General features: G+C 60.7%; 45 protein-coding genes, 1 rRNA gene and 2 pseudogenes (1 of these 48 running past the window's edge). 21 read left to right on the top strand and 27 right to left on the bottom strand.

Features of this window, described 5'->3' with window-relative positions; genetic code table 11:
* From ACYAS9_RS18160 to ACYAS9_RS18150, 3 genes and pseudogenes are all read left to right on the top strand, one after another.
* Positions 1-71 carry the end of a glucose/quinate/shikimate family membrane-bound PQQ-dependent dehydrogenase gene (locus ACYAS9_RS18160; protein ID WP_463569652.1) on the top strand. It extends 2,347 nt beyond the left edge of the window, so the window shows 71 of its 2,418 coding nt (coding positions 2,348-2,418); its start codon lies off the left edge, out of view; its stop codon occupies positions 69-71.
* Between the two features lie 181 nt (positions 72-252).
* Positions 253-2,373: a TonB-dependent receptor family protein gene (locus ACYAS9_RS18155; protein ID WP_463569651.1), complete on the top strand. Its 2,121-nt coding sequence runs from the start codon at positions 253-255 to the stop codon at positions 2,371-2,373.
* Between the two features lie 207 nt (positions 2,374-2,580).
* Positions 2,581-2,700, top strand: a pseudogene (locus ACYAS9_RS18150) (hypothetical protein); the annotation flags it as partial.
* 147 nt (positions 2,701-2,847) lie between these two features.
* On the opposite strand, the gene ACYAS9_RS18145 reads toward ACYAS9_RS18150, so the two are convergent.
* Both ACYAS9_RS18145 and ACYAS9_RS18140 read right to left on the bottom strand, forming a co-directional pair.
* Positions 2,848-5,439 (bottom strand): PepSY domain-containing protein, encoded by a 2,592-nt coding sequence (locus ACYAS9_RS18145; protein ID WP_463569650.1) that lies wholly within the window; start codon positions 5,437-5,439, stop codon positions 2,848-2,850.
* Between the two features lie 81 nt (positions 5,440-5,520).
* Positions 5,521-7,773 carry a TonB-dependent receptor gene (locus ACYAS9_RS18140; RefSeq protein ID WP_463569649.1) on the bottom strand — a complete coding sequence of 751 codons (2,253 nt, stop codon included), beginning with the start codon at positions 7,771-7,773 and terminating at the stop codon, positions 5,521-5,523.
* Between the two features lie 215 nt (positions 7,774-7,988).
* On the opposite strand from ACYAS9_RS18140, the gene ACYAS9_RS18135 reads away from it, so the two are divergent.
* Both ACYAS9_RS18135 and ACYAS9_RS18130 read left to right on the top strand, forming a co-directional pair.
* Positions 7,989-8,669, top strand: a complete 681-nt coding sequence (locus tag ACYAS9_RS18135) for a Fe2+-dependent dioxygenase (protein WP_463569648.1) — start codon at positions 7,989-7,991, stop codon at positions 8,667-8,669.
* Between the two features lie 2 nt (positions 8,670-8,671).
* Positions 8,672-9,484, top strand: a complete 813-nt coding sequence (locus tag ACYAS9_RS18130; RefSeq protein WP_463569647.1) for a tetratricopeptide repeat protein — start codon at positions 8,672-8,674, stop codon at positions 9,482-9,484.
* Here ACYAS9_RS18130 and ACYAS9_RS18125 read toward each other — a convergent pair.
* The 3 genes from ACYAS9_RS18125 to ACYAS9_RS18115 all read right to left on the bottom strand — a co-directional run bounded on the left by ACYAS9_RS18125 (position 9,481) and on the right by ACYAS9_RS18115 (position 13,177).
* Positions 9,481-10,485, bottom strand: coding sequence for an alpha-xenorhabdolysin family binary toxin subunit B (locus tag ACYAS9_RS18125; RefSeq protein WP_463569646.1), 1,005 nt, complete (start codon positions 10,483-10,485; stop codon positions 9,481-9,483). The genes ACYAS9_RS18130 and ACYAS9_RS18125 overlap by 4 nt on opposite strands.
* A gap of 34 nt (positions 10,486-10,519) precedes the next feature.
* Positions 10,520-11,719: an alpha-xenorhabdolysin family binary toxin subunit A gene (locus ACYAS9_RS18120; RefSeq protein WP_463569645.1), complete on the bottom strand. Its 1,200-nt coding sequence runs from the start codon at positions 11,717-11,719 to the stop codon at positions 10,520-10,522.
* 294 nt (positions 11,720-12,013) lie between these two features.
* Positions 12,014-13,177: a type III PLP-dependent enzyme gene (locus ACYAS9_RS18115; protein ID WP_463569644.1), complete on the bottom strand. Its 1,164-nt coding sequence runs from the start codon at positions 13,175-13,177 to the stop codon at positions 12,014-12,016.
* Positions 13,178-13,644: 467 nt separating this feature from the next.
* Here ACYAS9_RS18115 and ACYAS9_RS18110 point away from each other — a divergent pair, with 467 nt between their 5' ends.
* Complete coding sequence (locus tag ACYAS9_RS18110; protein WP_463569643.1) at positions 13,645-14,298, top strand: DUF3472 domain-containing protein; 654 nt, start codon at positions 13,645-13,647, stop codon at positions 14,296-14,298.
* Between the two features lie 60 nt (positions 14,299-14,358).
* Positions 14,359-14,757, top strand: coding sequence for a hypothetical protein (locus tag ACYAS9_RS18105; RefSeq protein ID WP_463569642.1), 399 nt, complete (start codon positions 14,359-14,361; stop codon positions 14,755-14,757).
* 69 nt (positions 14,758-14,826) lie between these two features.
* Here the strand turns inward: ACYAS9_RS18105 and ACYAS9_RS18100 are convergent, their stop codons facing one another.
* From ACYAS9_RS18100 to ACYAS9_RS18085, 4 genes are read right to left on the bottom strand one after another with little or no spacing between them, the layout of a single operon-like run.
* Positions 14,827-15,993 (bottom strand): osmoprotectant ABC transporter ATP-binding protein OsmV, encoded by a 1,167-nt coding sequence (locus tag ACYAS9_RS18100; RefSeq protein ID WP_463569641.1) that lies wholly within the window; start codon positions 15,991-15,993, stop codon positions 14,827-14,829.
* The gene (locus tag ACYAS9_RS18095; RefSeq protein WP_463569640.1) at positions 15,990-16,643 is read right to left on the bottom strand and encodes an ABC transporter permease; all 654 of its coding nucleotides are present in this window, start codon (positions 16,641-16,643) and stop codon (positions 15,990-15,992) included. Before ACYAS9_RS18095 ends, ACYAS9_RS18100 begins: the two co-directional genes overlap by 4 nt.
* 14 nt (positions 16,644-16,657) lie before the next feature.
* Entirely contained in the window at positions 16,658-17,551 is an 894-nt protein-coding gene (locus ACYAS9_RS18090; RefSeq protein WP_463569639.1) for a glycine betaine ABC transporter substrate-binding protein, read from the bottom strand.
* A gap of 31 nt (positions 17,552-17,582) precedes the next feature.
* Positions 17,583-18,329: an ABC transporter permease gene (locus ACYAS9_RS18085; RefSeq protein WP_463569638.1), complete on the bottom strand. Its 747-nt coding sequence runs from the start codon at positions 18,327-18,329 to the stop codon at positions 17,583-17,585.
* Positions 18,330-18,627: 298 nt separating this feature from the next.
* Between ACYAS9_RS18085 and ACYAS9_RS18080 the strand changes: the two genes are divergently transcribed.
* Positions 18,628-20,211 (top strand): peptide chain release factor 3, encoded by a 1,584-nt coding sequence (locus ACYAS9_RS18080; protein ID WP_463569637.1) that lies wholly within the window; start codon positions 18,628-18,630, stop codon positions 20,209-20,211.
* Positions 20,212-20,264: 53 nt separating this feature from the next.
* Here the strand turns inward: ACYAS9_RS18080 and ACYAS9_RS18075 are convergent, their stop codons facing one another.
* From ACYAS9_RS18075 to mdaB, 3 genes are all read right to left on the bottom strand, one after another.
* Positions 20,265-21,587, bottom strand: coding sequence for an ImmA/IrrE family metallo-endopeptidase (locus ACYAS9_RS18075; RefSeq protein ID WP_463569636.1), 1,323 nt, complete (start codon positions 21,585-21,587; stop codon positions 20,265-20,267).
* Complete coding sequence (locus tag ACYAS9_RS18070; protein ID WP_463569635.1) at positions 21,580-22,011, bottom strand: hypothetical protein; 432 nt, start codon at positions 22,009-22,011, stop codon at positions 21,580-21,582. The genes ACYAS9_RS18075 and ACYAS9_RS18070 overlap by 8 nt, the downstream gene beginning before the upstream one ends.
* Before the next feature lie 141 nt (positions 22,012-22,152).
* Positions 22,153-22,740 carry an NADPH:quinone oxidoreductase MdaB gene (mdaB, locus tag ACYAS9_RS18065; protein ID WP_463569634.1) on the bottom strand — a complete coding sequence of 196 codons (588 nt, stop codon included), beginning with the start codon at positions 22,738-22,740 and terminating at the stop codon, positions 22,153-22,155.
* Positions 22,741-22,920: 180 nt separating this feature from the next.
* Between mdaB and ACYAS9_RS18060 the strand changes: the two genes are divergently transcribed.
* Positions 22,921-23,256 (top strand): putative quinol monooxygenase, encoded by a 336-nt coding sequence (locus tag ACYAS9_RS18060; RefSeq protein ID WP_463569633.1) that lies wholly within the window; start codon positions 22,921-22,923, stop codon positions 23,254-23,256.
* Here the strand turns inward: ACYAS9_RS18060 and ACYAS9_RS18055 are convergent.
* Positions 23,210-23,974, bottom strand: coding sequence for a sulfite exporter TauE/SafE family protein (locus tag ACYAS9_RS18055; RefSeq protein WP_463569632.1), 765 nt, complete (start codon positions 23,972-23,974; stop codon positions 23,210-23,212). The two genes, ACYAS9_RS18060 and ACYAS9_RS18055, sit on opposite strands and share 47 nt — an antisense overlap.
* 104 nt (positions 23,975-24,078) lie before the next feature.
* Here ACYAS9_RS18055 and ACYAS9_RS18050 point away from each other — a divergent pair, with 104 nt between their 5' ends.
* The gene (locus ACYAS9_RS18050; RefSeq protein WP_463569631.1) at positions 24,079-24,984 is read left to right on the top strand and encodes a LysR substrate-binding domain-containing protein; all 906 of its coding nucleotides are present in this window, start codon (positions 24,079-24,081) and stop codon (positions 24,982-24,984) included.
* Positions 24,985-25,346: 362 nt separating this feature from the next.
* Here the strand turns inward: ACYAS9_RS18050 and ACYAS9_RS18045 are convergent, their stop codons facing one another.
* Entirely contained in the window at positions 25,347-25,526 is a 180-nt protein-coding gene (locus ACYAS9_RS18045; protein ID WP_459748878.1) for a type II toxin -antitoxin system TacA 1-like antitoxin, read from the bottom strand.
* 510 nt (positions 25,527-26,036) lie between these two features.
* Between ACYAS9_RS18045 and ACYAS9_RS18040 the strand changes: the two genes are divergently transcribed.
* Together ACYAS9_RS18040 and ACYAS9_RS18035 are read left to right on the top strand one after the other, a co-directional pair.
* Positions 26,037-26,243 (top strand): DUF6124 family protein, encoded by a 207-nt coding sequence (locus ACYAS9_RS18040; RefSeq protein WP_463569630.1) that lies wholly within the window; start codon positions 26,037-26,039, stop codon positions 26,241-26,243.
* A 195-nt stretch (positions 26,244-26,438) separates the two neighbouring features.
* Positions 26,439-27,134, top strand: a complete 696-nt coding sequence (locus ACYAS9_RS18035) for a DUF1963 domain-containing protein (RefSeq protein WP_463569629.1) — start codon at positions 26,439-26,441, stop codon at positions 27,132-27,134.
* A gap of 66 nt (positions 27,135-27,200) precedes the next feature.
* Here the strand turns inward: ACYAS9_RS18035 and ACYAS9_RS18030 are convergent, their stop codons facing one another.
* Complete coding sequence (locus tag ACYAS9_RS18030; RefSeq protein WP_463569628.1) at positions 27,201-29,657, bottom strand: TonB-dependent siderophore receptor; 2,457 nt, start codon at positions 29,655-29,657, stop codon at positions 27,201-27,203.
* Positions 29,658-29,844: 187 nt separating this feature from the next.
* On the opposite strand from ACYAS9_RS18030, the gene ACYAS9_RS18025 reads away from it, so the two are divergent.
* Together ACYAS9_RS18025 and ACYAS9_RS18020 are read left to right on the top strand one after the other, a co-directional pair.
* Positions 29,845-30,360: a sigma-70 family RNA polymerase sigma factor gene (locus ACYAS9_RS18025; protein WP_463569627.1), complete on the top strand. Its 516-nt coding sequence runs from the start codon at positions 29,845-29,847 to the stop codon at positions 30,358-30,360.
* Positions 30,357-31,301 (top strand): FecR domain-containing protein, encoded by a 945-nt coding sequence (locus ACYAS9_RS18020; RefSeq protein ID WP_463569626.1) that lies wholly within the window; start codon positions 30,357-30,359, stop codon positions 31,299-31,301. Before ACYAS9_RS18025 ends, ACYAS9_RS18020 begins: the two co-directional genes overlap by 4 nt.
* A gap of 7 nt (positions 31,302-31,308) precedes the next feature.
* Here the strand turns inward: ACYAS9_RS18020 and ACYAS9_RS18015 are convergent, their stop codons facing one another.
* Positions 31,309-31,929 carry a LysE family translocator gene (locus ACYAS9_RS18015; protein WP_463569625.1) on the bottom strand — a complete coding sequence of 207 codons (621 nt, stop codon included), beginning with the start codon at positions 31,927-31,929 and terminating at the stop codon, positions 31,309-31,311.
* A 157-nt stretch (positions 31,930-32,086) separates the two neighbouring features.
* On the opposite strand from ACYAS9_RS18015, the gene ACYAS9_RS18010 reads away from it, so the two are divergent.
* From ACYAS9_RS18010 to ACYAS9_RS17990, 5 genes and pseudogenes are all read left to right on the top strand, one after another.
* Positions 32,087-33,358 carry a PAAR domain-containing protein gene (locus tag ACYAS9_RS18010; RefSeq protein WP_463569624.1) on the top strand — a complete coding sequence of 424 codons (1,272 nt, stop codon included), beginning with the start codon at positions 32,087-32,089 and terminating at the stop codon, positions 33,356-33,358.
* Positions 33,351-33,896, top strand: a complete 546-nt coding sequence (locus ACYAS9_RS18005) for a hypothetical protein (RefSeq protein ID WP_463569623.1) — start codon at positions 33,351-33,353, stop codon at positions 33,894-33,896. The genes ACYAS9_RS18010 and ACYAS9_RS18005 overlap by 8 nt, the downstream gene beginning before the upstream one ends.
* Positions 33,897-34,024: 128 nt before the next feature.
* A complete protein-coding gene (locus ACYAS9_RS18000) occupies positions 34,025-34,789 on the top strand; it encodes a response regulator (RefSeq protein WP_463569622.1) in 765 nt (254 codons plus the stop codon).
* Between the two features lie 29 nt (positions 34,790-34,818).
* Positions 34,819-36,147 (top strand): ATP-binding protein, encoded by a 1,329-nt coding sequence (locus ACYAS9_RS17995; RefSeq protein ID WP_463569673.1) that lies wholly within the window; start codon positions 34,819-34,821, stop codon positions 36,145-36,147.
* A 204-nt stretch (positions 36,148-36,351) separates the two neighbouring features.
* Positions 36,352-36,807: pseudogene (locus ACYAS9_RS17990) on the top strand (Fic family protein); the annotation flags it as partial.
* Positions 36,808-36,872: 65 nt separating this feature from the next.
* On the opposite strand, the gene ACYAS9_RS17985 reads toward ACYAS9_RS17990, so the two are convergent.
* A complete protein-coding gene (locus tag ACYAS9_RS17985) occupies positions 36,873-38,858 on the bottom strand; it encodes a TonB-dependent receptor domain-containing protein (protein ID WP_463569621.1) in 1,986 nt (661 codons plus the stop codon).
* A gap of 93 nt (positions 38,859-38,951) precedes the next feature.
* The gene (gene mmsB / locus ACYAS9_RS17980; protein ID WP_463569620.1) at positions 38,952-39,845 is read right to left on the bottom strand and encodes a 3-hydroxyisobutyrate dehydrogenase; all 894 of its coding nucleotides are present in this window, start codon (positions 39,843-39,845) and stop codon (positions 38,952-38,954) included.
* Between the two features lie 399 nt (positions 39,846-40,244).
* Between mmsB and ACYAS9_RS17975 the strand changes: the two genes are divergently transcribed.
* A complete protein-coding gene (locus ACYAS9_RS17975) occupies positions 40,245-40,766 on the top strand; it encodes an Hcp family type VI secretion system effector (RefSeq protein WP_463569619.1) in 522 nt (173 codons plus the stop codon).
* 46 nt (positions 40,767-40,812) lie between these two features.
* Here the strand turns inward: ACYAS9_RS17975 and ACYAS9_RS17970 are convergent, their stop codons facing one another.
* The 3 genes from ACYAS9_RS17970 to ACYAS9_RS17960 are packed head-to-tail and all read right to left on the bottom strand — an operon-like array spanning position 40,813 to position 44,055.
* Positions 40,813-41,433 (bottom strand): YitT family protein, encoded by a 621-nt coding sequence (locus ACYAS9_RS17970; protein WP_463569618.1) that lies wholly within the window; start codon positions 41,431-41,433, stop codon positions 40,813-40,815.
* Complete coding sequence (locus ACYAS9_RS17965) at positions 41,430-42,617, bottom strand: amino acid aminotransferase (protein WP_463569617.1); 1,188 nt, start codon at positions 42,615-42,617, stop codon at positions 41,430-41,432. Before ACYAS9_RS17965 ends, ACYAS9_RS17970 begins: the two co-directional genes overlap by 4 nt.
* A 16-nt stretch (positions 42,618-42,633) precedes the next feature.
* Positions 42,634-44,055 (bottom strand): M20 family metallopeptidase, encoded by a 1,422-nt coding sequence (locus tag ACYAS9_RS17960; protein WP_463569616.1) that lies wholly within the window; start codon positions 44,053-44,055, stop codon positions 42,634-42,636.
* Positions 44,056-44,236: 181 nt separating this feature from the next.
* Between ACYAS9_RS17960 and ACYAS9_RS17955 the strand changes: the two genes are divergently transcribed.
* Positions 44,237-45,148, top strand: coding sequence for a LysR family transcriptional regulator (locus ACYAS9_RS17955; protein WP_463569615.1), 912 nt, complete (start codon positions 44,237-44,239; stop codon positions 45,146-45,148).
* Positions 45,149-45,156: 8 nt separating this feature from the next.
* On the opposite strand, the gene ACYAS9_RS17950 is transcribed toward ACYAS9_RS17955, so the two are convergent.
* From ACYAS9_RS17950 to rrf, 6 genes are all read right to left on the bottom strand, one after another.
* A complete protein-coding gene (locus tag ACYAS9_RS17950; RefSeq protein WP_463569614.1) occupies positions 45,157-46,392 on the bottom strand; it encodes an OprD family porin in 1,236 nt (411 codons plus the stop codon).
* A gap of 183 nt (positions 46,393-46,575) precedes the next feature.
* Positions 46,576-47,823 carry an MFS transporter gene (locus tag ACYAS9_RS17945; RefSeq protein ID WP_463569613.1) on the bottom strand — a complete coding sequence of 416 codons (1,248 nt, stop codon included), beginning with the start codon at positions 47,821-47,823 and terminating at the stop codon, positions 46,576-46,578.
* A 353-nt stretch (positions 47,824-48,176) separates the two neighbouring features.
* Positions 48,177-50,249, bottom strand: coding sequence for an exodeoxyribonuclease V subunit alpha (gene recD / locus ACYAS9_RS17940; RefSeq protein WP_463569612.1), 2,073 nt, complete (start codon positions 50,247-50,249; stop codon positions 48,177-48,179).
* Positions 50,246-53,947 (bottom strand): exodeoxyribonuclease V subunit beta, encoded by a 3,702-nt coding sequence (recB, locus tag ACYAS9_RS17935; RefSeq protein WP_463569611.1) that lies wholly within the window; start codon positions 53,945-53,947, stop codon positions 50,246-50,248. Before recB ends, recD begins: the two co-directional genes overlap by 4 nt.
* The gene (gene recC / locus ACYAS9_RS17930; RefSeq protein ID WP_463569610.1) at positions 53,944-57,405 is read right to left on the bottom strand and encodes an exodeoxyribonuclease V subunit gamma; all 3,462 of its coding nucleotides are present in this window, start codon (positions 57,403-57,405) and stop codon (positions 53,944-53,946) included. The genes recB and recC overlap by 4 nt, the downstream gene beginning before the upstream one ends.
* A 162-nt stretch (positions 57,406-57,567) precedes the next feature.
* Positions 57,568-57,671 (bottom strand): 5S ribosomal RNA (rrf, locus tag ACYAS9_RS17925); the annotation flags it as partial.

The raw sequence follows: 57,671 nt of genomic DNA, 5'->3' as shown, positions 1-57,671 counted from the left end.
TGATCACCGCCGGCGGCGCCCGCCAGGCGACGCAACGCGGCGATTACGTCGTGGCCTACGCCCTGCCGTAGCCCCTTCTTTGCCCGCCCTTCGGGGCGGGCAACTCTGCTTTGGCCCATCAGCGGTAACACATTGCCCTATCGCTGATGCGCACCTTCTGAACCGTCTATGGTCTTCAGTTACAGCTTTTAACTACCCGCCCCGATCGGCGCGCCCTGGCGCCTGTGCTTTCGTTCATTTTGAGAGGTTTGCATGTCTTATCGACTTGCCCCCAGCACCCTTGCCTTGCACATCCACGCACTGGTTCTGGGGCTGGGTGTCAGTGCATTGGCCCAGGCCGATGACAGCACCGCTACATCCTACGAAATCCTCACCCCGCTGGTGATCACCGGCAGTTATGCCCCGGTGTCCGGCTTCGATCTGCCGTTCTCGGTCGACACCGTGCAACTGCAGCAGATCAACGACGGCCAGTTGGGCGTCAACCTGTCCGAAGTGTTGCCGCGCGTGCCGGGGCTGGTGGTGCAGAACCGCCAGAACTACGCGCAGGACTTGCAGATTTCTTCACGCGGCTACGGCGCGCGTTCGGCGTTCGGTATTCGTGGCCTGAAATTGCTCAGCGACGGCATTCCGGCCAGCACCCCGGACGGCCAGGGCCAGGCGGCCACGCTGAATCTGGATGTGGCCGACCGCATCGAAGTGCTGCGCGGCCCGACTTCGACCATTTATGGCAGCAATGCCGGCGGCGTGATCCAGATGTTCACCCGCGACGGCCAGGGCCCCGGCAAAGTCGGCGCCGACACCACCTTCGGCAGCGACGGCTTTCGCAAGAATCACCTGTCGGCCGAAGGCGGCAACGACAAGGCGGGCTTTATCGTCGATGCCTCGCGCATGGACACCGATGGCTACCGCGACCACAGCAGCGCGCGACGCGACCAGACCTTTGCCAAGGTGCATGTCAAACCCGACGAAGACAGCCGCCTGGCGCTGACCTACAGCAGCCTGGAGCAGAACGGCACCCAGGACCCACTGGGCCAGACTTGGGAAGGCTATAAAAACGACCCGCGCTCGGTGGCTGCGGTGGCCGAGACCTACAACACCCGCAAGAGCATCGACCACCAGCAAGTGGGCATGAACTACGAGCGCAGCGTGGGCGACGCGACCTTGCAGTTCAACCTGTATGCCGGCCAGCGCAGCGTGGTGCAGTACCTGTCGATTCCGCGCACCGTGGCGTCCAACAGTCAGCGTGGCGGTGGCGTGGTCGACTTCGACCGCGAGTTTCATGGCGGCACCTTGCGCTGGATCCAGCCGATCCACGGCGTGCCCGGCCAGTTGACCGTCACCACGGGTATCGATTACGACCGCAGCCGTGACGACCGCCGCGGCTTTCAGAACTTCAGCGGCACCCAACTGGGCGTCAAGGGCGAACTGCGCCGTGACGAGATCGACACCGCAACCAGCCTCGATCCTTATGTGCAGGCGCGCTGGATTCTCGACAAATGGACCTTCGACGCAGGCATCCGCCACAGCACCATGGACATGGACGTCGATGACCGCTACCTGAGCAACGGCGATTCCAGCGGCTCGAAGAAATACCAGCGCAACACCCCGTCACTGTCGGTGATGTACGCCTTTACCCCGGAACTCAACGGCTATATCAGCGCCGGCAAGGGCTTCGAGACGCCGACCCAGGCGGAGATGGCCTATGCACCGGGCGCCATCGAAGGCTTCAACTTCGGCCTGTCGCCGGCCACCAGCACCCAGTACGAAATCGGCCTCAAAGCCAAGGTCGCGGGCAATACCCGCATCAACGCTGCGATCTTCGAAATCCGTACCGATGACGAAATCGTCGTGAGCAGCGCCACCGACGGCCGCACCAGCTACCAGAACGCCGGCAAGACCTTGCGTCGCGGCTTTGAACTGGGCGTGCAGACCCAACTGAGCGAACAGTGGGAAGCCACGCTGGCCTACACCCGCCTGCAAGCGACCTATGACCAGGATTTCACCGCCAGCGGCCAGACCATCGAAAAAGGCAACCACCTGCCCGGCGTGCCCGGCAGCAGCCTGTTCGGCGAACTGGTGTGGAAGCCGGTGCAAGGCATCAGCATGGGCCTCGAAGGCCAGTACCGCAGCAAGGTCTATGTCGAAGACAGCAACCAGAGCAAGGCCGCGCCCAGCTATGCGGTGTTCAACTGGCGCACCCGCCTGGAACAGCATGTCGGGCCCTGGACCTTTCACCAGTTGGTACGCCTGGACAACCTGGCCGACCGCCAATACGTAGGCTCGGTGATCGTCGGCGACGGCAACGGCCGCTACTACGAATCGGCACCGGGCCGCTCGTGGTACGCGGGCGCTGGCGCCAGCTACGAGTTTTAAAGATCGGCGCAGGCCCTTGTAGGAGCGCGCTTGTCCCGCGACCGGCTGCGTTAGCAGTCGTAAATTTTCGGCGTTTCCGATATTTTGCGAGCGCTAGCGCACTCGGTCGTCCGTATGCGGCCCAGACCAAGCGCGCTCCTACGGGGGGGGTGATGTGTGCAGCGTTAATAGACGTCGCGTTTGTAGCGGCCTTGTTCGATCAGGTCGCACCTGGCCGACCGCCAATACGTAGGCTCGGTGATCGTCGGCGACGGCAACGGCCGGTACTACGAATCGGCACCGGGCCGCTCGTGGTACGCGGGAGCTGGCGCCAGCTACGAGTTTTAAAGATCGGCGCAGGCCCTTGTAGGAGCGCGCTTGTCCCGCGACCGAGTGCGCTAGCGCTCGCAAAGTTGTGTAAACGCCACAAATTTACGACTGCTAACGCAGCCGGTCGCGGGCAAGCGCGCTCCTACGGGGGTGATGTGTGCAGCGTTAATAGACGTCGCGTTTGTAGCGGCCTTGTTCGATCAGGTCGCTCACGGCCTGTTCGCCGAGCAGTTGGGCAAGTACCTGATCGACGCCTGCGGCCATGCCTTGCAGGCTGCCGCAGATGTAGATTGCGGCACCGTCGGCCAGCCACGCCTTCAACTCGTCACCGGCTTCATGCAACCTGTCCTGGACGTACACCTTGCTCTCCTGATCCCGCGAGAATGCAAGGTCCAGGCGGCTGAGCTGGCCGTTGTCCAGCCAGCCTTGCAGCTCATCGCCGCAATAGAAGTCATGCGCCCGGTTGCGCTCACCGAACAGCAGCCAGTTACGGGTCTGGCCCTGCTGGATACGTTTCTGAAGCAAGCTGCGCAGCCCCGCCAACCCCGTGCCGTTACCCAGCAAAATCAGCGGCACCGGCTCGGCCGGCAGGTGGAAGCCGCTGTTGCGGCGCACGCGCAGGCTGACGGCATCGTCGACCGGCAGAAACTCGGTCAACCAGCCGGAGCCAACACCCAGGCCGCCATCGCTGTGAATTTCCTGACGCACGATCAATTGCAGCGAACCATGCGCCGGGATCGAGGCAATCGAATACTCACGCGCCGCCAGCGGCACCAGCGCATCGACCAGCGCCTGCGCGTGCAGCCCCACAAGGTGCGCCCGATGTTGCGGCAATTGCCGGCTGGCCAGCGCCTGCAACAGGCTTTCCTGCAAACCGTCCACGGTCACGCTTTCCGTGCCGGTCAGGCCCAGTCCATTGAGCAGGCGCAGCAGTACCACGTCGCTGTTGCGCGGCAGAATCTCGACCAGATCACCGGCCTGCCAGGTGGCGGCAGTCGGCGCGTCCAGGTCGAGCATGAACACCTTGGAGCCGCTGCTGCCGGGGTTGAGCAGCTCGCGGCGGCTCAGCGTCCAGCGTTCGAACGACGGCGCCTGCCAGGCACCGGTCGGTGTACTGCCGGTGGCGCGGCCCAGTTGCTGCTGCCAGTTTTGCAGGGCGGCAGGGTCGGCGTTGTCGACTTCGATCGGGGCGAACAGCGACTGCCCGCCGCGCTCGACCAGCCAGCCGTGCAGGCGCCGGGCAAAGGCGCAGAAGTGCTGGTACTGGCGGTCGCCCAGGGCCAGCACCGCATAGTTGAGGTGCGCAAGCGCCAGCGGCTGGCCGAGCAGCTTGCGCTCGAAACCACGGGCGCTGTCGGGTGCTTCGCCATCACCGAAGGTGCTGATCACGAACACCGCATTGCGGCTTTGTTGCAGGTCGCTTTCGGTCAGCTCGGCCAGCCGCTGCACACGCACCGGCAAGCCTGCGGCCTGCAATTGCCCGGCGGTCTGCCAGGCCAGCTGTTCGGCAAAGCCGCTCTGGCTGGCAAAGCCCACCAGCCAGGAGTCAGCGCCCGCCGCACCATCGGCAACCAGGCCGCTGCGGGCATTTTTGATCTCGCGCTTCTTGCGCCGGCGGTCCAGGTACAACAGCCAGCCGGTGATGAAGAACAGCGGCATCAACACCGCAGCAATGGCCATGATGATGCGACCCGGCAGGCCAAAGTAGCTGCCCACGTGCAAGGCATAGTTACTGGTCAGCAACTGCGCGCCCAGACGCTTGTCGGCATAACGCGCCACCGAGTTGATTTTGCCGGTTGCGGGGTCGAGGTTGATGATGTTCAGGGCACGCGGGTGCGGCGAATCCTTGAGCAGGTAGAAGACCGTGGCCGGTTGCCCGCCGGCATTGGGCAGGCGCAGGTTGTAGCCGGCAATGTCGGGGCCTGCGGTGTCGCGGATGCTCGCCCACACGGCGTCGTAATCGACCACCAGCGGTTGCGGCGCCTGCGCAGGTTTACCGCCTGGGCCGCCCTGGCCACCGGGACCGCCGGCGCGGCGCTGTTCACCGGCCGGTGGCGGATCGCCGAGCAGGCGATTCATGCCGTCGTTCCACCATTGGTAGGACCACATCAGGCCGGTGACGGCGAATAGCAGATAGGCCAGCAGGCACCAGGTGCCGAAGATCGAGTGCAGGTCCCAGTTGAAACTGCGGCCTTTTTTGGCCCAGTCCAGGGTCAGCCACACGCGCCAGTCCAGCTGCTTGCGCGGCCAGCGCAGGTACAGGCCGGACAGGCAGAAGAACAACAGGATCAGCGTACAGGCACCGGTGATCTGCCGGCCGGTTTGCCCGGAGGCCAGGAAACGGTGCAGGCTCAGCACGAAGTCAAAGAAGCCCTCACCGACGCCGTCGCCACGCAGCTCGCCGGTGTACTGATCAAAGTTGCGCTTGGGACCACGCCGCTCGCCGGGCTTTGGCTGGAAATAGACCTGTGCCACCCGGTTGCTGGTGGTCTCGACACGCAGAATCGCCACGGTCATGCCGGTGGCGCTTTGCAGTTTGCTGACCAGTTCGGCAGGCGGCAAAGGGGCGTCGCGCTTCTCGACCAGCAGCACCTGGGGATTGAGCGCATCGAGGATTTCTTCCTCGAAGGAATACAGCGCACCGGTCACGCCCATCAGCGCCAGCACCAGGCCTGCGGTAATGCCGAAGAACCAGTGCAGTTGAAACAGGACTTTCTTGAACACCACCGCCACCTCGCTGACACATGCGGTGCGCATTATGCGCTAACTGTTAGTAATTCTCATCTCGCAAAAAAGCCCTGCCTAGGTTGATAGGCAGGGCTTTGTTCATGCAGCGATTTAGAAGTGAAAGTTGGCGCTCATCAGTGCAGTACGACCTGCCGCCACATGGGCGTAGTGCGTCTGGAAGACCTGATCGAAATAGCGTTTGTCGGTCAGGTTTTGCACATTCAGTTGCAGGTCGACGTTCTTGGTCAGCGCATAGCTGGCCATGGCGTCATAGCGCCAGTAGGAAGGCACTTCGACAGAGTTGGCTTCATTACCGAAACGCGAACCTACATAGGTCGCGCCGCCACCGATGACCAGCCTGGGTATCAGTTCATAGGTGGTCCACAGGTTAAAGCTGTTACGCGGCGTGCTCGGCATGTGGTTGCCCTTGTCGGCCGCCAGCGTGGTCTTGACCAGCTCGCTCTCCATGTAGGTGTAGCCGCCGTAGACTTTCCACTGGCTGCTCAGATTGCCGGCATAGGTGAACTCGACACCTTGCACACGCTGCTCGCCGTCCAGCGCCTGATAGGTCGTGTTGTCAGGGTCGGTGATCCGCGCATTGGTCTTGTCGGTGCGAAACAGTGCAGCGGTCAACGACAGGTTATCGCCGAAGAAATCCCACTTTGTGCCCAGCTCGTAGTTACGGTTCTTTTCCGGATCCAGATCAGCGTTGTTGAGCGCTAGCTCCAGGCCGCCGTTACCACTGGTTTCACCCGAAGGATTGCTCGATGTCGACAGGGCCGCATAGATACTGCCGTTCGGCAGTGGTTTGTAGACCACACCCAGTTGGTAGTTCCAAAGCTCGGTGGTTTTCTGCCGGTCAAATGTACCGCCAGGCGTGGTGCCACGGGCGGCGGCGAAGCCACTGGAGCGAGTGTCGTAATGGTCGTAGCGCAATCCCAGGTTCAACGACCATTGCTCGTTGAAGGTCAGGGTGTCGAACACGTAGGCCGCAGCAGTTTTGGTATCGGTATCGGTGTAGGCCACGCTGTCGCTGATCACACCATTCCAGGCGTCCTTGGGAGACGGATCGTACAGGCTGGTGCAGTCGCCGGAGCGGATCAGAGCTGCCGAGCAGAGGCTGGCGATACTGCCACCCGAAGCGCTGAGGATGTTGTAGGCACGGTTATGGGTGTCCTGATACGTGAACTCGATCCCGCTGACCAGGCTATGGCTGATCAAGCCGGTATCGAATTTTGCCGCCAGATCGGTCTGGTTGACGAAGCCGCTGGAGGTCGAATTACGGCTCTTGGCCGAACGCGATACCGTGCCATTGACGACGTTGCCACGGCTGTCGTCCGGGTTGGTCACGATGTAGTCCAGCGTCGAGCGCGACATACGCAAACTGTTGGATAGCGTCAGGTTGTCGTTGAAATCGTGCTCGATGCGCACAGTTCCACTGTCGTTGGTGCTTTCCCGATAATCGCGACCGGTCAGGCCATAGAAATTGCTCTTGTCGACACTGACCGGCTTGTCGACCACGTATTTGCTACGCCCGGTGCTAAGGGTCAATGGAATGCCGTAATCCGGCATATCGTCGGTTTCCAGATGATAATAGTCGACCTTGAGCCGGGTATCGGTGCCCAGGCCGAAGGCGAACGAGGGTGCGACACCCCAGCGGCTGACATCGACATTGTCACGACCGGCCACATTGGCATCGTGCTTCATCAGGTTCAGGCGAACGGCCGAGGTGTCGTTGATCTGCTGGTTAAGATCCAGGGTGTAGCGCTGGGTCTGGTCGGAACCAAAGGCATAGCCACCGTTATAGGCGTTGCCCAGGTGGGCACCCTTGGTGATCAGATTCAGGCTGCCGCCGGTCGAGCCTGCGCCAGTGAACGCCGAGCCTGGCCCCTTGCTGACTTCGACCGATTCGATATTGAAAATCTCGCGGCTCTGGGCGGCCACATCGCGCATACCGTCGACGAATACATCGCTCTCGGCATTGAAGCCGCGAATGATCGGACGGTCGGCATTCGGGTTGCCACCCTCGCCAGCGCCAAAGGTGATGCCCGGCGTGGTGCGCAGGGCATCGGTCAGCGAGGTCGCGCCAGTATCACGGATCACCTGCTGGGCGATGACGGTCACGCTCTTGGGTGTGTCACGCAGGGGCGCGGTGTACTTCTTCGATGCCGACTCTTCAGTCTTGTACGCGGTATCGACCTGCTCGCCGGTAATGCTGGTGGCGCCCAGGGTGACGCTCTTTTCTTCCGCACTTTCGGCCGCATGAGCCATGGATGCGGCGGACATGGCCGCAATGGCGACACTGACCGCCGTTGCCAGCGAGCGTTGTGAACCGGTACTGAGTTGTAATTGTTGGCGCGACATCGTGATTCCCTCCCCCGAGAATTGAAGACGCGAAACATATTGCAAACAAATTCTATAAGCAATTGAGAATTACTGACATTTGCGTATTTTTTACATTTTTTACATTTCCGATCACGAAAATTTCACCCGCCGTGATGCACGCCATGATTTGAGGTTGTACACATTCAATAAGAATCACTACCATTCGCCACCTTCCACCACACCGGTGCTGCGCCATGCTCCTGCACATTCCTGGCTTGTTTACCCGCGACGAAGTTCTGCGCATTCGTCAGGCGCTGGAGCACACCGATTGGGCCGACGGCAAGATGACCGCCGGCTACCAGTCGGCCAAGGCCAAGCACAATCTGCAGTTGCCTGAAGACCATGCGCTGACCAAGGAAATCGGCGAGGCGATGATCGAGCGGCTGTGGAGCAATCCGCTGTTCATGTCAGCCGCTTTGCCGCACAAGGTGTTCCCGCCATTGCTGAACTGCTACACCGCCGGCGGCAATTTCGGTTTCCACATCGACAATGCCGTGCGCCAGGTCAAGGGCCGCGCCGAGCGGGTGCGCACTGACCTGTCGGCCACGCTGTTTTTCAGCGACCCGGATGAATACGACGGTGGCGAGCTGGAAATCCAGGACACGTATGGCACCCAGAGCGTCAAACTGCCGGCCGGCGACATGGTGTTGTACCCCGGCACCAGCCTGCACAAGGTCAATGCCGTGACCTGCGGCGCACGCTTTGCCTCGTTTTTCTGGACCCAGAGCCTGGTGCGCGAAGACAGCCAGCGTGCCCTGCTGTTCGAGATGGACAGTGCCATCCAGCAACTGGCCCGCGATGTGCCGGATCACCCGTCGCTGGTGCAATTGACCGGCACGTATCACAACCTGCTGCGCCGCTGGGTCGAGGTCTGAACATGAACTGGAATCTGGCCCGGCAAGAACCTGTCGACGGCGACGACTTGCGCGCCATGCTGGCAGAGAACCCGGCGCGCGCCGCCCAGGCCATTCTGGCGGCAGCCGGCGAAGGCATCGTCGAAGCGCAAGCGTTGCTGGGGCAGATTCTGCTTGATGGCAGCGGCATCCAGCGCGACCCGGCACTGGCCGTGACCTGGTTTGGCATCGCCGCACAGCAAGGGCATTTGATGGCACGCAACATGTTGGGCCGTTGCCATGAACATGGCTGGGGTTGCGCACCAGACAGCGTTCAGGCCGCGCAGCATTATCGACTGGCTGCCGAACAAGGCTTCGATTGGGGGCTGTATAACCTGGCGAACCTGCTGGCCACCGGACGCGGTGTTGTACAAGACCATCGGCGCGCCATGGCGTGTTATGCCAGTGCCGCTCATCAGGGCCATGCCAAATCGATGAACCTGCTGGGGCGTTATCTGGAGGAAGGTCTGGTGGGTCAGCCCGATATCGCGGCGGCCCATGAGTGGTATCGACGCTCGGCCGAGGCCGGGGATTTTCGCGGTCAGTTCAGCCATGCTTCGGTGCTGGCCGAACAGGGTCATGCCGAGCAGGCACTGACCTGGCTGAAAACCGCCCTGACGGGCGGCAATCTGAATTTCTTGCGGGTCAGCCGCCAGTCGTTACTCAAGGCGGCCCATCCGCTGCTGCGAGCACTGGCCGAGGACTATCATCAGCGTGCTGCCGATCTGGGTGATGAATCGGACCGGCAGGCGCTGCGCGACTTCCTTGTCATGCATCGGCCAGGGTGCGCAGTCTAGCTTTGCCAGCCTCTGCGCAGTTCGTCCATGTAATTGCTCAGGATGTCGGCACTTGCGATGAAACGTGCGGCGCTGTGCCCGCTGTCTTCACCGGTGAAGGCATAGCCGTTGAAGCGCTTGAGCGCCTCACGCAATTTGCCAAGCTCCTGCATGTATTCGTTTCTGGGCGTCTCCATGCCCTGGACCCGTTCGAGCTGGGCGAGGTGTTCAGTCTCTTTGTTGCGCAGTGAACGCAACTCGCGAGTCTGGGCCTGGATGTCGTCGACTTGTTGCTGCGAACTTTTACGACGGCTGACCAGATGCTCATATTTGAGCGCATCACTGGACAGTTGGAGGATAGCGGACATCGCCTCGATACCCTCCTGGATAGAGCCCACCAACGGATTCTTGGGATCGATGTCTGCCAGCTTTTTCAGGTTGTCGACCAAGGGCTTGAGCGTGTCGAAGAAATTGACTGACTCCAGGTCCTTGATCAGCTTGTTGAGCGTCGTCTCTTCTTCGCGCAGCCGGGCCAGCGGTGCTTCTAGAGCGGTAATCTCGGCATCGATACGGACGACCTCCTCGTTGATCGGGGCCATCAGGGCTTCGATATCGCCAAGCGACACGGCAGCACAGTTCAGCAGCGCATTATCCAAAGCCTGGGCATGCTCATTCAGACCGCTGGAGACCTCCAGCAGCAAGGCGTCGATTTCCGCCACGACCTGAGCGATGACGTCAGCACGACCGCTTTCATTGTCCTCTTGCAGCGCAGTCAGCGCTTGCAGCAAATCCGGAAGGCCTTCCCTGTTCATCAGGCCGGGAACCGCGCTGATGATGTGCAGCGCCTGTTTGTCGACCTCACCCAACTCTGTAATCAGGCTGCTTAAGGCTTCGCGTACAACCGGCAGGTAAAACTCACCCAGGGTGCCGGCGCTGCGTTTCAATTCGGTGCGTCGGGCAGTCACCACAGTCAGATCGGGTTTGGGCAGTTGCAACGGTGTATCCAGTACATGAACAGTCATGGGGAGCTCTCTTCCATTAGTAATAACATTCAATTCAACGGCGACTTTCTTCGAGCACCTTGTTAAAGGCTGTTAACAGATCAAGTGAATGTTTCCTGATATCGCTCCAGTTCCCGACCAGGTTCTTGAAGCGCGAAACAAAGATCACCAGAATTTTCCCGTCGTCCAGCCCTTCAAGACTGTTACGTGACGACTCGACCATCTCCGCGAGCAGCACCCACAAGCTTTCAATGTTACTGGCGCTGCTGATTGCGCCGTCCATTCGGATTCTGAGGTCCTGCATGTTTGTTTCGAACGCATGCAGTTCGCTTACAAACTTGTTGAGTTGCCTGAGTTGCCGCTCAATGGCCTGTTTTTCTGCAACCAGGCTGTCTTTTTCCTTCAGCGCCTTATTGGCCTTGGGCCCATAAATAGACCATGTTATGGCACCGCCGACAGAGCCCCACCAGAACCCCACCCACTTGTACTTGGAGTACTCGCCGTACTCGCCAATTTTCTGTTCGATTCTCTGATTGAGGCGATTGATATCTTCGGTCAGTTTTATAATCGCCTCACTGGTCTGAGACGAGTTGGCCAGATTGATCTTGCGCGCCACCTCGGGCGCCAGCGTATCCCTGAGACGCCCCTTGAACAGCGATATACCTTTCTTGACCCGCAGGGTGCTGGCGCTGTGCCGTGAGATCAGCCTCTCGAGTTCAACGACCAGCGCCACCAGCCCCGGCAATTGCTTGTGGTCGCCGTCCGGCAGCTTGACCGACGGCAATCTTGCAACCTGCTCCGGGGTCAGGTCATCCGGCTTCATTATTCGCCAGACATCCAGGCTTTTGATGAGGTCGATGGTGAGGTCAACTGTCGTGATCAGCCCCTCGGAGAAGATATACAAATCACTGCCGACGGCACGCATGTCGTCTTCCAGCTCAGCCCAGGTGGCCGCGTGATCACGGATGCGGGTATACAGTGCCAGAATGGCGGCGGGCTCGAGCCCGGCAATATTAATATCGTAACTGCCCATCAACTGTTTGATCTGCTCCAGGTCCAGAGGCAGCTCAAGGCCAGTGTTTACATAACGATGGATGCGCCGGACATCTTCATTGGTAATCAATAATCCCGGGGAACGCTCGACACCTTCACCACGCCCGGCCAGCGTGCTCATCAAGTCTTTTGCGACCTGGCTTATTTCACCAGCGCTGTGTTCCTTGCCATCCGTTTTTGATTGCTCGACTGCACTCATCATAATGTCCTTATTATAAATGCCTTCAAATCACTGCAGGTTCAAGCCTGCACCCATGAAGGTGTTTAAAACTTAGCAGAGCGATTGAGAACATGACAGCGAACAGAATGGATACAACGTGTAGGAATATGCCACACACGAAAAAACAACGAGTCTGTAACCCCGTATTAGTACTGAATGGATCCAACTTGTTTAAAGTAGCCGATAAAGTAAAACAATCAGTTACTAACAAGACGCATTTCAGCGCCCATAAAAAAACCCATGATCGCTCATGGGTTTTTCAGTACGGCGCCGGGCTTACAGGTAGAACGACTTCAGTGGCGGGAAGCCATTGAATTCGACGGCACTGTAGCTGGTGGTGTAGGCACCGGTGGACAGCCAGTACAGGCGGTCACCAATGGCCAGGTTCAGCGGCAAGCCGTACTTGTAGTGCTCGTACATGATGTCGGCGCTGTCGCAGGTAGGACCGGCGATGACCACTTCTTCCATCTCGCCTTTCTTCTCGGTCCAGATCGGGAACTTGATGGACTCGTCCATGGTTTCGATCAGGCCGGAGAATTTGCCCACATCCGTGTACACCCAACGCTCGACGGCGGTGCGCGATTTACGCGCGACCAGCACCACTTCGCTGACCAGGATACCGGCGTTGGCAATCAGCGAACGGCCTGGCTCAAGGATGATTTCCGGCAGATCGTCACCGAAATCTTCCTTGAGGAAGCGGATGATTTCTTCGGCGTAGGTTTCCAGGCTGTTGGTACGGGTGATGTAGTTGGCCGGGAAGCCGCCACCCATGTTGATCAGCTTGAGCACGATGCCGTCTTCTTCTTTCAGACGCTCGAAGATGACCTTGACCTTGGCGATCGCGGCGTCCCAGACGCTGATGTCGCGCTGCTGGGAACCGACGTGGAACGAGATGCCGTACGGCACCAGGCCCAGGTCACGCGCCAGGATCAGCAGGTCCATGGCCATGTCGGTCTGGCAGCCGAATTTGCGCGACAAAGGCCAGTCGGCCGTGGTCGAGCCTTCGGTGAGGATACGCACATAGACTTTCGAACCCGGGGCGGCCTTGGCAATGTTGCGCAGGTCGGCTTCGGAGTCGGTGGAGAACAGACGCACGCCTTTGTCGTAGAAGTAGCGGATGTCCTTGGATTTCTTGATGGTGTTGCCGTAGCTGATGCGATCCGGGCTGACGCCGCGGTCCATGACCTTGTCCAGCTCGTAGATCGAGGCGATGTCGAAGCTGGAGCCTTTATCCTTGAGCAGATCGATGATTTCGACCGCAGGGTTGGCCTTCACGGCGTAGTACACCTTGGCGAATTCGAAGCCTGCGCGCAGGTCATCGTAGGCCTTGCTGATCATCGCGGTATCGATGACCACGAACGGGGTTTCCTGGGTGTCAGCGAACGCCTTCATTTTATTGAAGGTGCTTTTTTCGAAATAGTCTTCGACCTTGATCGACATGCTCAGGGACTCCTGGGGGCAAACAAATGAATAAATGGGTGCAAATGAACGTCCTCCGTATCCCCACTTTGGTTCGCCTACTTCCCAAGGCATGTCGCCGAAAGCAAAAAGGCCATGGGGGTCAATCCCCTTGGCCTTGCTGTCTCGTCGTCAGTACTTGAGCCGGATGGATCGTTTCCAGCATGGACGTTCGGCGCGAACTTTAGGACCTGAGGGGCGATAGATCAACTAAAAATGTCGCGTTTTCACACGAGACATAGCGACCTTCACTACACCCACCTATGTAAACGACCTACATGACAGGCTGATGTTCCCTTTCGCCATCCTTTACCTGACCGGTGTCCGGGCAGACAGCGACGCCTGACAAGGGCATCAAGCCTGCCACGCGATCCAACCTAGCAATTGTGATAGGTGTCGCGGTGAAACGTGAGGGTGATACTCGTATCTCAGCAAACGAGGACGCCACCATGAAACTCATGCCGGATAACTACCAGGGCGAACCCCAAGGCCAAACTGCCGAGGTACCGACATGGGGGCCTTCAGTGACGTCCTATTTCACCCAGAATGAAGCAGAGCTTCTGTACGTCGAGCAGTACGTGCCCAGGGCCGGGGACAATATTCATATCTATTGGTCAGGCTGTAATTTTTTCTTTGGTGCCCGAGGTGGGTACGCAGGGATCCAGCATCAAAACAATAACCTCATCGGGGATCAGGTCTTCACCTACAACAACATTTGCTCCATTTGGGATCTGGCAGACAGCCCGAATGACTCCGAGGTGCGCCTGGACTACGGGATTGAAGGACTGCACTCGAGCCATTTTGGCGGGGAAGGTACAGGGCTTCATACCTCTCATCCTATGCCCTGGAACCTGGACCAGTGGTATGCACTGGTCATCAGACGATGGTTCGTGCCGAATGAAACCGTGACCCGCATGGCGATGTTCATGTACTCGTATACGGACGATAAGTGGACACATTACATGTCAGCCTCAGTTCCTGATGGCGATGTTTCACTGACCGGCACAACCTGCAGCGGCTTTCTCGAGCGCTTCAATGGAGAAGCACTGGGCTATCACGGTTTTTACGGCCAGCACTTCAGGATGAACAAGGATGGCTCCTAGCAGAAACCGACTCATTACGAGGCTGGAGCCGGCGGCGATCCGCACGCCTGGAATGCCGAGGTGGTCGATGGCGCTAACATCAAGCTGATTGCGGGCGGCTGGCACCCTAACGACCAAAGCTCCATCAGGCTTGACCCCAATCAGTTCGATGCCAAACCCAAAGTGGTCCAGCCACCCAAGGTCCAACTGGGCTGGCTGAGTTACGACTCCATTAACGGTAATCTGTATGCCGAGTGGTCGCTACCAGCCAATACACCTCCCCAGTTGGGTTATCGCATCGAAGTCCGTCCAGCTGCATCGGGCGGAACAATTGCCTCCAATTCAAACCTGAAGCCCCAGCAGCGGAACACGAGATTCGATACGGGAATACTGGCGTCCGGAAACTACATCGTGAGCATTGTGATCACCGATATTTTCAACCAGCACTCTGTTTCAAGCTCAAAGACGTTCAAGGTCTAAAAGATTTCCCGGGACGCTTGTGTCACGCGACAAGTCCTGCGCCATGACAGCGCAGGACTTTCAGTCCGTTTACAGCGAGGCTTCAGCCGCAATCTCTGCCGGCGAAACGATGCTGCTCTTGGCCCCGCGTGAACGGCCGGAACTCAGGTAGGCGGCAATCGATTCCTGGGTCACTTCACCCAGGAACACCCGCTCGGCATCCAGCACCGGCAGCCATGAGCGGTTGAACTCGTACATGCGCGACAGCAGGATGCGCAGGTTTTCGTCGTAGGCCGCGGTGCCGTTGAACTCACGCAGGAACTGCACGCAGGTGCCCTGCTGGCGGTGCAGGTCGCGGCGACGCACATAGCCCATGGCCTTGTTGCCGGCATCGGTGACTACCACGTAGCGGCGGTCGTTTTCGTCCATGACTTCCAGCGCATCGGCCACCGGGGTTTCCGGGCTGACCGAGGGCGCGTTGTCGGCGGCGTCTTCGGCCTTGACCAGCAGCAGGCGCTTGAGCGTGCTGTCCTGGCCGACGAAGTTGGAGACGAAGTCATCGGCCGGATGCGCCAGCAAGGTGTCCGGGTGATCGATCTGCACCAGCTTGCCGGCGCGGAAGATCGCGATCTTGTCGCCCAGCTTGAGGGCTTCGTCGATGTCGTGGCTGACCATGATCACGGTCTTGTTCAGCGCCCGCTGCATCTCGAAGAACTCGTTCTGGATCATTTCGCGGTTGATCGGGTCGACCGCTCCGAACGGTTCGTCCATCAGCAGCAACGGTGCGTCGGCCGCCAGGGCACGGATCACGCCGATACGCTGTTGCTGGCCGCCGGACAGTTCGCGCGGGTAGCGATGCAGGTACTGCTTGGGTTCGAGCTTGATCATGTTCATCAACTCGCGGGCCCGGTCATGGCACTTCTGCTTGTCCCAGCCGAGCAGTTTCGGCACCACCACGATGTTTTCTTCGATGGTCATGTTGGGGAACAGGCCGATCTGCTGAATCACATAGCCGATGTTGCGGCGCAGGGTCACTTCATCCAGGCCGGTGGTGTCTTCACCGTTGATCAACACCTTGCCGGAGGTCGGCGTGATCAGGCGGTTGATCATCTTCAGCGTGGTGCTTTTGCCGCAGCCGGAAGGCCCGAGAAAGACGCAGATCTCGCCTTCGTTGACGGTCAGGCTGACCGAGTCGACAGCCTTCACTTCTTTGCCGTTGCTCTGGAAAGTCTTGGTGAGGTTCTGGAGTTCGATCATTTCAGGAGTCCTTTTGGAGTCAGCGTGCGTTGCAGCAGTTGCAGGAGCAGGTCGGCGATAATGGCCAGGATGCTGACCAGTACCGCGCCGACGATCAGCATCGACATGTCGCTGCGGCTGATTGAAGCAAGAATGAGTACGCCCAGGCCGCCGGCGCCGATGGTGGCGGCGATGGTCATGACGCCAATGTTCATCACCACGGCGGTGCGCACACCGGCGAGGATGACCGGCACGGCAATCGGCAACTCGACCATGCGCAGGCGCTGGCCGAAGGTCATGCCGATGCCCTTGGCCGCTTCACGAATACCGGGTTCGACGCCGGTCAGGGCCAGGTAGGTGTTGCGCATGATCGGCAGCAGTGAATAAAGGAACACCGCCGTGATCGCCGGCAGCGGGCCCAGGCCCTGGCCGAATTTCGAGTAGAACGGCAGCAACAGGCCGAACAGGGCAATCGACGGCACGGTCAGCAACACCGTGGCGCTGGCCTGCAAGGGACCGGCGGCGGCCGGGAAGCGGGTCATCAGGATGCCCAGCGGCACACCGACCAGAATCGCCAGGGTCACGGCGACGCCGACGAGGGTGACGTGCTGCCAGGTCAGTTGTGCGACCTGGGCCCAGTCCATGTGCGAGAAGGCGCTGAAAAATTCCATGGGTCTGCCTTCCTTTAATTAAGCGGATGCTGGCGCAGAAACTCTGCGGCAACAGTGGACGGGCTCTGGTGATCGACATCCACCTTGGCGTTCAGGCCGCGCATGGTGGTGTTATCCAGCAGGGCTGCCAGCGGCTCGAGCAGGCCGGTCAGTTCCGGGTGAGCATCGAGAACGTCTTTGCGGATCACGGGAGCCGCGGTGTAGTCCGGGAAGTACTTCTTGTCGTCGTCCAGCACCTTGAGCTTGAACGCATCCAGGCGGCCGTCGGTGGTGTAGACCAGGCCTGCAAACACCTGGCCGTTGCGCAGTGCGGTGTAAACCAGGCCGGCGTCCATCTGGCGGATGTTCTCGCGGCCCAGGTTCATGCCGTAGTGCTTGACCATGCCCAGCAAACCGTCGGAGCGGTTGGCGAACTCGGTGTCCAGCGCCACGATATGGCCTTGGTCGGCCTCATCTTTCAGCACCTTGGTCAGGTCGGTCATGGTGTTGACCTGCGGGTACTGGTCGGCGACGTTCTTGGGCAGCGCCAGGGCGTAGGTGTTGTTGAACTTCGACGGTGCCAGCCATACCAGGCCTTTTTTGGCATCCAGTTCCTTGACCCGCGCGTAGGTCTGCTCGCTGTCGAGTTTTTCATCGACGTGGTTGTAGGCCACCAGCGAAACACCGGTGTATTCCCACAGCAGGTCCAGCTGGCCGCTTTCATGCGCACTGCGCGCCAGGTTACTGCCCAGCCCGCCAGTGATCTGCACGTCAAAGTTCTTGGTGCGCAGGTATTGCGCGGTGAGTTCGGCCAGCAGCGTCTGCTCGGTGAACACCCGCGCGCCGATGCGCAGCAGCGGCTTGTCGGCCGCCTGGGCAAACGCCGAGAACAGCAGGCCAAGGCCCAGTAATAAACAAAGCTTTTTCATGAGGGTTCCTTATCTTCTCTGCGGCATCGTCTCAACGGCTCAGGCCGCGTTCGAGCCAGATCCGGCTGAACAGCGTGACCAAGCCATCGAGCAGCAGCGCCAGCAAGGCGGTACACGCAGCGCCCAGCAGCAGTTGCGGCTGGTTGTTCAGGCCGATGCCCGGAAAAATCAGGCTGCCCAGGCTGTTGGCACCGATCAGGAACGACAGCGGTGCGGTGCCGACGTTGAGCGCCAGCGAGATGCGCACGCCACCGACGATGATCGGCACGGCATTGGGCAGCTCGACCTTGAACAGCACCTGACGCGGGGTCATGCCGATGCCGGTGGCGGCTTCCTTGAGCGAGGCGGGAACGTTTTTCAGGCCTTCGTAGGTGTTGCGCACGATGGGCAACAACGAGGCGAGGAACAGCGCGAAGATGGCAGGCCCACTGCCGATCCCGAGAATACCGAGAGCAATGGCCAGAACCGCGAGAGGAGGAACGGTGTTACCGATGTTGAAGATCTGCATGAAGCGTTCGGCGCGGCCAACCATGGACGGTCGGCTCAAGGCAATGCCGGCAGGAATACCGACCACCAGGGCCGCCAACATCGAAACCAGAACCAGAACCAGATGCGCTTGCAGGTAAAACAGCAGGTCATCCTTGTACTTCACAAATGTTTCAGTGCCGATCCATTGGACCAGCAGGGCCAGGAGTACGACGATAATCGCGCCTCCCAATAGCCCCTTGCCATAGCGATTAGCCACGGGCGGACTCCTTTTTTCAGTCGGCGAACGCATGCCTGGCATCCGTTGCAGGATGCAGGTTCAACGTTCGCGAAGAGCAGCAGGTGGGTCGCCATAAAAGGCGAAAACACAAGCCATGAGCACAGCTTCGTCAAGCCGATTTGCAGATGAATCAGCCACTTGAAACAGTCCTGACATGGCCTGTTACAAGGGAATGGACGTCTCCGGAATCCGAAAGGTTCCCACGCGAGACAGCATTTGGCCACCCCGGATCGACTGAGCGGTTCGGTTATTGGCCCGAGTTGCGCTATAATCTGCGCCCTTTTTTGACTCCCTTTTCAGGCGATTTCCCATGACCCAACAGGCCGCCGAAGTCGCGAAACGCCGCACTTTCGCCATCATTTCCCACCCTGACGCCGGTAAAACCACCATTACCGAAAAGCTCCTGCTGATGGGCAAGGCGATTTCGGTGGCCGGTACGGTCAAATCGCGTAAATCCGATCGTCATGCCACCTCCGACTGGATGGAAATGGAAAAGCAGCGCGGCATTTCCATCACCACCTCGGTCATGCAGTTCCCGTATCGCGAGCACATGATCAACCTGCTCGACACTCCGGGCCACGAAGACTTCTCGGAAGACACCTACCGCACCCTGACGGCGGTCGACTCGGCACTGATGGTGCTCGACGGTGGTAAAGGCGTCGAGCCACGCACCATCGCGCTGATGGACGTCTGCCGTCTGCGCGACACGCCGATCGTCAGCTTCATCAACAAACTCGATCGTGACATTCGCGACCCGATCGAGCTGCTCGACGAAATCGAAGCGGTGTTGAAGATCAAGGCCGCGCCGATCACCTGGCCGATCGGTTGCTACCGCGACTTCAAGGGCGTGTATCACCTGGCCGGCGACTACATCATCGTCTACACGCCGGGCCACGGTCATGAACGCACCGAGACCAAGATCATCCAGAAACTGGACTCGGACGAAGCCCGCGCCCACCTGGGCGACGAGTACGAGCGCTTTATCGAGCAGCTTGAGCTGGTGCAAGGCGCCTGCCACGAATTCGACCAGGACGAATTCATCAACGGCCAACTGACCCCGGTGTTCTTCGGCACCGCGCTGGGCAACTTCGGTGTAGACCATGTGCTCGATGCCGTGGTCGACTGGGCGCCACGCCCGCTGGTGCGTGAAGCCCGCGAGCGCAGCGTTGAGCCGGTCGAAGAGAAATTCAGCGGCTTCGTGTTCAAGATCCAGGCGAACATGGACCCCAAGCACCGCGACCGCATTGCGTTCATGCGTATCTGCTCGGGCCGCTACGAGAAAGGCATGAAGATGCGCCACGTGCGCCTGGGCAAGGACGTGCGCATCGGCGACGCCCTGACCTTCTTCTCGTCAGAGCGTGAAATGCTCGAAGAGGCCTACGCCGGAGACATCATCGGCCTGCACAACCACGGCACCATCCAGATTGGCGACACCTTCACCGAAGGCGAAGCGCTGGGCTTCACCGGTATTCCGCACTTCGCCCCGGAATTGTTCCGCCGCGTACGCCTGAAAGACCCGCTCAAGTCCAAGCAACTGCGCCAGGGCCTGCAACAGCTGGCCGAAGAAGGCGCCACCCAGGTGTTCTTCCCGCAGCGCAGCAACGACATCATTCTGGGCGCCGTCGGTGTGCTGCAGTTCGATGTGGTCGCCAGCCGCCTGAAAGAGGAATACAAGGTCGAATGCGCCTACGAGCCAATCACCGTCTGGTCAGCCCGCTGGCTCGATTGCGCCGACAAGAAGAAGCTCGAAGAGTTTGAAACCAAGGCCGTGGAAAACCTGGCACTGGACGGCGGCGGTCACCTGACCTACCTGGCGCCAACCCGGGTCAACCTGGCACTGATGGAAGAACGCTGGCCGGACGTGAAATTCCGCGCGACACGCGAGCATCATTGATAAAGCGTATTAGCGGCCGGGGCGAATAATCACCCGGCCGCGATTGCGGCGCCTCAGACAACGAATTGATACGGAACCCTGGGTTCCTGCGACAGGCTATCCAGATAGCCATTGTTGGCGAGCAGAGACAAAACCGTTCTTTCGCTGACATTGAAATGCACGGCGGCATTCTCATAAGAAGACTCTGAAAAATCGCCCTTGAGATAGCCGATCAAAGACTCGACAGGGCACAGAAACTCAGCGGCAAAAGCGCGCTGATATTGCTGCCTGGCTGTGCTGATATCGGTAGAGACCAGCCAGCCATCGTTATCCTTGCTTCGACCAAACATTTCTGCGATGAAACGTGCGTACTCGAAACGGCTGGCCGTCGGGTGTTTCTTGCGTGGAATCAGACTGAAGCTCCCCGATTGCTCGAGACGGGCCACGGCCACACTGTCATGCGCGACCACACTCCCATAATCGACCTGATGTTCGCTGATACCGAGCAGCTCATATAACTCGACGTTACTCAAAGGTCGCTCTGGATTACTGAGTGCAGCACGAAGCTGTCGGGCAGCTTTCCCGCCTCGTTGCCAGGCAAGCCCGGCCTCCGTATCTGCATAGTCAGGTAACTGTGGGCTTGCAACAATCCCGCCCTGTGAGGCAAGCGAGTCAATGATCTCAAGCCCTGCACCCGCCAGGCCTTGCAGCCCGATCACAGGCGCCAGCTCGGCCATCGCTGCGGCACCTGTTTTCATTTGCAACCGTAGAGCCCGCTCCAGGATAGCGGGTGGACACTCTTCAGGGTCATAGCCCATCTGCGCCTCCAGTATCCTGTGCTCGAGTGCTGTGGGATCGTCCTGGTCTTCCCGAACCAATGCCCAAAGCTGGTCAAGATCGGTCCGGGCATGACCCATCGCGCCCAACCGGCTCAGAACGGCCTCGATAAAACCACGGGCCTGGCGCTGGAAAACTTCAAGCTTCACGATCCGGGGACTTTCAAGCCCATACAGATACTGGACAGACTGGCCTTGCATACGGCTCGATTCGGCCCATAGCTTTATGCTTTCGCCATCAGAAGCAAAAATGATTCTGGGCCATACATAACCTTGATTCGCCGCCCCCAGCTCATGGGACATTCGCCACTCATGAGAAGGCAAACCACCCACGCGAGGCAAGGGCTCATAACTCAGGCGCCACCAGGATGAAGCCAGCCACAGAGCCAGGGGATAGGCCGAAACCAGAACGCTATCCCTGACAGTTCTTGACCATATGTCTTCATTACGGGTCAGGCAGAGATCATCGACCCGGATAACCAATTGACCGGACGTATCACGCAAGATCGGTGACGAACCCTGCGCAACCTGCCAGTCGATCGAAAAATCGAGATTACTCATGAAGCCTCCAGCGGTTCATGACCTCAGCGGCAAAGGGATCGCTTTCTGGCATGGGATACCCGTGGTAGCAACCTGTTTCCGGGTTCTCCAACTGCGCCTCCAAAGGAATATGAGCCTCTGTGACCGACCAGATATTCCTGGGCCATCCCTTATCCATTCTGTCGCTTACAAGCCCTTTCAATACACCTTCCTTGAGCAGCCTCAAGGCCGTATCACGTGAAAAGATGCGGGCCACGTCGCACAGGGATTTTCCTGGACGTGGATCCGAGGCGGGTGACAAACCAAAATCACCGGGGTTTCTCTTATGCTCCGGATTGCCGCCGTATGAAAGGCTACACGCCCAACCATCCAGATGCTCATGACTGAACTGATCCGGTTCAGCCATTCGCCGTTTCGTATTGAATCGATTGTAGCGCGGCTTCATTGCAGCCCTTCCCTGAACACTTGAACAAGCGCTCGACGCTACATGAATGGGCTGGCTAAAGATTCTTAGCGCACTCGACGCGCTTTGTACGAAATGTCCTCAAATCCACAATCGACTTTATGGCTCAGGACTCTACGACAATCAATTGCCGCCAAACACCTCACCCAGATGCGCTTCGTAACGCTGCACATCGCCCTCGATATTCGGACGTTTCATTACATCCACGGCCAGAAAGGTCGGCAGCGCTGTCATGCCCAAAAACTGATTGGCCTTGTGGAACGGGAAATACACCGCGTCGACACCTTTGGCTTCGAAGAAGTCGGTCGGGTCGTCGAAGGCTTGTTGCGGGGCGTTCCAGGTCAGCGAGAGCATGTATTGCTTGCCGTGCAGCAAGCCGCCGCTGCCGTATTTCTGCGAGGCGTCGGAGCGGGTGCGGCCGTCGTTGGCGTACAGGCTGCCGTGGCCTTCGGTGAAGACTTCGTCGATGTACTTTTTCACGGTCCACGGCGCGCCCATCCACCAGCCGGGCATTTGCCAGACGATCACATCGGCCCAGAGAAACTTTTGCACTTCTTCGGCCACGTCATAGCCGCCGTCGATAAAGGTGTGCTGCACATCGAAACCGGCACGGTCCATGAACGCGATAGCTGCATCGTGCAGGGTGGCGTTGTAACGGCCGTCGGAGTGGGCGAATTGTTTGCCGCCATTAAGGAACAGAATCTTTTTCATGGGAAACCTCTGCCTGTCTGCCCTGAAAAGTCGGGGCTCGCTAAATGAATGGACGGCAGAGTATCGAGTCATGGCGCGTGGACAAAGGGGCTGACGGGCAAATGACATTTGCCCAAGGATCAATAATCAAAGATGCATTGTTGATTTAGAATGCCGTCACTTTCATTCAAGGAGGCTCTTATGAGCGAGCGCGTCAGCTTTATCCTGCATGCCTACACCCGCCCGGAAAAATCCGCCGAATTCGAAGCGCTGTTCAGCGGCTATGTCGCCGCCAGCCGCAGTGAGCCTGGCTGCATCGAGTACCACATGCTGCGCGATCAGGCCGACCCGAGCCTGTTTATCTTCTTTGAGGTCTGGGAAAGCCAGGCGCATCTGGACGTGCATTCGGCGCTGCCGCACATGGCGAAATTCGCCGAACAGCGCGCCGATTACCTGACCCGCGACTTCGAGATTCGCCGCATCGACATGCTCAGCCCTGCATCAGCAAATGCAGGCCCAGCGCAGCCATCCCGATAAAGAACACCCGCTTGAACAGCACCGCGCTGATGCGCTGGCGCAGCCACTGGCCAAGCATCATGCCCAGCAGCGCCGGCGCCAGCGCCAGCCACGAAGCGCCCAGTTCGCTGCCGCCCAGTGCGCCGCTGCCGGCAAGCCCTGCCGCCAGCGCCAGGGTCGAGACCGTGAACGACAGGCCCAACGCCTGCACCAGTTGATCGCGGCTCAGCCCCAGCGCCTGCAAATACGGCACTGCCGGAATCACGAACACGCCGGTGGCCGAGGCAATAATGCCGGTCAACAATCCGCATGCCGGGCCCAGCCAGCGCTCGGTGGTTTCTGCAATTCTGAACGCCGGCAGCGCCAGGCCGCTCAAGGCATAGATCAACAGCGCCGCCCCCAATGCGCGGGTCATCGACGGCCCGCCATTGATGCCCAGCCACCATGAACCCAGCCCGGTGCCGACCGCGATCATCAGCAGCATCGGCCACAGCCGCTTGAGCAAGCCGCGCAACTGCCCGCCATTGGCGAGTTGCCAGACATTGGTCACGGTGGAGGGGATGATCAGCAACGCCGCCGCTTGCGCCGGCGACATCGCCAGCCCGAGCAGCCCCATCGCCACGGTGGGCAAGCCCAGGCCGATCACGCCTTTGACCGCGCCAGCCAGCAGAAACGTGCCGATGATCAACGCGGTCAACGGCCAGCCGAGGTTTTGATAAAACGCGAGAAGTGTATTCATGGCCTCAGCATGGCGCAGGCCGGACGGGTTGAAAATCTGGCATATACTCAGGCAGCCTCAGGCACAGACAGAGGCACAAGGGTCAATCCATTTTCGGGGCCTCCATGCATTTCGACCTCACCGACCTGCGGCTTTTTCTCAACATCCTCGAAACCGGCAATATCACCGCCGGCGCGACCCGCAGCCATTTGTCGCTGGCCTCGGCCAGTGCCCGGGTGCGGGCCATGGAAGGTTCGCTGAACAGCCCGCTGCTGGAACGCAACCGCCGCGGCATCACCCCGACCCCGGCCGGAAAGGCGCTGGGCCGGCATGCACGGCTGATCCTGCAACAGGTCGAGCACCTGCAAGAAGACCTGGCCGATTACGCGCAGGGCTTCAAAGGCCAGATCCGTCTGTTGTGCAACACATCAACCTTGAGCGAACACCTGCCCGAATTGCTCGCCGGCTTTCTGGTCAGCCACCCGCATATCGACATCGACCTGCAGGAACAACCGAGCCTGCGCATTCTGCATGCCCTGCGCCACGGCACGGCGGATATCGGCATCGTCACCGACGCGGTGGACGCCAGCGACCTGCAGACCCTGCCCTTCCGTGATGATCCGCTGAGTGTGGTGATGCCGTTGGGGCATGCCTTGCAGGCGCATGCCAGCCTTCGTTTCAGCCAGATTCTTGATTTCGACGTGGTAGCGTTGGCCGCCAACAGTGCGCTGGGGATTTATCTGGAGGAACAGGCGCTGCATATCGGCAAACGCCTGCGCATCCGGGTACGGGCCGAGGGGTTCGATGGGGTGCTGCGCATGGTGGCGCACGGCGCGGGGCTGGGGATTGTGCCGCAGGCGGCGGTGGATCGCTGGCGGGGACCGCAGGATTTTCTGGCGGTGCGGCTGGAGGATGACTGGGCCGACCGCAAACTGCTGCTGTGTGCGGCCGAGTTTGCGGCGTTGCCGGGGTATGCGCGGGAGTTGGTGGCGGTGCTGGCGCAGAACGAGGTTGGGTTAATAGCAGAATAAGCAGTGCCGCAGGACTCATGCCGATCAGTCGGTCTGACACCGAATCCGCAGGAGATCACCCTCGCGCAGCAAATATTGGACCGTGGGAGGCAGCTCTGCTGGCGATGAGACCCGCATGGCCGTGAGATATCTAGCGCTTGAACATCAGTCATCGCCAGCAGAGCTGCCTCCCACAGGATGATGTGAATCAGATAGTTCTGTGTTGTGTTGATGAGCGCGAGGGTAGAGCTCGCGAAAGGGCCTGTAAAACCGGTATATCTGCTGCGTCTGTACCACAGCACCGCCCGCAGGTCTGCGCCACGCCTTTACTGATCGGCATTATGCTGTAGGACCCAATAACGGCCGAAGCCACTGCTGCGCGCTCAACCCCAGCGCCTGGACCTCATCAAGAGGGTTTGCAGGCATTCGTTACTTCTGGCGGGACTGTCCTGCAGAGTCTGTTCGAAAGCCTCAAAGGCGGCGTCATTGAGCATGAATAGCTGCTTTTCCAAAATGACTTCTGGCTTATCGGGCTTATCCGACTCTGGATGAACAGGGCTCATGGCTTCCCCTCAGTGGAATAGTTTTCAGGTGCTGCGTCTGTCATTAGAAGGTAGTAGCGTTTCTATGCGAGCGTAAAACTGATGCATGACTGCGTACAGCAAATATTCACAAGGCAAGCACTGTCGTGACGTGTCTCCCCTTCTGGCCCCAAGGCAGCTCAAAAAGGCCGTGGCCGTTACTTCAACTCACAAAACGTCTGCTTTACCGGTCCGTTCCGGCAGCCTTTTCGCTTTCCTTTGTACGAACTTTCCGAGAAAATCCCGGCCGCTTGCGTGTGGCAACTTCGGCTACTAGGCTGCGTTCTTCGCTGAACAATCAGCGATCGGGTTTAGCAGCCTGATGAGAGCCTCGAGACATGCAAGCAACCATTTTTATGGCGGCTTCGCGTGGGGCACCTTCGGGTGCGCCGGTCTTTCTCGAGTTTCTCCCGGTCTGCTAACCCGCGTCGAAGCCGCCACCCTAATTCGTTTAGCAGCGAATATTCGGTGGCCCCTGCGGAGCAAACCGAGATGAAAAAGATGGTCCCCGATCCACCCAGCCTTGAAGATTCCCTTCTCCACGTCCTTAACGTTCTACGCAGCGCAGCCGCCACTGCCTATGAAAGCGCCGATGGCCTCAATGGCAGCCAGCGCGACCTGGCATTCTCGACCCATCACCTGATCGAACTGGCCAGATCCATTCTTGAGGATGCGTTGAGCCGACTGGAAACTGTATAGCCCTGCCCTGTGGGAGGCAGCTCTGCTGGCGAAAGGGCCAGTCAAGCCGACGCATTTGTAGTGACCATGATGCAGTCATCGCGAGCAGAGCTCCCTCCCACAGGTTCAGTGCCAGACGCGACAAAAGCATCTGGCCTGCGAACCTTCGCCGCTTATGCCGTTCCTACGCGGACACGTTTTCAAATGGAGTGCGCTGTGGATATTCAGGACATCAAACGTCAGTTGGTCAAACCGGCCACCACCTTCGAGGCCGGCGGCTTTCGGCCCGCCGATACCCTCGAAGAAAGCTGGCTGGGCCGGGTCTTTCTGTACCGCCCCGACGAAGAAATCCCCGTCAACGCTGCCGGGCAGCCGCTGTTTCCCCTCGCCCAGTTCTACCTGCCCGCCTTGCCCTGGGTCAGCCCGCTGTTGGCCAATGTGCGCGTGCTGACCGTGTTCATGACCGAGGACTTTGGTGAGGTCTTCGAGCCGATGGGCGACAACTGGTTGATCCGCGAATACGGCTATGACGAGCAACTGGTGCGCAAGGACTTGAGCGTGCCGGGCTCGTTCCTCAAGGCCTTTCCCCTCAAGGCAGAAAAGGTCGAAGAAGATTATCCACTCTGGGATGGCGCCGGCGTACCCGAGGACCTGGTCGATGAAATCTGCGCGCTGGAGAACGCGGGCGAGATCAGCAATTATTTCGACGTGACCACCCACAGCTACAAACACAAGATCGGCGGCTGGCCGTCGTTCTGCCAGCCGGGAATCGAAGCCGGTGAAGGCTTTGAGTTTGTGTTTCAGATTTCATCCGATCCGAAGATCAACCTGAACGTGGTGGACAACGGCAGCCTGATGTTCTGGAAGCATCGGGTCACCGGCGAATGGCTGATCTATTACGACTTCTATTGAGGTCGAGCAGGTCATGCCAATCGCCAGTGCTTTACATAGCGGATCGGCAAGGCCTGCCCTCGGCAATCAGAACGTGTACCTTGCCGTCACCGTGAAATTACGCGGGGCGCCATACACACTGCGGCCACCGAAAGGCTGGCTGGCCAGCCCCTCGTAATAGGTTTTGTCGAACAGGTTGTTCAGGCTGAACTGCGTCAGTAGATGCTCGTTGACCTGGTAACTGGTCATCAGGTCAACCAGGGTATAAGCGTCCTGCTCCACCAAGGAAGGCTGAGTAATGTTGGTCGCCGTGTTGGTGTAGGTGCCAACGTTGTAGGTACGGTTCTGGCGGTACACCGAGCCGCCCACTTTCCATTTGTTCAGATCACCGGGCAATTGGTAGTACGAACTCAGCTTGAACAGGTGGCGTGGCACGTCGGTGTCGAACAGCCGGCCGACATTGTCCGGGTCGCTGTCTTTCTTGTATTTGGCCTGGGTGTAGGTGTAGCCGGCCGCCACTTGCCAGTCGGGGGTGATCGCGCCGCTGACTTCCAGGTCGATGCCCTGGCTGCGCACTTTGCCCGACGCTTCATAGCAGGCCGAGCCGTTGCAACCGGTGTCGCTGACCAGCCTGGCGCGGTTCTGTTGATCAATCTGGAACAAGGCGGCGCTGGTATTCAACGTGCCGTCGAAGTATTCGCCCTTGATGCCGATTTCGTAGTTCTTGCCGGTGATGGGCTCGAGCAGCGACTGGTCGATGGTCACCGCCGTTTGCGGCTGGAAAATGTCGGTATAGCTGACATAGACCGAATGATTCTGGTCCAGGTCATAGATCAGCCCACCGTAGCGGGTCACTTCGCGTGCCGTGCTGTAGTTCACGCTGGGGTTGTTGCGAATGTCCTGGTCATAGGCGTACCAGTCCAGTCGCCCGCCCAGAATCAGTTTCAGCGGGTCGGCCAGGCTCAGCCGGGTGGTGACATACAGGCTCTTTTGTTCGGTTTGGGTCAGGGTGCCATAGGTATGCGCGACATTTACCGGCTTGGGCCTGGCGCCTGGATCCCACTGGCTCAAATCGGCAATGACGCCGTTGGGAGCATAGCCACCATCGGTTTGCTTGGTCGACTTGCGCCAGCTACCACCCAGCACCAGCTCATGTTTGCGCCCCAGCCACTGGAACGGTCCGCTCAGGTAACCGTCGTAACTGGTCTGATCATAAGTGGAGTTTTGATCGACGATTCGTTGCTGCCACGTGTTGCCGGTAGGACGTACGAACGATGCCAGGATGTCCGAACGGGTCCAGTTCTTGACCGCTGACAACCGCAGGTTCCAGTCGTTGTCGAAGCTGTGGTCGAGCCCGGCGAAAACGCCACGGGTGTCCTTGTCCCAGAACTCCCAGTCGTTGCCGTAGTAGGTCGAGCGCGGCAAGCCCAGGTCACCACCGTCCGCGCCCACCGGAATGCCACCCCAAGTGGTGTTGTTATTGTCGTTCTGATAAGAGCCGCCGACGGTCAGCATCGTGCGTTCGCTCAGGTCCACTTCGGCAATGCCATACAGCAGCCCCAGTTCGCTGGACTCGACATCGCGAAAACTGTCCTTGTTGTTGTAGCTGATGACCGTGCGGCCGCGCACGCTGCCACTGTCGTTCAGGGGGCTGGACGCATCCAGCTCGCCGCGGTAGTTGTCCCAGCTGCCAGCACTGCCGGTCACGCTGACATGGGTATCGTGGGTGGGTCGCTTGCGGACCATATTGATGGCCGCCGAGGGCGTGCCGGCGCCTTGCATCAAGCCGGTGGCACCACGAACGATTTCAACCCGGTCGTACATCGCCAGGTCTGGCGAGGGTACGAAGTCGCCGTCGTAGGAGGTGGCCAGGCCGTCATACATCAGGTTTTCAACCTGAAAGCCGCGGGAATAGATCAAGGGGCGCACCGCGCTGAACTTCTGCACGGTCACACCCGGCGTTTGCTTGAGCGCGTCCTCGAGGGTAACCATGTTCTGGTCATCCATGCGCTGGCGGGTGACCACTGTCACCGCTTGCGGTGTTTCGCGCATGGACAGGGGCAGCCTGGTCGCGGTGCGCATTTCTCTGGTTGTGTAAGACCCCGTGCCCTCGGTGCTCTCCCCCAGCCCCGAGCCCGTAATGCTGGTTGCGCCCAATTGCACGCCCCCACCCTCCATCACGGGCACCAGTACCCAAGTGTTATCGGCCCCTGCAAGTGCCTGCAACCCGGCCCCGGCCAGCAACACCGCAAAGCCCTGGTCGACGCTGTATCGACCACGGAGCCCTGGACTCTGCTTGCCCTGAGTCAGGGCTGTGTCGAACGACAGCACGACCCCGGCCTCTGTCGCAAACCGGTTCAGCACTGTACCCAGAGGGCCTGCGCCGATGGCGAAATCGTGCTGTTGTGCGGCACCGGTGGCAGCCTGGGCGGTGGCGGTCAATGCCGGGACGCCGAGGAACAACGAGGCGCCAAGGATAGCCAGGCGCAAGGCATGCGGGGCTTTTCGAGCAGTGGCGCGCAGACTCAGAGGTGGGTGTTGCATGCGGTCTCCTGATGCGTGTGTCAGTGTTTTATAGGGGCTTTGCAAAAGGAGTCGCGCACCTCATGGCAAACCGACAATGTCATTTGAAAAAAACTTCACTCTGTCGGTGTGCTTGAAAGTGGAATTGCTGTCAGCCGCGCACTTGCATATTATTGCGACTAATTCTTATTAATGACTGGCACGCCCCATGCCTGCAAGCAACCCGGTAGCGACGCTGTACAACGATCATCAACCCTGGCTGGTCAACTGGTTACGGCAACGCACCGGCTGTTCGCAACAGGCGGCCGACTTTGCCCAGGACACCTTCCTGCGCGTGCTGCTGGCCGAGCGGCGCAGCCCGGTGACGGCGATTCTCGACGAGCCCCGGCACTTTCTGGTGACCATCGCCAAGCGAGTGATGATCGACAGTTTCCGCAAGCAGTCGGTAGAACGCGCCTATCTGGACGTGCTGGCCGAGCAACCGGAACAGTTCGGGATATCCGCCGAACAGCAACTGATCGTGCTGCAAACCTTGCAGGCGCTGGACCGCATGCTGGACGGGTTGGGGACCAGGACCAAGGCCGCGTTTCTGATGTCGCAACTGCAAGGGCTGACGTATCCACAGATCGCCGAACACCTGCACGTCTCGGTCAGTTCGGTCACCAAGTACATGGCCCGCGCCACCGAGCATTGCCTGCTGTTTGCCCTGGATCACCCGGTGTGACCAGCGACGCACAGCGCCAGGCTTTGCGCGAGGCCGCGCAATGGTTCGCCCGCATGTGCGCCAGCCCCGACGAGCCGGCGACCCAGGCGCAATGGCAACGCTGGTATGCATGCAGTGCCGAGCACCAATGGGCCTGGGAGCGTCTGACCCAGTTGCAGGCGCAACTCGGCAGTGTGCCGAAGCATCTGGGCTGGCGGGTGATGGACAAAGTTCATCTGCAAGCGTCGGGGATGGAGCGGCGTACCTTGCTCAAGGGCCTGCTACTGGGTGCCGGCGTGAGCGCGCTGGGCTGGCAGGGCTATCGCGAGGCGCCGGTGTGGCTGGCGGATCTGTCGACCCGTACCGGTGAGCAGCGCCGTGAAACCCTGGCCGATGGCACGCAACTGGTGCTCGACACTGGCACAGCCGTGGATATTGCCTTCGATGCAGCCACACGCCTGTTAATCCTGCGTGCAGGTGAAATCCATGTCACCACTGCCAAGGATGCCCGGCCGCTGATCGTGCGCAGCGCCGAGGGCGACATGCAAGCACTGGGCACCCGCTTTGCGGTGCGCCAGGCAGACGGTTCGACCCGCTTGAATATCTATGAGCACGCGGTTGCGGTGCGCCTGGCTCAGGCGGCCGAAACCGTGATCCGCAGCGGGCAATCGGTCGTTTTCACGCGCACAGCACTCCTGACCCCGACGCCTGTCGCAGCGGGTGAAGAAGCCTGGACACAGGGACGTCTGGTGGTCGATGGCTGGCGACTGGATCGCTTGATCGGCGAATTGCAGCGCTATCGCAGCGGCTACCTGGGGTGCGCTGCGCAGGTCGGCCACCTACGGGTTTCGGGTACTTATCCGTTGAACAATATCGACGTGACGCTGGGCGCGATTGCCAGGGCACTGCCGGTCAGGGTGCAGCGCTACACCGGTTATTGGACGCGGGTTGTGCCGGTCTAGCGTTCACTTAGCGCTTGCTCAACGCCAGTCGCGCCGCAAACAACATGAAAATCACCCCGGTGGTGCGGTCCATCCACTTGATCACCGCCGGCCGCTTCAGCACGTCGGCCAGTGGCCGGGTCGCGCCGATCAAGGCCAGCGACCAGGCCAGTCCGAGCACCACGTGAATGCTCACCAGCCCGAATGTCCAGGCCACCAACGGCTCGCCTTGCGGGATGAAATGCGGCAAGAACGACACGTAGAACACGCCGATCTTGGGGTTGAGCAGGTTGCCGAGCATGCCCTTGATAAACCAGTTGGCCTGCTTGCCGCTTTCAGTTGCCAGCGGCGCAATGTGCGTGCGCGGGCGCAGCAGCATGTTCAGGCCCAGCCAGCACAGGTAGGCGGCGCCGCAGTATTTGAGAATATTGAAGGCCAGCTCCGAGACCGCGATCAAGGCGCCCAGACCGAAGGCGACCGCCGCGCCCCAGATCAGGCAGCCGACATTGATACCCAAGGCAGCACGCAGAGCCTGCTGTCTGCCTTCGACGGCAGCGGTACGCAGGATCAGCGCAGTGTCCAGGCCGGGAGTGATGGTCAGAATCAGCGCGGCAAAAGTGAAGGCGATGAGGTTATCGGCGATGGGCATAACGGCGGCGTCTCGACGGGGTGCAATGGCGGCAGATTAGCATGGGGCCGCGTGTTCGCAGCGTAGCCAGATCCTTCAATCGCTGCTGAAACGGCCTACATAAAGCGCAAGGTCAGACGCGCAAGGATGCATGCCCCACGCACCCTTGAGGCTGACCATGATTCCCGTTTCCCGCCTGACCGACCAGCACGCCTGCCCTCTCCCTTTTCATGGCCTGACGCCGCTGGTGTCCGGCTCGCCCTGCGTGTACGTCAACGGCCTGCCAGTGGCGCGCATTGGCGACCTGGCCGGCTGCGGCGCGGTGATCGTCACCGGTTTTGTACACATCCTGGTCGATGGCCGGCCCATGGCACACATGGGCAGCCTGACCAGCCACGGCGGCGCCATCGTCACCGGCAGCCACGACACCGTCGGCGGGCAGATCAATTTTGTCACACAAACGCTGGCGGTCGACTTCGCCCGGCTGGGCGCCATCGATGCACAGGGCAATGTCGATGAGCAAAAGCTGCAAGCCTTGCTGGCCGATCCGCAACTCGAACAACGCGCCCAGGCGGCCGGGGCCTTGGTGCAAGCCAATGACGCGCCCTTCCCTCAGGCGCCGGCCACTGACATGCCGGAAATGATCGCCGTCGCCGGCAGCCAGCATGACAACAGCACCGGCAACAAGATGATGTTCATCGGCCAGGCCGTGCGTCAGTTGAGGATGTTCAAGGAACAATACCCGACCCGGCCGCGTACGCTGGTGGTTTTTACGCCGCATTACAGCGAAGCCATGCTGGAGGCCGCCAGAGAATCGGCCGGGTTATACACAGCCGACTTCAAGCCCCTCGACACCGCGCAGGCACTGATCGACTACATCAATACGGGCCGGGATCGCAGCAGACACCCGATTGCGCAACTGGATCTGTTCAGTCATGGCGTGCCACTGAGCATTGCCTTTGGTCATCACCTGGAGAATGAGGCCGGGATGTCGTTGGGTGTGGATAACTTTCAGCTGATTGCTGCCAGTGCCTTTGCGCCGACGGCCAGACTTACGTCGTATGCCTGTAGGACGGGGATGGGCAATCCGCAGGATGAATATATTGAAAATGCCGTGCAGAACGATCCACAACCGGAACTGAGCTTGGCGCAGCAGTTGGCCGACCATTTGAGGATTCCGGTGCAGGCGTATATTACCCGGTCGGATTACAGGGAGACGTGGGGGTCGTTTGCCGAGCGGCGGCTGGCCGATGCATGCACAGTTACGTCGCAAACCGTACCGGATGAAGAATGGTGTGCGCAGTGGAAAAGCTCAGCAGCCGAACGAAAAAAGTCTCAGCTTGAAAAGGACTTTGCTTATCAAACCAGCGGTGCCTTGAACTCAGTAATACCCGGCACAACACCTCATGGCCCCGACAAAGGCCTTATTGAGTTCAAGCCCAATGAATAAACCAGCCATTGCGGCTTCTTTGGTTTCTCTCGGCGTTCTGGTTTACCTGATGATGCCGGCCCATTACACGACTGATATGGGCAACGGCATAACCGTCTACGCCGACAAGTATGTCAACTCCGGTGAGTGGATCTACAACTGTCAGAAAATACATCTGGTGAGCCGGATACCAATACCGTTTCCCGTCCAGCACTTTCTTGATAACGCCATCCTGTCGAAGGGTCCTATTTGGCTTAGTCCTGAGCAAAAGCACAACGCATTAGCGCTTATCGAAACCATCACCAAAACACCCGACTGGTACAGACCCTTGACGTACTCAGTCAGCGGGCTCGGTGAAGACAGCTCCATTTCCTACCACTCCTATTGGTTAATAACGGAGTTCGAGGATAGACGTTGGGTTGTTAAGGTCGGCCAACCTCACAGCCACGTAGACAGGCATGATTACTACATCACTGCCGAACCCTACGATCCAGCCACCCACAGGACCTATGAACGGGCCCTGAGCGAAGCCCGAACCAGTTGCCCAAAACCTCAATGACCTGATCACTCGATCATCTGCCCGGATGCGTACCATTGCCGCAGTCGCGGCAAATCCCGGGTGATGCGCTAGAATGCCGGCTCGTTAATGAGAATCATCTCCAAACCCGCCGTCGTCCAGGTCATTCGATGAGTTCTGCTGCCTCCCCCGCCCGGCCCGCGCCACGCATTCTGGTGGTCGATGACCATCGCAAGATCCGCGATCCGCTGGCGGTGTATCTGCGTCGGCATCTGTTCGAGGTGCGCACCGCCGAGGATGCGGCCGGCATGTGGCAACTGCTGGCGCAGCAGCGTTTCGATGTGATTGTGCTGGATGTGATGCTGCCCGATGGCGACGGGTTCGAGCTGTGCCACAGCCTGCACCGGCGCGAGAATATTCCGGTGATTCTGCTGACCGCGCGGGACACCAGCGCCGACCGGGTGCGCGGGCTGGACATTGGTGCCGACGATTATGTGACCAAGCCGTTCGAGCCGCGCGAGCTGGTGGCGCGGATCAACAGCCTGTTGCGCCGGCGTGGTGCGGTGCAGGCCGACCCGCCGGCGCTGCCGGTCAGCGTTGATGCGCTGGAGCATGAGTTCGCCGGTATGCGTTTCAATGCCGGCACCGGCACGCTGCTGCGTGCGGACGGTTCAGTGGTGCGTTTAAGTACCGTCGAAAGCCGGCTGCTTGGCGTGTTTCTCGCCCATCCGCAACACGTGCTCAGTCGCCAGCGCCTGATCGATTTGACCACGCGCCCCGGCAGCGAGGTGTTCGACCGCGCCATCGACCGGCAGATCAGCCGCCTGCGCCGCAAGCTCGACGATAACCCGGCGGTGCCTGAGCTGTTACGCACCGTGTGGGGCGACGGCTATATGCTGGCCGCCCAGGTGCAGACGCGCCGGCAGCCGGCATGACGTTTTTACAGCGGCTGTGGCCCAAGCGCATGGCCCATCAGTTGGGCCTGTTGATGTTGCTGGCGCTGCTGGCCTGCAACGTCGTGGCGATGCTGTTTCTGCAACGCACCGGCGCCTTGCTGCACCCGCTGTCACGCACGCTGGCGCTGGAACGGCTGATCACCGCGTATCACGCCGCTGAAGGGCTGGAGCCAGACAACGCCTCGCGCTTGCTGGCGGCCATGCAAACCCACGAGGCGCATTTCTGGGTGGCCAGCAAGGCGGTGGCCGATGCCGACGGCATGCGCCCGGAAGAGCATCGGCTGATCGAGGACCTGGGCAAGCGCCTGACCTTTGCACCCGGCGCGTTGATCGGCATGCAGCTGGAGCGCACCGGCGGTGGCAATGCCCGTGAATGGGTGTTCAGTGGTGCCGGCTGGGCGCCGTTGCGGCTGCGCACCAGCATCGGGCTGCCCAATGGCTTGTACCTTAATGCCATCCAGCACCCGACCGGCAGTTATGAGTGGAGCCGGATTCTCAGTTACAGCCTGCCGGTGACCACGATTCCACTGCTGCTGATCGTGTGGTTTTTCATCCGCCGCGTGGTGCAGCCGGTCAACAGCCTGGCGCAAGCCACCGAGCGGGTCAGCCGCGGCGAGTGGATCGCGCCGCTGCCGTTGTCCGGCCCACAGGAAGCCCGGGACCTGACCCATGCATTCAATGTCATGCAGGAGCGCATCGCCCGGCATGCCGAGGGCCGTACGCGGATGCTGGCCGCCATCAGCCACGACCTGAACACGCCCATCACCGAGCTGCGCCTGCAACTGGAAGTGCTCGACGACGGCCCCGCGCGGGACGATATGCTTGAAAGCCTCGATGAATTGCAGGCCATGGTCCGCGAAACCCTGAACTTTGTGCGCGGCGATGCGGTGCAGGAAGACACGGTGCGTATTTCGTTGAGTGATTTGCTCGATGATCTGGCGCGGCGCTACAGCAGCATGGGCCACGCCATCGGTTGGGTGCGCGAGGCAGAAATATTCTGTCGCTGCCGGCCGCTGGCACTCAAGCGGGCGCTGACCAACCTGATCGACAACGCCTTGCGCCATGCCGGTGACGCAACGCTCAGTGCGCAGGTCGAGGCCAATGGCGATATTCGTCTGGAGATTCTTGATCACGGGCCGGGCATCGAACAGGCGTGGTTGAGCCAGGTGTTCGAGCCGTTCGTGCAGTTGGGTGGGACCGAACATGGCCAGGGTGGCGGGCTGGGGTTGGGGCTGGCGATTGCCCGTTCGTGCATCCAGGCCCACGGCGGCGAGCTGACACTGGAAAATCGCTCGCCGACGGGGTTGTGTGCGGTGGTGCGGGTGCCTGGGGGCTGACGCTGTTTGACCGCTCAAATGGGGTAAAACAATTTTAAATGGGGTAATAACCCAATAAAAAACCCCATTACGCATTAGGATTACCCCATTAAAAGACAGGGACGCCCCAATGCACTCGCTTACACCCGACTTTCTCTCAACGCTGCGCTACGACGGCTTACAGGTATCAACGCTGCGAGCGCTCGGTGAATACCGGGGCAAACAGGCCGTGTAGCAAGACTCCTCACCTTGTTGCTGCTTTACCAGTTCGATTATTGCGTAGGCCGCTTTATCAGCCTTGAACGCATTTTCGAGGACTCCAAGGAAAGCTATTACGAAACCCTTGAAATCAGCTCGCAGGGCTGGCACGAAGGCGAACACAACGTCCAGCCGTGGCTTGACTACTTCTGGGGGGCTTTACTGCGCGCCTACAAAGAGTTTGAGGAGCGCGTCGGCACTATCAACAACCGCCATGGCGGAAAAAGCGACCGCGTACGAGTTGCAGCGCTTAACCGTACCATGCCCTTTTCAATTTCTGAGATTGAAGAGGCGTGCCCCGGTATAAGCCGAGACACCGTACGCCTTGTCCTGCGCTCATTGAAATCTGAAGGCCTGATTGAGCCTACAGGTAAAGGTCGAAGCGCCAAGTGGACGAAAACAGAACCTCCTCTCTCTACCTAGCGCCACGGCGAGTGCTTAGCGCTCGGTTCTCGATATGCCGGACCAAGCGCGTTACACGTGGGATATCAGAAACGCACGGTGGTGCTGGCCCACAAGGTGCGGCCGTAGTTGACGTTGCCGTAGGTTTCGTCGTCCAGGCGTTTGTCGGTGACGTTTTGCAAGGCGGCGTTGAAGCTCAGGTTCTTGCTGAATTCATACGAGCCGCCGATATCGCCGGTGGTGTAGGCCGGGGCCGCTTCTTCGGTGAGGGTGGTGCCGTATTCCTTGCCGTAGTAGTTGATCGACGCATACAGGTCGATGCTGTCGCTGAACTGCCAGTCGGCGCGCACGTTGGCTTTGCGTTCCGGGGTCAGGGCCAGTGGGGCACCGGCATTGGCGCCGCTTTTCTGCTCGGAGTCGGTGTAGGTGAAGTTGCCCTTGATCGCCACGGTGTCGGTCACATCCCAACGGCCGTTGAGTTCAAGTCCCTGGATCACGGCCTTGTCGACGTTGACCCGCTCCATGACGATGAAGCCGTTGTAGCGCTCGGTCGTGGTGACGGTCGAGAGCTTGTCCTTGAAGTCGTTGTAGAACACGGTGGCGCCGGCCGACAGGTTGTCGCGGTTGGACCAGAGTGCCGACAGCTCGTAGTTGGTGCTGGTTTCCGGCTTGAGGTCCGGGTTGCCGAGCATGGCGAAGGTGTTGCGGCGCAGTACGGCGTAATCCTCGATCACCGCACGCAGTTCCGGCGCCTTGAAGCCGCGCGCCACGCCGCCCTTGAAGGTCCACTCGTCAGTGGCGTTCCACACCCCGTAAATACGTGGGCTGAAGTGCACGCCGTATTGTTCGTGGTGGTCCATGCGCAAGCCGGTGGTCAACGCGAAGGTGTCGGTGACCGACCATTCGTTTTCGGCGAACAGGGCTTTCTGCACCACCGAGTACTCGTAGTTCTTGCGGTCGCCCAGCGCCTGGTTCCAGTCGGTGACACTGGTGTCGTTCCACTGCAGGCCGGTGGTGATGATGTTGTGTTCGGTCGGGATCACCAGCTTGGCGTCGAGCACGGTGTTTTCAACCGTTGGCTTGCGCCCCAGCACATCGCTCTGGGATTCGCTGGCCAGGCCTTCGCGGCTGGACTTTTCCCACGCCAGCGACACATCGGATGTCGCCCAGCCCCAGCGGCCCTGGTGCGAAAGCGACCAGTGATCGCGGTTGTTTTCCTGTTCGCGGGTGGCCCAGTTGGCGCTCAGGCCATCGCCGTTTTTCAGGCGCGTAGCGCCACCTTCGAGCAGGATGTCGTGATCGACCGTCGGCGTGAAGGCCAGGCGGGCAGTGATGTCCTTGTGGTCGGCCTTGGTGTAGCCGTTGGTGAGCTCGACATCGTCATCGGCCTGGCGATCCAGATAACGGCCCCAGACCTGCAGGCCCAGGGTGTCACCGATCAACGGGCCATTGAGGAAGAACTGGGTCTGGCGGGCATTGCCCTGGTCGCTGTGCTGGCGCGCCGAGTAGTCATAGGTAACCGAGCCGCCCCACTCGGGCGTGACCTTGCGGGTGATGATGTTGATCACCCCGCCGATGGCGTCGGAGCCATACAGCGACGACATCGGGCCGCGCACCACTTCGATCCGCTCGATGGCTTCAGCCGGCGGCACGAAGCTTTGCTCGTAGCCACGGTTACCGTTGACGCGCGACTCGCGAGCGCTCTGGCGTTTGCCGTCGACCAGGATCAGGGTGTAGTCGGCCGGCATGCCACGGATCGAGATATCGGTTTCGTTGGCGCTGCCGTTGACCGTCACGCCTTCGACATCGCGCAGCGCGTCGGTCAGGTCGTGGAAGGATTTCTTGCGCAACTCGTCACCGGTGATGACGGTGATCGAAGCCGGGGCCTGCTCCACGGTCTGCTCATAACCGGCGGCGGTGACCACCACGTCTTCCAGCGACAGCACCTGGGTATTGCTGGTTTGAGTCAGATCCTGCGGCGGTTGGTCGGCGTAGACCTGGCCGCTTGCCATGGCGGCCAGGGCGAGTTGAATCATGACAGCCGAAGGCCGCAGACGGAATGGAGAAGGCATGACAGACCCTTACGATTCATAGGTAAAAGAGAATCGTATGCATCTGCATTGCAAAAGGTTGGTCAAGGTGTGACAGTTTTTACAAGGTGGTAGCTATTTGGCATCCGGCCGCCGGTAACCTTCGATGATTGCCGAGAAATCCCGGCCTCCTTCACCGCGCTGGCTCATGGCCTGGAACAGCTGTTCGGCCAGCGCGCCGAGGATCACCGGCTGGTGCGCACTGCGGGCTGCCTGCGCGGCCAGGCCAAGGTCCTTGAGCATCAGGTCGGCGGCGAACCCGCCGGTGTAGCCGCGTGAGGCCGGCGCGGTGTCGACGATGCCGGGCCAGGGGTTATAGCTTTGCGAACTCCAGCAACTGCCGGTGGAACTGTTGATCACCCCGGCCAGCACCTGGGTGTCGATGCCCAGCGCATCGCCCAGCGCCATGGCTTCGGCGACGCCGATCATCGAGATGCCCAGCAGCAGGTTGTTGCACAGTTTGGCGATCTGCCCGGTGCCGGTGTCGCCGCAGTGCACGATGTTGCGGCCCATCTGCGCCAGCACCGGTTTGACTTGCTCGAAGTGTTGCAGCGAGCCACCGGCCATGAAGGTCAGGGTGGCAGCTTTGGCGCCCGCCGTGCCGCCGGACACCGGCGCATCGCTCAGCGTTATGCCCTGGCGGGCGGCGATGTCGGCCAGCTCGCGGATAGTCTGCGGGTCGATGGTGCTGCAATCGAGCGCCGGCGTGCCGGGCTGGATGCCGGCCAGTACGCCGTTTTCGCTCAGGTAAACGCTGCGCACATGAGTCGCGGCCGGCAGCATGGTGATCACCAGTTCGCTGTCTTGCGCGGCGTCGGCGGGTGACTGGCTGATATGCCCGCCCTGGGTGACCAGCTCGGCCAGGGCATTTTTGTCGATATCGAACAGGCGCACACGGTGCCCGGCCTTGATCAGGTTGCAGGCCATGGGCGCGCCCATGTTGCCCAGACCGATGAATGCGATTTTCATTGTTGTTCTCCTTTGGCGTGCAAAGCGCAATGTCGTCACGCAATGGGGCTGCTCTGCTTCTACATTGAAGACCACCGTGGCCGGTTTATCGCGTGCAGGCGTGCAGCCTTGATGCGCAATCTGTTGCGCGGCGAACTGTGGATAAGTCTGTGGACAGATCGATGCAGAATTTACAGAACAAGGCTTTCAGGTGACTGCGCAAGGGTTTGCAGGGGCATGCAGGGTGTTGCGCGAAATAGCGGGGTTCTGGTGGGGTAAATGAACGAATATCGGCAGGTTAAAAACCTATCCTTTTGTTTTAAAAGACAAAAATATTAACAGGCACGCTTCTTGGTATAGCCCCTTGCGTCCCGGACGGTTTTTCCGCCGGGGATTTATTCATTGCAAGGAGAAATACCCATGGCTACACCTGCCTACATGTCCATTACCGGTGACAAGTCGAAATTGATCACAAAAAACGCATTCACCGCCAACTCGGTAGGCAACAACTACCAGGAAGGCCACGAAGATCAGGTAATGGTCCAAGGTTTCAGTCACGAAATCATGATCCCTCGCGATCCGCAGTCCGGCCAGCCGACTGGCCAGCGCGTACACCAACCGCTCTGTATTACCAAGGTGTTCGACAGGGCCTCACCACTGCTACTGGCCTCGCTGACGTCCGGCGAACTCTTGAAAGAGGTGGTGATCGAGTGGTATCGCACCTCGTCTTCCGGCACGCAGGAGCACTACTACACAACCAAACTGGAGGACGCGATCATCGTCAATATTCGCGGCTACATGCATAACTGCCAGGATCCGGGCAATGCGCACTTCACTCATCTGGAAGAAGTGCAGTTCTCTTATCGCAAGATCAGCTGGGAACATATAGTCAGCACCAGCTCAGGTTCCGATGACTGGAGAGCGCCTGCGGCGGCCGGCTAATCCGCCGGGAGTCCAAGGCCCGCTTTGCAGGCCTTTGGCTCCACCTTCAACTAAAGCCGTTATACCGCGCCTTCTTGAAGTTGAAGATCATGATGAAGTTGATCAGCACCGCGCCGATCACCGAATAAAGCGCCGAACTCCACGAAACGGTAAAGAACGCCGCCAGCAGAATCAGCCCGTCGATCACCATCTGCACCTTGCCGGCACTGATGCCATGCCGCTGCTGCCAATACAACGCCAGAATCGTCACCCCGCCCAGGCTCGCGCCGTGACGAAAGATCAGAATGAACCCCACCCCGATCAGGCAACCGCCAAGAATCGCCGCAAACAGCGGGTCGAGTCTCTCGAAAGCAATGACGCCCGGCATCATCGCGCTGAACAGCGACAGGCAACTGATCGCGGCAAAGGTGCGCACAATGAACGCCGCGCCCATCTGCCGATAGCCCAGGTAATAGAACGGCAGGTTGATCAGGAAAAAACACAGCCCCACCGACCAGCCGCTCAGGTAATGGCTGAGCAGCGCCAGCCCGACCGCGCCGCCGGTCAGGAACTGGCCATAGGCGTAGAGGTTCATGCCCAACGCAATCAGCAAGGTGCCGACCACGATGGCCTGGACGTCTTCGATCAGCCGATGCTTCTGTGCCTGCGCGGCGACCTGATCACTCATGACGCCAGCGCTGCCTTGAGTTCACAGGCCAGTGCATCCAGACGTTGCGGGGCGATGCCCGAAACATTGATCCGGCCCTGCCCGACCATGTAGATCCCGGCACGCTCACGCAGGCCCTGAACGAACGCCGGGGTGCGGCCCAGGTTGGAGAACATGCCTTTCTGCTGCGCCAGGGTATGAAACGGCGCATAGGCATCGATGTGCTTCAGCGCCTGGCACAAGCCATCGCGCAGACCATTGATGCGCAGCCGCGTGGCTTCCAGCTCGGCAAGCCACAAGGTTTTGAGCGATTCATCGTTGAGAATCCGGGTGACCACGGCCGCACCATGCGAAGGCGGCATCGACCACAGGCTGCGCGCCGCGTCGATGATCTGCGTACGCGCGGCCTGCAGATTGCGCGCATTGTCGCTGTGCACCAGCAGCGCGCCGGTACGCTCGCGGTACAGGCCAAAGTTTTTCGAACACGAGGCGCTGATCAGCACCTCAGGCAGTTGCGCACAGAACAGGCGCAAGGCCCAGGCATCGGCTTCCAGACCGTCGCCGAACCCCTGATAAGCCATGTCGAACAGCGGCAGCAGGCCTTTGCGTTGTACAGCCTCAAGAATGCTTTGCCACTGCTCGCGAGTCGGGTCGATGCCGGTCGGGTTATGGCAGCAGGCGTGCAGCAGCACGGCATCGCCGGGCCGGGCCTGATCGATGCTGTCCAGCAAGGCATCAAGGTTGAATTCACCCGTCGGCGTCAGGTGCGCATAGGTGCTGACCTGCAACCCCGCGCGCTCGAAGATCGAAGCATGGATCGGCCAGGTCGGCACGCCGATCAGCACCCGTTGCGCGCTGCCGCTACGGCTGAGAAATTCTCCCATCAGGCGCAGCGCGCCGGTGCCGCCTGGCGTCTGCACCACGCTGTGTTGCGCGGAATGGCTTTGGCCCAATAACAGCGGACCCATGACTTCGGCAAAGCCCTGCACGCCGGCGGTGCTGGTGTAGGCTTTGGTTGCTTCGTTGTCGACCAGCCATTGCTCGGCCAGCTTGACCGCTGCCATCACCGGCGTACGCCCGGCCGGGTCTTTGTAGATGCCCACGCCCAGGTCCATCTTGCCGGGCCGGGTGTCGCGGGTGAACAGGTCGGCCAGGCCGAGAATCGGGTCGTCAGCGAGTATTTCCAGGTGTTCGAAACGGGTCATGGTCGGATCCTGTGAGTCAGTTTGGCAATGAGTCGCGCAAGCGAGCGCCGTGCTCGCCCAGGTCCCAGAACAGCCCGGCAGCGGCTTTCAGGCCTTGCTCGACGATGCTTTCGAGCAGGTGTTCGTCGGGCGCGTGCTGTTTGCAGGACGGGTAGGAATGCGGCAGCCAGACCGTCGGCAGGCCCAGTACATCGGCGAAACAGTGGTTGGGAATGGTGCCGCCCAGATTGGGCAGGATGCTGACCGGCTCGCCAAGACTGCTGCTGACCGAGTCGCGCACAAAGCCGACCCAGGGATGCTGCGGGTCGAGCCGGGTGGCGGCATAACCGCCGTCGAGCTGGATCTGCACCGCTTCAAAGCCCTGCGCGTCCAGGTGGCGGCGCAAATTGTCGGTCAGCGATTGCCACTCGGTGCCGGCGACAAAACGCAACTGGCAGACCAGTTCGGCACGCCCCGGAATGGCACCGATCACCTTGACCGTGCTGCCCGCCGACAGGCCCACCACTTCCAGGGTGTTGCAGCCGAACAGTTTTTCGCCGACGCTCAGGCCGGGCTCGCCCCAAGCCGGGTTGAGCTGCGGATCAAAGCTCTCGCCGCCCACCGGCAGGTCACGCACCAGTGCCGACACCGCTTCACTCATCGGCGCCGGGCGCAGAAAGTCCGCCAGCAACTGGCCGCTGGGCGAGACCAGGCTGGACAACACATGGCCCATGACGATGGCCGGGTTGGTGATGATGCCGCCCCAGTTCCCGGAGTGACGGCTGCCGTTACCGGTGTCGAGGATCAGGCGGAACTGACACACACCACGCGAGCCAAGGAACAGCGTCGGCAGGTCATGACGCACCCGTGGGCCGTCGGAGGCCAGAAACAGATCGGCGGCCAGTTCTTCGGCGTTGTCGCGGCAGGCTTGTTCGAGGCCCGGCGAGCCGACTTCTTCGCTCATCTCGAAGATGATTTTCAGGTTGAAACCCAACCGTCCTTCGCGAGCATGCAGCACCGCTTCCAGCGCCGCGAGGTTGATGCTGTGCTGGCCCTTGTTGTCGGCGGTGCCGCGACCGTAAATACGGCCTTCCTTGATATTCACCTGCCAGGGCGCGGTGCCTTCTTGCCAGAGTTCGTCCTGGCCGCTGGTGACATCACCGTGGCCATAGCTGAGCAAGGTCAGCAGCGCCGGGTCTTCGATGCGCTGTGCAAACAACAGCGGGGGTTTGCCGGGTTGCGGGTTGTCCAGCACACGGCAGGTGAAGCCCAGTGCCTGCAACACCGGTTGCAGCTCCAGCAACAGGTAATCGCGCAACGGCACCGCGCAGTCGGGGTTCTGGCTTTCAGTGCGCTGCGCGACACGGCGGTTGAGAATTTCGACAAAGGCGCCGCTGGTGTAATGCCCGGCGGCCAGCTCGATGGCCTGCGCGCGGGTGTTCGCAGAAGAGGTCGACATAAAGGTTCCTTGCTATCAGGCAGTGGCTGGCACGAGCGATCACGAAGCGCTCGACCGACAATGCGTGGCAGGTTAACGTGGCGCCCTGACTTGCAACAATTATCAAGTTCTCAAGCCATCATTGCCTTTATGGCAAACCTGATTTGCACATTTGTGAAGCAGTTTTCAACGGAGTCCGGCCATGCACGACCTGCCTTTGCGTTACTTCCACAGTGTTGCCCGAACCGGCTCGTTGTCGGCCGCCGCCGAAGACCTGCATGTCGCGGTGTCGGCAGTCAGCCGGCAGATCAGCAATCTGGAAGAAACGCTGGGCGTACCGCTGTTCGAGCGCAAGCCACGTGGCATGCAACTGACCGAGCCTGGCGAATTGCTGCTGGCCTATGCCAATCGCAATCAGCTGGAGGTCAAGAATGTCATCGCCGAGATGCGCGGCCTCAATACCTTGCAGCAGCACAAGATCGCCCTGGCCTGCCCCGAAGGCATGGCCTGGGAGTTTCTGCCGAGGGTGTGCGCGCAGTTTCGGGGTTTTCATCCGGGGGCGAGTTTCGATTTGCAGGTGGTCGACGCCGCCAAGGCCTCGCAACTGGTCAAGGATGGCGTGGTCGACATCGCCCTGACCTTCAGCCTGACGCCCACGCTGGGCGTGGAAATATCCTTGAGCTGCGAGTCGCCGATCAGTGCCTTGATGCCGGCCAGCCATCCTTTGGCCGGCAGCGAGTCATTGACGGTGCAGCAACTGCGCGAATACCCGCTGGCCTTGCCGCATGTCGGCTCGACCATCCGCTATCTGTTCGACATCGCCTGTCACTTGCACGGCCTGACCATCCTGCCCGCCTACGCCAGCCACTCGCTGGGCGCGATCTACAACGCGGTGCGTCATTCCACCGATGTGATCGCGCTGTGCGGCACCGCCACGGTCAGCGGCACGGCCGCGCGCGACAACCTGCTGCTGGTGCCGATGAGCGACCCGCAACTGCGCCAGCGCAGCCTGCAAGTGCAGATCATGGCGGGGCGCAAATTGCCGGTGTTGATTCGCTATTTTCTGAGCTTTCTGGAAGAGCAACTGGTGACCGTGAGCCGCATCGCCCGGTAACCGCAGCGTTACCAGAAATTCATCGTGTAGGTCAGTGCCAGGCGGTTTTCTTCGTAGCGTGAAGTGTCGCGGACATTGACGCCGATGTTCATCCAGTTGGCACCAAAGCCTTTGAGCGGCCCGCTCTGCACCACATAGCTGAGGATCGAGGTACGTTCGGTTTCGTGGCTTTGCTGGCCCAGATTGATGTCGTTGCCTTCCATCCAGCGCGCCATCCATTTCAGCCCCGGCATGCCGAGGCCGGCGAAGTCGTAGTCGTAACGCACCTGCCAGGAACGCTCGCCGGGCTTGACGAAGCCCAGCGCCGACCAGTTGATCAGGTACGGTGCCGGGGCATAGTTGTTGAAGGTCGGGAAGATGTCCTGGCCCATCATCTTCTGGTAGCCGGCACCGAAGGTGTGACTGCCCTTGTTCAGGCTGAACATCAGGCCGTAGGTGCGATTGTCGACGCGGCCGGACAGTGCCTGCCCTTCTTCCTTGGTGTTGTAGTACCGCACATCGGTCTTGAGCGTGAAGCCGGCGCCCAATGGTAGTTTGTGCGCCAGGCCCAGGTAGTGCTGGCGGTAGATGTCTTCGAGCTGGGCGTAGAAATACGTGGCCGACAAGGCTGGGGTGAAGGCGTAGCTGGCGCCGGCGAAGTTCAGCCCGTCGCTCGATTGCGCCGGGGTGTCGCCCCACAGGTAAAGGTCTTCACGGTTGGCCGATTCACGCCCGGTGATGCTCCACAGCCGCCCGGCCGTCAGGGTCAGGTCCTTGATCTCTTTTGACTCCAGCACCGCGCCTTCGTAGCGGGTCACCAACTGGCGGGTCGGGTCGAAGGAAACAACCGGCAGGTTCGGGCGCTGGTCGCCGATGCGCAGTTCGGTCTTCGAATAGCGCAGTTTGGCGGCGACATTGGCCCGGCCGTAGTCGTGTACCGGGCTGCCATCGGTCTCGACCGGCAGCACGCCATCGGGCGAGCGGCCCTTGCCGCCGTCCAGCCGGTAGGCGAAGTCGGCGCCGACATCCAGGCCGAACTGCACAGGCGTATCGGTGTAGCCGGATTTGAACTGCAGATCGAAGCCTTGCGACCAACTGCCGGTGCGCGACTTGGGTGCGTTGTCCTGCTTGAAATCGCGGTCCACGTAGAAGTTGCGCAGGCCCAGGGTCAGGTGACTGTCATCGACAAAATCGGCCTGGGCGGTGCTTACGGCGCACAGGCCTGCAGTGGCGGCCAACAAGTGCTTGAATCGCGAATCGAACATATCCCACTCCAGAATCTTCAAGTGATTGGAAGCAGTCAAAGGATCATCTGCGTGACGCAGCAGGATCCGTGGCGCAGGCGCGCCAGGCGAACATGTCGGGCATGTTTCTGGGTTCTTGGGGTGTGGCAGACAAGCGTCAGGCCGGGGTCGCCCGCACGCTTGGCGGGCAACCCGGCCTGTTGATCAGGCGCGTTTGAGCTGTTGCCTGATCGCCAGCAGCGTGATCAGGCTGAGCAGGCCGGTGACCAGCAGATAGAAGCTGGGGGCCAGTTTGTTGCCGCTGGCGCCGATCAGCCAGGCGACGAAGAACGGCGTGAAGCTGCCGAAGATCGTGGTGCCGATGTTGTAGCTCAGCGCCATGCCGGTGGCCCGGACCTGGGTTGGGAACAGCTCGGACATCAGCGCTGGCAGGCCGCCGAAGTACACAGCCTTGAGCACGCTCATCCAGAACAGTACCGCCAGCAACGCCATCAGGGTCGGGTTGGCCGCCAGCCAGGAGAACGCCGGGTAAATACTGGCGACAAAGACCAGTGCCGCCCAGAACATGATGCGGGTGCGGCCAAAGACATCGGACAGGTGGCCGATGACCGGCGTCAGCAGGGTCAGGACCAGACCGCTGAGCAAGGTGCCGGCAAAACCGATCGAGGCAGTCAGGCCCAGTTGCTTCACGGCATAGGTGGGCATGTAGATGATCACGTAGCTGACCGAGGTCGACAGCACCAGCGCGCCGATGGCCAGGACCATGCGGTATTTGTGTGCCTTGAACAGCGTGCCGACCGGGGTGTGTTCAGGCTCGGTCTGCTTGAACTCGGTGGCTTCGTCGATGTGCCGGCGGATGTAAAGGCCGATCGGGCCGATCAACAGGCCGAACAGGAACGGAATGCGCCAGCCCCAGGATTCCAGCTCCTGCGTGGTCAGGGTGGTGGTCAGCAGCAGGCCGAAACCGGACGCCAGCAGGCCGCTGATGCCCTGGCTGGCAAACATGAAGCTGGAGATCAGGCCCTTGCGCTCAGGTGCATGCTCGACCAGCAACGCCGTGGCACTGCCGAATTCGCCGCCGGCCGAAAAGCCCTGAATCAACCGTGCGGCAAAGATGCCGATGGGTGCCAGCAGGCCGATGGTTTCGTAGGTGGGCATGACCGCGATCAGGAAGGTGCCGAGCATCATCAGCCAGATCGAGATGAGCATCGCCGCCTTGCGCCCGATACGGTCGGCGTAGGAGCCCAGCACAATCGCGCCCAGCGGGCGAATCATGTACGACACCGCGAAGGTGCCCAGCGCCAGCAGCAGCGAAACGGTTTCGTCGGTGTTGGGGAAGAACAGCTTGGAAATGGTCATGGCGAAGAAGCCATAGACGATCAGGTCGAACCACTCCAGCGCGTTGCCGATGGAGGAGGCGATCACCAGTTTGTACAGCTTGCTTCTGGGCATGCGGGAAGCCAATGGATCAGTCGTCATCTGCGCAGTTGTCATTCGAGGAGCTCCGGCAGGTTAGGGGGAAGGGTCGGCTGCCGGCGTTGAAGTGGCGGTGTGCGACCATGGACCGATGGTAGGCACGCCCCCGCTTTCCCACAATTATGCATTTCAGAAGCAATCGTTGCCCTAAAGGCAAGCCACGACCGCAACATTTTGCATCGTTTGATCGTTAATAGTGCCTTGGCCAAGACAGGCGATTTAGAGGGTTGGATTGAGGGTCTATAGAGTGCCGAAGGCCAGGACGGCTGACGGCGAAGGACAGGATGAATGCGCTATAAAGGCGCATCCATCCTTTTGGCAGGCGTCGTTTACAGCCCGAGCATCAAGCCGCTCAGACGCTTGACCCTGCGTTGCAGCGCTTGCTCGAACACGCCCTGGCGCGATTCGAGCAGGCTGAACCAGTGTTTGGCGCGGGTGATGCCGGTGTAGATCAGCTCTTTGGTCAGCACCGGGTTCAGGGCTTCGGGCAGGATCAACGCGGTGTGGGCAAATTCCGAGCCCTGGGATTTATGCACGGTCATGGCGTAGACCGTTTCGACATCGTTGAGCCGGCTGGGCAGGATGAAGCGCACTTCACCACTGCCGTCGTTACGCGGGAAGGCCACGCGCAGCACTTGATGCGCCTCGCCTTCACGCTCCGGCACCATCAGGGCAATGCCGATGTCGCCGTTCATCAGGCCCAGGCCATAGTCGTTGCGGGTCATCAGCACCGGCCGGCCTTCGTACCACTGCAATTCGCTGCCGATCAATCCGGCATTGAACAGCGCATGGGTGATGCGCAGGTTGAGGCCTTCGACGCCCCATGGCCCTTTGCGCACCGCGCACAATAACTGGAACTCATCGAAGGCCTGCAACACGGCGCGGGCCCAGACGGTCCAGCGCGGGTCGCTCAAGACGGCCTGCGCCGCCGGACGCTGTTGCGCCAGCACGCTGAGGTAATGACGGTAGCCTTGCGGACCGTCCCCATGACCGTCGAGCACCAGCTGTTCGAAACGGCGGTCCTGTTCGTTCTTGAGCACGCGCACGAACAGGTCGGCGTGGGTGTTGCCGGCCAGCAAGGCCCGCGCCTGGGTGTGTTGCTGCTGGTTGACCAGCCGCGCCAGCTGGCCGATGCCGCTGCCCTCACCGAAGCGCCGCGAGTGGCGCAACATCACCACTTGCTGGGCCAGCGGATGCTGCTGCTCATCGCCGGTCTGCAAGCCACTGTCGTTCAGGTTTTCACCGCTGACCGACTCCAGCCAGGCCTGGGTCTGCGGGCTGTAGAAGCCGGCCTCGGCATCGCGACACAAGTCGCCCAGCACCGCGCCGGCTTCCACCGAGGCCAACTGGTCCTTGTCGCCGAGCAATACCATGCGCGCATGCACCGGCAAGGCGTCGAGCAGGTTGGCCATCATTTCCAGGTCGATCATCGAGGCTTCATCGACCACCAGCACGTCCAGCGGCAACGGGTTGCCGGCATGGTGGCGAAAGTGTCGAGTGCCCGGACGACTGCCCAGCAGGCGGTGCACGGTGGTCACTTCGCTGGGGATTCTGTCGCGTACTTGTGGCTCGACAGTAAGTTGCTGCACTTGCTGGCTGATGGACTCGGTCAGCCGTGCAGCGGCCTTGCCAGTGGGCGCCGCAAGCCGAATGCGCAGAGGCTGGCCGCTGTGTACCGCCGGCTCCTGCAACAGCGCCAGCAAGCGCACCACGGTGGTGGTTTTGCCGGTGCCCGGCCCGCCGGTGATGATGCTGAATGCTCGCCGGGTGGCCAGCGCGCAGGCCAGTTTCTGCCAGTCGATGATCGCGCCGGGCTTACCGAACAGCGCGTCCAGCCGCCGCGCCAGATCGGCAGGCGGCGTTTCCTGTTCGGCCAGGCGCTGGCGCAACACCGCGTCGATGCGCCGCTCATAGTTCCAGTAGCGGCGCAGGTACAAGCGCCGGTCGGCCAGCACCAGCGGCTTTTGCAAGGCTTGCGGGCTGCTGTCGTCGGCGTTGGCGACCAGCGCGCTGTCGGCCAGCACCTGACACCAGGCGCCGCCGTCCAGGCTGACCAGCAGTTGCGACGGCAACAGCATCGGGCCGCTTTGCAGATCGCCTTCGGGCGGCAACGACAGGGCGAAGTCGGGCGCCTTGAGGGTTTCGTACAGGTCCAGGCACACATGCCCATGACCAAGCTGATGGCTGGTCAGTGCCGCCGCCAGCAACACCCGCGGATCGGCCTGTGCATCGCAGCTCGCCAGAAACGCCACGAAGGCCCGGTCCAGCGAACGCAGCCAGCCGCGCTCGCTCCAGCGGTCGAGCAACAGCAGCAGGTCATCGATGCGCTCAAGCGGCATCAGTCGGGTCAGGCTGTCGACTTCCAGCGGTGCCGGCAACAGGTCGGCAAAGGTGCGGCTCATGCGAACTCTCCAGGAGAAACCCGAGCCTGCGAGGTGCCCTGAAACAGCACGTCGAGGCTTTCGATCAATTCACGCGGCGGACGGGTGAAATACACGCCCTGCCCCGGCGCGCGACTGCCGCGCAAGAACAGGTACAGCGCGCCGCCCATGTGTTGGTCATAGTCGTAGCCGGGCAGCCGCGCCTTGAGTTGTCGGTGCAGGGCCAGCAGATAGAGGGTGTATTGCAGGTCGTAGCGATGCTCCAGGATCGACGCTTGCATGGCCTCTGCGGTGTAGGCGGCGTCATCGGCGCCCAGCCAGTTGGACTTGTAGTCGGCCACGTAATAGCGGCCGTCATGTTCGAGCGTCAGGTCGATGAAGCCCTTGAACATGCCATTCAAGGCGGTGCTTTGCAGTGGCGCGCGCGGGGCGTTGCCGTGAGTGTAATGGCGTACCAGCTCGTCCATTCGCGCAACATTGACATGATGGCTGGCGAACCAGAACTCCATTTCGATGCGGTACTGGTTGGGCTGGTCCAGTGCCGACAGCGCCAGAGGCTGCAGGCTTTGACTCAGCAGCAACGGCATCTCGAGCAGGTGCAGCAACCAGTCGCTCAGGGGCTCGATCCAGGCCTGCCAACCGCGCAGGTTGCAACGGCGGGCCACGGTGTCGCGCACGCCTTCAGGGTCGCGGGCGGCCAGGGCGAAGCCTTCCTTGCCGGCCCATTCCAGCAGGCCATGCAGGAAGGTCCCGGGGTTGGGGCCACGCGGGAAGCGGTGCAAGTCGCTGACGCCGGGCAAGGGGTCGCGCACCACCTGTGATTCCGGGCGTTCGTCATCAAACAGCTTTTGCGCCAGCGGTGTATCGGGCGCGCTGTCGCCACCGACTGTCAGGCCATCGCCAATGCGCAATGCGCTGTAAGAGGCAATCCACCAGTGATCCGTCGCCCTGCGCCGTGGCGTCAGGGTCTTGAGTTGGCTGGCCACCTTGCGTGGTGGGCTGAATGCGGTGTCACTCGGTTCCGGTACTGTTTGCAGGTCAATGGCCGCGCAGTCCTTGCCCAGCGCCTGCAACCACTCGCCCAGTTGCGCGCTGTCACTCAGCGGCTGGCCCGCACCCAGCAGGTAACCCAGCGCCGAGCGGTGCAGTTGCGAGCTGTTGGCGTTGCCGCGCTTGAGGTTGGCCACGCCCAGCCAGCAGGCGTGTTCGGAACGGGTCAAGGCGACATACAGCAAGCGCAGGTCTTCGGCCAGACGCTCGTCGTCGGCACGTTCGATCAGTGCTTCGGTGGGTTGCAGGCTGATACGGGCCTGGCCCTTTTCATCATGAAAGTGCAGCGGGAGGCGGCTGCCATCCACCGGCTTGCTGGAACAGATGAACGGCAGAAACACCAGCGGGTATTGCAAGCCCTTGGACTTGTGGATGGTCACCACCTTGACCAGTTGCTCGTCGCTTTCCAGACGCAGGATCTGTTCTTCGCCGGCCTGCCCGGACAGCGCCAGGTGTTCGCCCAGATGGCGGATCAACGCCTGTTCGCCATCCAGTTCGGCGGCAGCCTGTTGCAGCAGTTCGGACAGGTGCAGCAGGTTGGTCAGCACCCGCTCGCCATCGCTGCGGGCGATCAGGGTCTGCGGCAACTTGAAGTCATGCAGCAGGCGCCGCAGCATCGGCAGCACACCTTGGGTACGCCAGATGGCACGGTAACGGCGAAACTGCATGACCCGCTCTTCCCAGGCCAGTTCATCCTGGTTCAGGTACTCAAGGTCCGCCAGCGGCAAGGCCAGGGTGATACTGGCCAGCGCAGTACGCAAGGTGCGCTCGACATCGGGTTCGGCGCAGGCCTTGAGCCAGGCCAGCACATCGTGGGCCTCTTGGGCTGCAAACACCGAGTCCTTGTCTGACAGGTACACGCTGCGCACATCGCGCTTGTTGAGTTCACTGCGCACCGCCTGCGCTTCCTTGCCGTCGCGCACCAGAATGGCGATGTCGGCCGGCAATATGCCGCGCAGCGGTTGGTCGTCGCGGGCAAAACCTGCGCTGCCCTGAGCACCGGCATTAAGCAGGCGCACGATTTCGCTGGCGCAACTGGCGGCCAGTTGCTGGCGATAGACCGTGCCTGACACCGGCTGCTCGCCGGGCAGTTGCCAGACGGTCAAGGCCGCGATTGGCTGACCATCGAGTTCGAGACGTTCCTTGCGGCCCTGCGCTTGTGCGGGCGCGAACGGCACCGGATTGTCGTTGCCTTTACGAAACAGAAAGGCGCCTCGACCGGACGCGCGTTGCTCGGCGCTCAGGAACACATGGTTGGCCGCCTCGACCATGGCCACGCTGGAACGGTAGTTGGTGTCCAGCGTATGCCAGCGTCCATCGGTGGCTTTGCGTGCGCGCAAGTAGGTGTAGATGTCGGCGCCACGGAAGGCATAGATCGCCTGCTTGGGGTCGCCGATCAGGAACAGGCCGGTCTGTTCGTCGTTGTCTTCCAGGCGATAAATGCTGTCGAAGATCCGGTACTGCACAGGATCGGTGTCCTGGAATTCGTCGATCAGCGCCACCGGAAACTGCTCGCGAATCAGGGTCGCCAGCCGCTCGCCGCCCGCCGCGTGCAAGGCGGCGTCGAGCCTGAGCAGCATGTCGTCGAAGCCCATTTCTGCACGGCGACGCTTTTCGGCTTCAAAGCGTGCGCTGACCCAGGCGGCCGCATGCTGGAGCAACTCGGCATCCGGGGTCGGCAGGCTGTCCAGCGCGCTCTTCAAGGCCAGCATGGCCGCGAAGGCCGGGTGTTGCGGCGGCTTGGCCTTCCAGGCTTCGGCGATACCGTCCGGGGTCAGCCGGGTAAATCCGGTGCCCAGGTCGAGACTTTCCTGTTCTTCATCGGTTGCCCAGGCCGCGAGCTTGTCGAACCACGGCTTGAAGTAACGCTCCTGAATCTGCCGGCCATTGACCTGCTTGGCGGCCACGGCCTTCTGGAAAATGTCATGCAGCTCGCTGGCCCAGTTGGCCCATGGCGCCTTGAGGTCGATCAAGGCAGCGCGACGCTTTTCCAGCACCTCAAGGATCAGTTGCGCAGGTTCTTGCTGCGAGGCTTCGAACTCACGACCGAACAGCCCGCGTACCCGCGTCAGCAAGGCTGCCGGGCCACCCCAGTTTTCACGTACCCAGGCCAGCGCCGCGCCGTCCATGGGATAGCAGAAACGCCGCCAGTAATCGCGCAGCACTTCACCGAGCAGATCGCTGTGATCGGTTTCCAGGCTCTGGGTGAACAGGCTGCCGCTGTCGAAGGCATGCTCGCGCAGCATGCGCTGGCACCAGCTGTGAATGGTCGAGACCGCGGCTTCGTCCATCCATTGCGCGGCGATGTCGAGGCGGCTGGCGCAGGATGACCATTGCTCGGGATCGAACTCGTCACGCAGCTCATCGATGAGTTGATCGGGGGCGGCGATTTCATCACGAAAAAAACGTGCAGCTTCGGCCAGGCGTGTGCGAATGCGGTCGCGCAGTTCTTTGGTGGCGGCATCGGTGAAGGTCACCACCAGGATTTGCGGCGGCAACAGTTCACGACCGAAGCGCGACAGTTCATCGCCATGGCCAAGGACCAGCCGCAGGTACAAGGCCGAGATGGTGAAGGTCTTGCCGGTGCCGGCGCTGGCCTCGATCAACTGGCTGCCACGCAGCGGAAAGCGCAGGGCCAAAGGTCGATTGATGGACGTAACCGTGTTCATTCAGCCGCCTCCTCGCCCTGCCAGGGGGCGTCATGCAAGGGTTTGTAGAGCGACTCGCACCAGCCGGCGAAGTCTTCGCTTTCAAGCAGGGCGTCGAAGTCCGGGTACTGACGCAGCAAGGCGGTGCTTTCGACACGTTCGCCATTGCTGGTCTGGCCATCGCCCTCATACGCCTTGCGGGCTGCCGCCTCGGCTTTGTCGACAGCTTGCCCGAGCCAGGCAAAGGCGGTTTTCGGCGCCACCGGCAGCGGATGTTGCATGCCGTTGAGCCAGCCGCTGAGCAGGTCGTTCAAGGCATCGCCGGCCGCTTTTTTATCCAGCGGTGGCAGCAACAAAGTTTCGTCGGTGGCCACCAGTGCGGTGGTCAGGTGCAGGTCACAGGCACAGGCCACCAGGTGGTTGACCCAAGGCCGGATCAGCCGGTGCCACTTGCGGGTTTTCTTCGAGCCGATGCCGTTGGGAATGACCGAAACCGCAAGTAACTGGCCTTGGGCATTGCGGTGCAGGTTGTCGAGCCAGCCGTCCAGCAGCACCTGACGATGCTCGAAGCTGACCGGCAGCGCGCTGTTGAGCGGCTGTGGCCAGCGGCTGAGCAAGGCCTGGTAGCGCTGCATGACACCGGGCAGCGGTTCGAGCAACTCGGCTTGCAAGGCAGAACCAAAACCGGCCATCGGCAGCAAGCCACTGCCCTGCAAGCGCACGGCCTGACCTTGCAAGGCGCCTTCGATATCGTCGGGGTTGAGCATCGCGGCGCCCAGCAGGCTTTCGCTCAGGCCATAGCGCTGCAGGGCGTCGAGCACGAAAGGTTCTTCATCGGCCAGCGGGGCTTCGCGTTGATCGAAGAACACCTTGAGCCGCTGGGTGAAGAAGTGCTTGACCGGGTTGCGCAGAAAATCGTGCAACTGCTGCAGGCTCAGTGGTTCCTGGGGTTCGTATGCCGCCAGATCGATTGGCGAGGCCGCGACCGCGTCCTGAGTGCCGTGTAGCACCTGCCATTCACGGGCGAAGCTGAAATAACCCGAGCCTTCATGAAAATAGCGGGCACTGAAGGGTTGCAACGGGTGGTGCAAGGTCAGCGCCTTGAGCAAGGCGTCACCGGCGTTGTCTTGTGTGCCTGCCGCTGCCAGTTGCCAGCCACTGAGCAGATGGTCGCGCAACTGCCCGACCAGCACCGAAGGCGGTCGCTCACTGTTGTCACGAATGCTGTGGCCCACCCAGCTGATATAGAGCTGGTCGCGTGCCGATAACAGCGCTTCGAGCAACAGATAGCGATCGTCTTCACGCCGCGAACGGTCGCCGGGACGGTAGTCGCTGCCCATCAGGTCGAAGTCCAGCGGCGGCTGCGCGCGTGGGTAATCGCCATCGTTCATGCCCAGCAGGCAGACGATCTTGAACGGGATGGCGCGCATGGGCATCAGGGTACAGAAGTTCACCGAGCCGGCCAGAAAGCGCTGCGACAGTTTTCCCTGGTCCAGACCGGCCAGCCAGGCCTCGCGCACCACCGTCAGCGGCAATGGATCGTGCAGGCCAACCGATTCGCAGGTCTGCAACCAGGTTTCGCGCAGGCTTTCCAGTTGCGCGAGCAAATAGTCATCGTGCTCGCTTTCGGCCTGGAAAAACACCAGCAGCAAGGTTTGCAGGCGCACGCCCCATTGCTGCGCGGTGGCGGCGCTGGAAAACTCGGCGTAGGCAATGTCCAGGGCATCGATCAAGGCAACCAGCGGGCCAATCAACGCCGCATCCAGGCCACCGATTTCGTCATAGGGCTCTATGCCCTGATAGGCATCGCCGGCACCGACGGCATAGCCGAGCAGCATGCGCCGCAAACCGAACTGCCAGCTGTTCTGCTCCCGCACATCGGGCAGGCCAAGATCAGCACGTTGCCGGGCATCCAGGCCCCAACGCACACCGGCGCCTTCGATCCAGCGGTGCAGCGTCGGCAGGTCGCGCTCTTTAATGCCGAAGCGGGCACGCAGTGCCGGTACGTCGAGCAGGTCGAGGATTTCACTGACCGGAAAACGGCTGTCGGGCAGCTTGAGCAAGTGCTCGACGGCAATCAGCAATGGGTCACGGCCACGCTGCCCCTGGTCGGCCAGGGTGAAGGGGATGAAGCGTTTGTCATCGCGCTCGATCTGGCCGAATACGGCGCGGATGTGCGGTGCATAGCTGTCGATGTCCGGCACCATGACGATCACATCGCGCGGACGCAGCTCGGGGTCATTGCTGAAACGAGCCAGTAACTGGTCATGCAGGATCTCGACTTCACGCTGGGCGCTGTGCGCCACATGAAAGCGAATCGAGCGGTCTTGCAATGGATCGATGGTTGGCCACAGCGCACGGGTTTCGTCGAGCGGGCGCAATTCGAGGATGTCGTCTTGCAACTGGCCAAGCAGGTGCTTGGGGTCACCGTCGCTGAACAGGTCGATGCGCTCGTCCTTGAAGCAGAAGCGATAGTTGTGCGGGTTGTCGTGGCTGTCCAGCAGGTTGATGTAGTCACGACCCTGTTTGCCCCATGCGGCAAGCAACGGGTGTGCGTGCTGATGCAACGTTTGCGGGTCCAGCACCTGTGGCATGCCGTGCTTGCGCGCCTGGCGTTTGTACTGGTGACGCAGCAGGTCTTTGTCGGCGACGATATCGGCCCAGTGATGGCGGCAAGGGTTATGCACGCACAGCAGCACCTGGCTGAACCTTGCCAGACCGGCCAGCGCTTCGAGCGCTTGTGCCGGTAGCGAGGAAATGCCGAAGACGATCACTCGCGCCGGCAGGCCTGCCGGGGCTTCGCTCAGGCTCTGGATGCGCTCCATGAAGCGCTGGTGCACGCCGGCACGGCTCTGGGCCATGCCTTCGGCTCCGACATCCAGCAGCAGGGCACGCCACAATTCAGCCTGCCAGATATTGGCCGGGCTGAGCGGCCTGAGTTCACCTCTCACGGAGCGTAAGTGATGGCGGCCGGCAGCCCAGTCTTCCAGCCAGTCAGCGCGGTAAACCTGATATTGGTCGAACAGGTCGGCAAGTCGCTCGGACAACTGGTAGCGCTTGCGCATATCGGTGTCGACGGTCAGGAAGCGTTGCAGCGGCTCAAAATGCGGACGGTCGATCAGTTCGGGAAGCAGGCGCATCAGGCGCCAGGTCAGCGGGGCCTTGTCCAGCAGCGAGGTCAGCGGAATTTCTTCACGCCCCAGTACGGCACGGTAAAGCTGCCACATGAAACTGCCGGGTAACTGGACATCGATCGCTGCCGCGATACCGCAGCCACCCTGATCGTCATCCTCGGCATCTTCAGCGAGCGCCAGTTTCAGCCATTGAGCGATACCGTTGCTCTGCACCAGAGCGATTTCGTTCTCAAGCGGCGCCAGGGGATAACGCCGCATCCATGACACTACCAGACTGCGCAATTCATCCAGTCGGTTGCCATGAACCACCATGAAACCGGCGGTGAGCGTGGTCGTGTGGGACATGCCTGCTTCCTTGACTCGTCAGAGTGATACTCAAGGGCGCACCTTAAGGGCTGCGAGGGCAAGCGTCCAGTTTGGGAATAGCCGGGTATTGCGAGGTGATGCTTTTCTTCCGGGCAAAGCAAAACCCCCGATCGCAGTGCGATCAGGGGTCTTGTGTTTGAATCTTGACGATGACCTACTCTCACATGGAGAAGCTCCACACTACCATCGGCGATGCATCGTTTCACTGCTGAGTTCGGGATGGGATCAGGTGGTTCCAATGCTCT

The sequence above is a fragment of the Pseudomonas sp. HP_08 genome, from assembly GCF_055284095.1.
Note: the sequence above shows the minus strand (reverse complement) of the source record. Positions and strands in the feature narration are given on the sequence as shown.

Bases quoted from the DNA above. Each gene is read 5' to 3' on its own strand.
- ACYAS9_RS18155 (WP_463569651.1), top strand. From the start codon at position 253: ATGTCTTATCGACTTGCCCCCAGCACCCTTGCCTTGCACATCCACGCA.
- ACYAS9_RS18145 (WP_463569650.1), bottom strand. From the start codon at position 5,439: ATGCGCACCGCATGTGTCAGCGAGGTGGCGGTGGTGTTCAAGAAAGTC.
- ACYAS9_RS18140 (WP_463569649.1), bottom strand. From the start codon at position 7,773: ATGTCGCGCCAACAATTACAACTCAGTACCGGTTCACAACGCTCGCTG.
- ACYAS9_RS18135 (WP_463569648.1), top strand. From the start codon at position 7,989: ATGCTCCTGCACATTCCTGGCTTGTTTACCCGCGACGAAGTTCTGCGC.
- ACYAS9_RS18130 (WP_463569647.1), top strand. From the start codon at position 8,672: ATGAACTGGAATCTGGCCCGGCAAGAACCTGTCGACGGCGACGACTTG.
- ACYAS9_RS18125 (WP_463569646.1), bottom strand. From the start codon at position 10,485: ATGACTGTTCATGTACTGGATACACCGTTGCAACTGCCCAAACCCGAT.
- ACYAS9_RS18120 (WP_463569645.1), bottom strand. From the start codon at position 11,719: ATGATGAGTGCAGTCGAGCAATCAAAAACGGATGGCAAGGAACACAGC.
- ACYAS9_RS18115 (WP_463569644.1), bottom strand. From the start codon at position 13,177: ATGTCGATCAAGGTCGAAGACTATTTCGAAAAAAGCACCTTCAATAAA.
- ACYAS9_RS18110 (WP_463569643.1), top strand. From the start codon at position 13,645: ATGAAACTCATGCCGGATAACTACCAGGGCGAACCCCAAGGCCAAACT.
- ACYAS9_RS18100 (WP_463569641.1), bottom strand. From the start codon at position 15,993: ATGATCGAACTCCAGAACCTCACCAAGACTTTCCAGAGCAACGGCAAA.
- ACYAS9_RS18095 (WP_463569640.1), bottom strand. From the start codon at position 16,643: ATGGAATTTTTCAGCGCCTTCTCGCACATGGACTGGGCCCAGGTCGCA.
- ACYAS9_RS18090 (WP_463569639.1), bottom strand. From the start codon at position 17,551: ATGAAAAAGCTTTGTTTATTACTGGGCCTTGGCCTGCTGTTCTCGGCG.
- ACYAS9_RS18085 (WP_463569638.1), bottom strand. From the start codon at position 18,329: ATGCGTTCGCCGACTGAAAAAAGGAGTCCGCCCGTGGCTAATCGCTAT.
- ACYAS9_RS18080 (WP_463569637.1), top strand. From the start codon at position 18,628: ATGACCCAACAGGCCGCCGAAGTCGCGAAACGCCGCACTTTCGCCATC.
- ACYAS9_RS18075 (WP_463569636.1), bottom strand. From the start codon at position 21,587: ATGAGTAATCTCGATTTTTCGATCGACTGGCAGGTTGCGCAGGGTTCG.
- ACYAS9_RS18070 (WP_463569635.1), bottom strand. From the start codon at position 22,011: ATGAAGCCGCGCTACAATCGATTCAATACGAAACGGCGAATGGCTGAA.
- mdaB (WP_463569634.1), bottom strand. From the start codon at position 22,740: ATGAAAAAGATTCTGTTCCTTAATGGCGGCAAACAATTCGCCCACTCC.
- ACYAS9_RS18060 (WP_463569633.1), top strand. From the start codon at position 22,921: ATGAGCGAGCGCGTCAGCTTTATCCTGCATGCCTACACCCGCCCGGAA.
- ACYAS9_RS18055 (WP_463569632.1), bottom strand. From the start codon at position 23,974: ATGAATACACTTCTCGCGTTTTATCAAAACCTCGGCTGGCCGTTGACC.
- ACYAS9_RS18050 (WP_463569631.1), top strand. From the start codon at position 24,079: ATGCATTTCGACCTCACCGACCTGCGGCTTTTTCTCAACATCCTCGAA.
- ACYAS9_RS18045 (WP_459748878.1), bottom strand. From the start codon at position 25,526: ATGAGCCCTGTTCATCCAGAGTCGGATAAGCCCGATAAGCCAGAAGTC.
- ACYAS9_RS18040 (WP_463569630.1), top strand. From the start codon at position 26,037: ATGAAAAAGATGGTCCCCGATCCACCCAGCCTTGAAGATTCCCTTCTC.
- ACYAS9_RS18030 (WP_463569628.1), bottom strand. From the start codon at position 29,657: ATGCAACACCCACCTCTGAGTCTGCGCGCCACTGCTCGAAAAGCCCCG.
- ACYAS9_RS18025 (WP_463569627.1), top strand. From the start codon at position 29,845: ATGCCTGCAAGCAACCCGGTAGCGACGCTGTACAACGATCATCAACCC.
- ACYAS9_RS18015 (WP_463569625.1), bottom strand. From the start codon at position 31,929: ATGCCCATCGCCGATAACCTCATCGCCTTCACTTTTGCCGCGCTGATT.
- ACYAS9_RS18010 (WP_463569624.1), top strand. From the start codon at position 32,087: ATGATTCCCGTTTCCCGCCTGACCGACCAGCACGCCTGCCCTCTCCCT.
- ACYAS9_RS18005 (WP_463569623.1), top strand. From the start codon at position 33,351: ATGAATAAACCAGCCATTGCGGCTTCTTTGGTTTCTCTCGGCGTTCTG.
- ACYAS9_RS18000 (WP_463569622.1), top strand. From the start codon at position 34,025: ATGAGTTCTGCTGCCTCCCCCGCCCGGCCCGCGCCACGCATTCTGGTG.
- ACYAS9_RS17995 (WP_463569673.1), top strand. From the start codon at position 34,819: ATGGCCCATCAGTTGGGCCTGTTGATGTTGCTGGCGCTGCTGGCCTGC.
- ACYAS9_RS17985 (WP_463569621.1), bottom strand. From the start codon at position 38,858: ATGCCTTCTCCATTCCGTCTGCGGCCTTCGGCTGTCATGATTCAACTC.
- mmsB (WP_463569620.1), bottom strand. From the start codon at position 39,845: ATGAAAATCGCATTCATCGGTCTGGGCAACATGGGCGCGCCCATGGCC.
- ACYAS9_RS17975 (WP_463569619.1), top strand. From the start codon at position 40,245: ATGGCTACACCTGCCTACATGTCCATTACCGGTGACAAGTCGAAATTG.
- ACYAS9_RS17970 (WP_463569618.1), bottom strand. From the start codon at position 41,433: ATGAGTGATCAGGTCGCCGCGCAGGCACAGAAGCATCGGCTGATCGAA.
- ACYAS9_RS17965 (WP_463569617.1), bottom strand. From the start codon at position 42,617: ATGACCCGTTTCGAACACCTGGAAATACTCGCTGACGACCCGATTCTC.
- ACYAS9_RS17960 (WP_463569616.1), bottom strand. From the start codon at position 44,055: ATGTCGACCTCTTCTGCGAACACCCGCGCGCAGGCCATCGAGCTGGCC.
- ACYAS9_RS17955 (WP_463569615.1), top strand. From the start codon at position 44,237: ATGCACGACCTGCCTTTGCGTTACTTCCACAGTGTTGCCCGAACCGGC.
- ACYAS9_RS17950 (WP_463569614.1), bottom strand. From the start codon at position 46,392: ATGTTCGATTCGCGATTCAAGCACTTGTTGGCCGCCACTGCAGGCCTG.
- ACYAS9_RS17945 (WP_463569613.1), bottom strand. From the start codon at position 47,823: ATGCCCAGAAGCAAGCTGTACAAACTGGTGATCGCCTCCTCCATCGGC.
- recD (WP_463569612.1), bottom strand. From the start codon at position 50,249: ATGAGCCGCACCTTTGCCGACCTGTTGCCGGCACCGCTGGAAGTCGAC.
- recB (WP_463569611.1), bottom strand. From the start codon at position 53,947: ATGAACACGGTTACGTCCATCAATCGACCTTTGGCCCTGCGCTTTCCG.
- recC (WP_463569610.1), bottom strand. From the start codon at position 57,405: ATGTCCCACACGACCACGCTCACCGCCGGTTTCATGGTGGTTCATGGC.